The sequence below is a fragment of the Rhizobium sp. K33 genome, assembly GCF_056501445.1.
In genome coordinates, this window is record NZ_CP096478.1 from 3,674,349 (window position 1) to 3,730,474 (window position 56,126).

At 62.4% G+C, this 56,126-nt stretch carries 56 protein-coding genes (2 of these 56 cut by a window edge); 15 read left to right on the forward strand and 41 right to left on the reverse strand.

Translation table 11 applies throughout. The features are described from left to right. The 9 genes from M1E12_RS17745 to M1E12_RS17785 form a co-directional block, all read right to left on the reverse strand. Positions 1-919 carry the 5' portion of an OFA family MFS transporter gene (locus tag M1E12_RS17745; protein WP_479562765.1) on the reverse strand. It extends 734 nt beyond the left edge of the window, so 919 of the gene's 1,653 nt are visible here — the first part of the coding sequence; the start codon lies at positions 917-919; its stop codon lies off the left edge, out of view. A gap of 63 nt (positions 920-982) precedes the next feature. After that, on the reverse strand, positions 983-1,327 hold the full coding sequence (locus M1E12_RS17750; RefSeq protein ID WP_113461485.1) for a formate dehydrogenase subunit delta: 345 nt from the start codon (positions 1,325-1,327) through the stop codon (positions 983-985). Further along, positions 1,317-2,138: a formate dehydrogenase accessory sulfurtransferase FdhD gene (gene fdhD / locus M1E12_RS17755; protein ID WP_479564910.1), complete on the reverse strand. Its 822-nt coding sequence runs from the start codon at positions 2,136-2,138 to the stop codon at positions 1,317-1,319. Before fdhD ends, M1E12_RS17750 begins: the two co-directional genes overlap by 11 nt. A 40-nt stretch (positions 2,139-2,178) precedes the next feature. Then, on the reverse strand, positions 2,179-5,061 hold the full coding sequence (fdhF, locus tag M1E12_RS17760) for a formate dehydrogenase subunit alpha (RefSeq protein WP_479562766.1): 2,883 nt from the start codon (positions 5,059-5,061) through the stop codon (positions 2,179-2,181). A gap of 151 nt (positions 5,062-5,212) precedes the next feature. After that, positions 5,213-6,769, reverse strand: coding sequence for a formate dehydrogenase beta subunit (locus M1E12_RS17765; protein WP_479562767.1), 1,557 nt, complete (start codon positions 6,767-6,769; stop codon positions 5,213-5,215). Further along, on the reverse strand, positions 6,766-7,245 hold the full coding sequence (locus M1E12_RS17770) for a formate dehydrogenase subunit gamma (RefSeq protein WP_113461488.1): 480 nt from the start codon (positions 7,243-7,245) through the stop codon (positions 6,766-6,768). The genes M1E12_RS17765 and M1E12_RS17770 overlap by 4 nt, the downstream gene beginning before the upstream one ends. Positions 7,246-7,372: 127 nt before the next feature. Continuing rightward, positions 7,373-8,308 (reverse strand): LysR family transcriptional regulator, encoded by a 936-nt coding sequence (locus M1E12_RS17775; RefSeq protein ID WP_479562768.1) that lies wholly within the window; start codon positions 8,306-8,308, stop codon positions 7,373-7,375. A gap of 30 nt (positions 8,309-8,338) precedes the next feature. Further along, complete coding sequence (locus M1E12_RS17780) at positions 8,339-8,704, reverse strand: ArsR/SmtB family transcription factor (RefSeq protein ID WP_136539516.1); 366 nt, start codon at positions 8,702-8,704, stop codon at positions 8,339-8,341. Between the two features lie 80 nt (positions 8,705-8,784). Then, entirely contained in the window at positions 8,785-9,717 is a 933-nt protein-coding gene (locus tag M1E12_RS17785; RefSeq protein WP_479562769.1) for an L-lactate dehydrogenase, read from the reverse strand. A gap of 171 nt (positions 9,718-9,888) precedes the next feature. On the opposite strand from M1E12_RS17785, the gene M1E12_RS17790 reads away from it, so the two are divergent. The 4 genes from M1E12_RS17790 (at position 9,889) to M1E12_RS17805 (ending at position 15,232) form a co-directional block, all read left to right on the forward strand. Beyond that, positions 9,889-10,815: a LysR substrate-binding domain-containing protein gene (locus M1E12_RS17790; protein WP_246035019.1), complete on the forward strand. Its 927-nt coding sequence runs from the start codon at positions 9,889-9,891 to the stop codon at positions 10,813-10,815. Between the two features lie 102 nt (positions 10,816-10,917). Beyond that, entirely contained in the window at positions 10,918-12,342 is a 1,425-nt protein-coding gene (gene aldA, locus M1E12_RS17795) for an aldehyde dehydrogenase (protein ID WP_479562770.1), read from the forward strand. Positions 12,343-12,373: 31 nt separating this feature from the next. Continuing rightward, complete coding sequence (locus tag M1E12_RS17800; protein WP_479562771.1) at positions 12,374-13,591, forward strand: mandelate racemase/muconate lactonizing enzyme family protein; 1,218 nt, start codon at positions 12,374-12,376, stop codon at positions 13,589-13,591. Positions 13,592-13,603: 12 nt separating this feature from the next. Further along, complete coding sequence (locus M1E12_RS17805) at positions 13,604-15,232, forward strand: GMC family oxidoreductase (RefSeq protein ID WP_479562772.1); 1,629 nt, start codon at positions 13,604-13,606, stop codon at positions 15,230-15,232. Between the two features lie 55 nt (positions 15,233-15,287). Here the strand turns inward: M1E12_RS17805 and M1E12_RS17810 are convergent, their stop codons facing one another. The 8 genes from M1E12_RS17810 to M1E12_RS17845 all read right to left on the reverse strand — a co-directional run bounded on the left by M1E12_RS17810 (position 15,288) and on the right by M1E12_RS17845 (position 24,185). After that, positions 15,288-15,695: a F0F1 ATP synthase subunit epsilon gene (locus M1E12_RS17810; protein WP_113461495.1), complete on the reverse strand. Its 408-nt coding sequence runs from the start codon at positions 15,693-15,695 to the stop codon at positions 15,288-15,290. Positions 15,696-15,765: 70 nt separating this feature from the next. After that, entirely contained in the window at positions 15,766-17,229 is a 1,464-nt protein-coding gene (gene atpD, locus M1E12_RS17815; protein ID WP_479562773.1) for a F0F1 ATP synthase subunit beta, read from the reverse strand. Positions 17,230-17,253: 24 nt separating this feature from the next. Continuing rightward, positions 17,254-18,132: a F0F1 ATP synthase subunit gamma gene (locus M1E12_RS17820; protein ID WP_479562774.1), complete on the reverse strand. Its 879-nt coding sequence runs from the start codon at positions 18,130-18,132 to the stop codon at positions 17,254-17,256. Positions 18,133-18,161: 29 nt separating this feature from the next. Next, the gene (gene atpA, locus M1E12_RS17825; RefSeq protein WP_113461498.1) at positions 18,162-19,691 is read right to left on the reverse strand and encodes a F0F1 ATP synthase subunit alpha; all 1,530 of its coding nucleotides are present in this window, start codon (positions 19,689-19,691) and stop codon (positions 18,162-18,164) included. Beyond that, a complete protein-coding gene (locus tag M1E12_RS17830; protein WP_136539504.1) occupies positions 19,691-20,257 on the reverse strand; it encodes a F0F1 ATP synthase subunit delta in 567 nt (188 codons plus the stop codon). The genes atpA and M1E12_RS17830 overlap by 1 nt, the downstream gene beginning before the upstream one ends. Before the next feature lie 263 nt (positions 20,258-20,520). After that, positions 20,521-20,904 (reverse strand): AGROH133_08824 family phage infection protein, encoded by a 384-nt coding sequence (locus M1E12_RS17835; RefSeq protein WP_479562775.1) that lies wholly within the window; start codon positions 20,902-20,904, stop codon positions 20,521-20,523. 113 nt (positions 20,905-21,017) lie between these two features. Beyond that, positions 21,018-23,231 carry a primosomal protein N' gene (locus M1E12_RS17840; RefSeq protein WP_479562776.1) on the reverse strand — a complete coding sequence of 738 codons (2,214 nt, stop codon included), beginning with the start codon at positions 23,229-23,231 and terminating at the stop codon, positions 21,018-21,020. Between the two features lie 60 nt (positions 23,232-23,291). Then, positions 23,292-24,185: a GNAT family N-acetyltransferase gene (locus M1E12_RS17845; RefSeq protein ID WP_479562777.1), complete on the reverse strand. Its 894-nt coding sequence runs from the start codon at positions 24,183-24,185 to the stop codon at positions 23,292-23,294. Positions 24,186-24,330: 145 nt separating this feature from the next. Between M1E12_RS17845 and M1E12_RS17850 the strand changes: the two genes are divergently transcribed. After that, a complete protein-coding gene (locus M1E12_RS17850) occupies positions 24,331-25,254 on the forward strand; it encodes a tyrosine recombinase XerC (protein WP_479562778.1) in 924 nt (307 codons plus the stop codon). Positions 25,255-25,344: 90 nt separating this feature from the next. After that, positions 25,345-26,436 (forward strand): TraB/GumN family protein, encoded by a 1,092-nt coding sequence (locus M1E12_RS17855; RefSeq protein WP_479562779.1) that lies wholly within the window; start codon positions 25,345-25,347, stop codon positions 26,434-26,436. On the opposite strand, the gene M1E12_RS17860 is transcribed toward M1E12_RS17855, so the two are convergent. The 17 genes from M1E12_RS17860 to sdhC all read right to left on the reverse strand — a co-directional run bounded on the left by M1E12_RS17860 (position 26,409) and on the right by sdhC (position 44,000). After that, on the reverse strand, positions 26,409-26,912 hold the full coding sequence (locus M1E12_RS17860; protein WP_479562780.1) for a DUF2867 domain-containing protein: 504 nt from the start codon (positions 26,910-26,912) through the stop codon (positions 26,409-26,411). The two genes, M1E12_RS17855 and M1E12_RS17860, sit on opposite strands and share 28 nt — an antisense overlap. An 18-nt stretch (positions 26,913-26,930) precedes the next feature. After that, a complete protein-coding gene (locus tag M1E12_RS17865) occupies positions 26,931-27,431 on the reverse strand; it encodes a cytochrome b (RefSeq protein ID WP_479564911.1) in 501 nt (166 codons plus the stop codon). Positions 27,432-27,560: 129 nt separating this feature from the next. Beyond that, positions 27,561-28,967, reverse strand: a complete 1,407-nt coding sequence (gene lpdA / locus M1E12_RS17870; RefSeq protein ID WP_479562781.1) for a dihydrolipoyl dehydrogenase — start codon at positions 28,965-28,967, stop codon at positions 27,561-27,563. A 25-nt stretch (positions 28,968-28,992) separates the two neighbouring features. After that, entirely contained in the window at positions 28,993-29,742 is a 750-nt protein-coding gene (locus tag M1E12_RS17875) for an SDR family oxidoreductase (RefSeq protein WP_136539486.1), read from the reverse strand. Continuing rightward, on the reverse strand, positions 29,739-30,233 hold the full coding sequence (locus M1E12_RS17880; RefSeq protein WP_479562782.1) for a hypothetical protein: 495 nt from the start codon (positions 30,231-30,233) through the stop codon (positions 29,739-29,741). Before M1E12_RS17880 ends, M1E12_RS17875 begins: the two co-directional genes overlap by 4 nt. Positions 30,234-30,241: 8 nt before the next feature. Next, a complete protein-coding gene (locus tag M1E12_RS17885) occupies positions 30,242-30,655 on the reverse strand; it encodes an MAPEG family protein (protein ID WP_479562783.1) in 414 nt (137 codons plus the stop codon). Between the two features lie 12 nt (positions 30,656-30,667). Further along, on the reverse strand, positions 30,668-31,906 hold the full coding sequence (gene odhB, locus M1E12_RS17890; protein ID WP_479562784.1) for a 2-oxoglutarate dehydrogenase complex dihydrolipoyllysine-residue succinyltransferase: 1,239 nt from the start codon (positions 31,904-31,906) through the stop codon (positions 30,668-30,670). 57 nt (positions 31,907-31,963) lie between these two features. Beyond that, on the reverse strand, positions 31,964-34,960 hold the full coding sequence (locus M1E12_RS17895) for a 2-oxoglutarate dehydrogenase E1 component (RefSeq protein ID WP_113461511.1): 2,997 nt from the start codon (positions 34,958-34,960) through the stop codon (positions 31,964-31,966). 161 nt (positions 34,961-35,121) lie between these two features. Beyond that, positions 35,122-36,024 (reverse strand): succinate--CoA ligase subunit alpha, encoded by a 903-nt coding sequence (sucD, locus tag M1E12_RS17900; protein WP_113461512.1) that lies wholly within the window; start codon positions 36,022-36,024, stop codon positions 35,122-35,124. Positions 36,025-36,258: 234 nt separating this feature from the next. Continuing rightward, entirely contained in the window at positions 36,259-37,452 is a 1,194-nt protein-coding gene (gene sucC / locus M1E12_RS17905; RefSeq protein ID WP_479562785.1) for an ADP-forming succinate--CoA ligase subunit beta, read from the reverse strand. A gap of 43 nt (positions 37,453-37,495) precedes the next feature. After that, a complete protein-coding gene (gene mdh, locus M1E12_RS17910; RefSeq protein ID WP_113461515.1) occupies positions 37,496-38,458 on the reverse strand; it encodes a malate dehydrogenase in 963 nt (320 codons plus the stop codon). A 161-nt stretch (positions 38,459-38,619) separates the two neighbouring features. Beyond that, complete coding sequence (zapE, locus tag M1E12_RS17915; RefSeq protein WP_479562786.1) at positions 38,620-39,795, reverse strand: cell division protein ZapE; 1,176 nt, start codon at positions 39,793-39,795, stop codon at positions 38,620-38,622. Between the two features lie 60 nt (positions 39,796-39,855). Next, positions 39,856-40,383 carry a protease inhibitor Inh/omp19 family protein gene (locus tag M1E12_RS17920; protein ID WP_113461517.1) on the reverse strand — a complete coding sequence of 176 codons (528 nt, stop codon included), beginning with the start codon at positions 40,381-40,383 and terminating at the stop codon, positions 39,856-39,858. A 183-nt stretch (positions 40,384-40,566) separates the two neighbouring features. Beyond that, positions 40,567-41,346, reverse strand: a complete 780-nt coding sequence (locus M1E12_RS17925; RefSeq protein WP_113461518.1) for a succinate dehydrogenase iron-sulfur subunit — start codon at positions 41,344-41,346, stop codon at positions 40,567-40,569. 15 nt (positions 41,347-41,361) lie between these two features. Further along, positions 41,362-43,206, reverse strand: coding sequence for a succinate dehydrogenase flavoprotein subunit (sdhA, locus tag M1E12_RS17930; RefSeq protein WP_479562787.1), 1,845 nt, complete (start codon positions 43,204-43,206; stop codon positions 41,362-41,364). Positions 43,207-43,212: 6 nt separating this feature from the next. Continuing rightward, on the reverse strand, positions 43,213-43,593 hold the full coding sequence (sdhD, locus tag M1E12_RS17935; protein ID WP_113461520.1) for a succinate dehydrogenase, hydrophobic membrane anchor protein: 381 nt from the start codon (positions 43,591-43,593) through the stop codon (positions 43,213-43,215). A gap of 11 nt (positions 43,594-43,604) precedes the next feature. Further along, positions 43,605-44,000 carry a succinate dehydrogenase, cytochrome b556 subunit gene (gene sdhC / locus M1E12_RS17940; protein WP_113461521.1) on the reverse strand — a complete coding sequence of 132 codons (396 nt, stop codon included), beginning with the start codon at positions 43,998-44,000 and terminating at the stop codon, positions 43,605-43,607. 286 nt (positions 44,001-44,286) lie between these two features. On the opposite strand from sdhC, the gene M1E12_RS17945 reads away from it, so the two are divergent. Further along, a complete protein-coding gene (locus tag M1E12_RS17945) occupies positions 44,287-44,649 on the forward strand; it encodes a hypothetical protein (RefSeq protein WP_310242799.1) in 363 nt (120 codons plus the stop codon). On the opposite strand, the gene M1E12_RS17950 is transcribed toward M1E12_RS17945, so the two are convergent. The 5 genes from M1E12_RS17950 to tsaD are packed head-to-tail and all read right to left on the reverse strand — an operon-like array spanning position 44,643 to position 48,130. Then, positions 44,643-45,290, reverse strand: a complete 648-nt coding sequence (locus tag M1E12_RS17950; protein ID WP_479562788.1) for a class I SAM-dependent methyltransferase — start codon at positions 45,288-45,290, stop codon at positions 44,643-44,645. The genes M1E12_RS17945 and M1E12_RS17950 overlap by 7 nt on opposite strands. A 6-nt stretch (positions 45,291-45,296) precedes the next feature. After that, positions 45,297-45,728 (reverse strand): EVE domain-containing protein, encoded by a 432-nt coding sequence (locus M1E12_RS17955; RefSeq protein WP_113458939.1) that lies wholly within the window; start codon positions 45,726-45,728, stop codon positions 45,297-45,299. Between the two features lie 5 nt (positions 45,729-45,733). Further along, positions 45,734-46,027 (reverse strand): YciI-like protein, encoded by a 294-nt coding sequence (locus M1E12_RS17960; RefSeq protein WP_112239476.1) that lies wholly within the window; start codon positions 46,025-46,027, stop codon positions 45,734-45,736. Between the two features lie 22 nt (positions 46,028-46,049). Next, a complete protein-coding gene (locus M1E12_RS17965; RefSeq protein WP_479562789.1) occupies positions 46,050-47,039 on the reverse strand; it encodes an NAD(P)H-dependent glycerol-3-phosphate dehydrogenase in 990 nt (329 codons plus the stop codon). Next, positions 47,036-48,130 (reverse strand): tRNA (adenosine(37)-N6)-threonylcarbamoyltransferase complex transferase subunit TsaD, encoded by a 1,095-nt coding sequence (tsaD, locus tag M1E12_RS17970; RefSeq protein ID WP_479562790.1) that lies wholly within the window; start codon positions 48,128-48,130, stop codon positions 47,036-47,038. Before tsaD ends, M1E12_RS17965 begins: the two co-directional genes overlap by 4 nt. A 73-nt stretch (positions 48,131-48,203) precedes the next feature. Here tsaD and hemC point away from each other — a divergent pair, with 73 nt between their 5' ends. The 6 genes from hemC to M1E12_RS18000 all read left to right on the forward strand — a co-directional run bounded on the left by hemC (position 48,204) and on the right by M1E12_RS18000 (position 54,098). Then, positions 48,204-49,133, forward strand: a complete 930-nt coding sequence (hemC, locus tag M1E12_RS17975) for a hydroxymethylbilane synthase (protein ID WP_479562791.1) — start codon at positions 48,204-48,206, stop codon at positions 49,131-49,133. Positions 49,134-49,136: 3 nt separating this feature from the next. After that, positions 49,137-49,850, forward strand: coding sequence for a uroporphyrinogen-III synthase (locus M1E12_RS17980; protein WP_479562792.1), 714 nt, complete (start codon positions 49,137-49,139; stop codon positions 49,848-49,850). 90 nt (positions 49,851-49,940) lie between these two features. Beyond that, positions 49,941-51,215: a mitofilin family membrane protein gene (locus M1E12_RS17985; protein ID WP_479562793.1), complete on the forward strand. Its 1,275-nt coding sequence runs from the start codon at positions 49,941-49,943 to the stop codon at positions 51,213-51,215. Between the two features lie 3 nt (positions 51,216-51,218). Then, positions 51,219-52,883 (forward strand): heme biosynthesis HemY N-terminal domain-containing protein, encoded by a 1,665-nt coding sequence (locus M1E12_RS17990; RefSeq protein WP_479562794.1) that lies wholly within the window; start codon positions 51,219-51,221, stop codon positions 52,881-52,883. Positions 52,884-52,894: 11 nt separating this feature from the next. Continuing rightward, positions 52,895-53,374: a tellurite resistance TerB family protein gene (locus M1E12_RS17995; RefSeq protein WP_136539453.1), complete on the forward strand. Its 480-nt coding sequence runs from the start codon at positions 52,895-52,897 to the stop codon at positions 53,372-53,374. Further along, complete coding sequence (locus tag M1E12_RS18000) at positions 53,364-54,098, forward strand: glutamine amidotransferase (protein ID WP_479562795.1); 735 nt, start codon at positions 53,364-53,366, stop codon at positions 54,096-54,098. Before M1E12_RS17995 ends, M1E12_RS18000 begins: the two co-directional genes overlap by 11 nt. Here M1E12_RS18000 and M1E12_RS18005 read toward each other — a convergent pair. Further along, complete coding sequence (locus tag M1E12_RS18005; RefSeq protein ID WP_113458949.1) at positions 54,083-55,330, reverse strand: MFS transporter; 1,248 nt, start codon at positions 55,328-55,330, stop codon at positions 54,083-54,085. The genes M1E12_RS18000 and M1E12_RS18005 overlap by 16 nt on opposite strands. Before the next feature lie 124 nt (positions 55,331-55,454). Between M1E12_RS18005 and M1E12_RS18010 the strand changes: the two genes are divergently transcribed. Together M1E12_RS18010 and M1E12_RS18015 are read left to right on the forward strand one after the other, a co-directional pair. After that, the gene (locus tag M1E12_RS18010) at positions 55,455-55,745 is read left to right on the forward strand and encodes a YggT family protein (RefSeq protein ID WP_113458950.1); all 291 of its coding nucleotides are present in this window, start codon (positions 55,455-55,457) and stop codon (positions 55,743-55,745) included. Further along, on the forward strand, positions 55,742-56,056 hold the full coding sequence (locus tag M1E12_RS18015) for a DUF167 domain-containing protein (protein WP_479562796.1): 315 nt from the start codon (positions 55,742-55,744) through the stop codon (positions 56,054-56,056). Before M1E12_RS18010 ends, M1E12_RS18015 begins: the two co-directional genes overlap by 4 nt. Before the next feature lies 1 nt (position 56,057). On the opposite strand, the gene ppa is transcribed toward M1E12_RS18015, so the two are convergent. Continuing rightward, on the reverse strand, positions 56,058-56,126 hold the final stretch of the coding sequence (gene ppa / locus M1E12_RS18020; RefSeq protein WP_113458952.1) for an inorganic diphosphatase. Its footprint extends 468 nt past the window's final position; 69 of the gene's 537 nt are visible here — the last part of the coding sequence; its start codon lies beyond the right edge, outside the window — the gene reads right to left on this strand; it ends in the stop codon at positions 56,058-56,060.

Below are 56,126 nucleotides of genomic sequence, written 5' to 3' on the forward strand. Positions count from 1 at the left end.
GGTTACCGGCGAAGATTTCCTGCAGCATCGGGGAGGCCATGCCGATAACGCCGATACCGGCCGAGACGTTGAGGCAGAGCACGGCCCAGATGAGCCAGAACTGCGGGGTCTTGTGGGCGTCGCGCAGATGCACGTGACGGTGGGTGATCATCGTGCTCTTGCTCGCAGCCGGGGTCCAGCCCTCGGGACGCCAGCCAGCCGGCGGAATGCGGTAGCCGAATGCACCGCCCATCATGAAGATGAAGTAGATGATCGCCATGACGACGAAGGTCTGCCAGACGCCGACCGACACATCGGTCTTGAAATAACCCATCAGCAAGTTGGCGAGCGGCGCACCGATCATCGCACCACCGCCAAAGCCCATGATGGCCATGCCGGTTGCCATGCCGCGGCGGTCTGGGAACCACTTGATTAGAGTGGAGACCGGGGAGATGTAGCCAAGGCCGAGACCGATGCCACCGATGACGCCGGCACCGACCCACATCAGCCAGAGCTGGTGGGTCATGACGCCGAGCGCGGCAATCAGGATGCCACCGCACCAGCAGCAGGCCGAGACGAAGGCAGCCTTGCGCGGGCCGACACGCTCGAGCCAGCCGCCCCAGATGGCGGCCGAGCAGCCGAGGAAGACGAAGAAGAGGGTATAGATCCAGCCGAGATCCGCGACGCGCCAGTTGCAGGCGGTGGTGAACAGGGCGCCGATCAGCGTCAGCTCAGAGCAGCTCGGATCTGGATTGGGGATCGCCCGGCTGAGCGGCAGCCAGAACACGCTGAAGCCGTAGGCCATGCCGATGCACAGATGGATGGCAAGGGCGGCCGGAGGCACGAGCCAGCGATTGAAGCCAGGTTTTGCGATAATTCTTTCTTTGTCCAACGGCCCGACTCCCGCCGTGCTGCCAGCGCTAACATCAGTGACTGCCATTACGTTTCCCTCCACTTTAAATAAACCGCTATTGAAAAATTCCCGGCTCGGATGAACTGAGATTCAGGCTGTCTGCTCCGGAACACTGGGTTCCGAAAGAGATTCTCCCGCGGCAGTCCCCTTGCCATGCGGGCTGATGGCCGCGTCGCCGGCACCAACGCCGACGGCGCTGCTGTCGGGCTCTCCCGGCCGCTTGATCAAGGCGGAGGCCTCGATCACCAGCGGCAGAAAGCCGGCTTCGGCATCACCGAGCAGCTCGAAGAACCGACGGCGCATGCGCGGCTCCCAGAACTTGTTGATATGGGTTGCAACCCCTTCCGCACGGATCGCCGCTGGCTGCGACAGGAAGAAGGTGGCGATCTGGTTGGCCATCCGCACCAGTTTCTCGTCGGTGTGGCTATGCGACATGGCTTCGTTCTCCCCCAGTAATCCGGTCTGACCGCGTAAAAACTTCAAAATCATTGCCTCTGGCGATGCCGACCAGCGTCAGGCCTGCGTCTTCCGCCGTGCGGATGGCGAGTGCCGTCGGCGCCGAGATGGCCGCCAGCAGCGGGCTGCCGAGAATGGCAGCCTTCTGCACCATTTCGACGGACAAGCGGCTGGTGACGACGACCATGCCACGAGACCGTTTCCACCCGGCGCGGCAGACGGCGCCCACCAGTTTGTCGAGCGCATTGTGGCGTCCCACATCTTCGCGCAGCGCCAGCAGACCTTCGCCGGGCAGAAAGAACCCGGCTCCATGCACGGCTCGCGTTTCGCGGTTGAGCACCTGCCCTGCTCCGAGCGCCTGCATCGCCTCGATGATATCGCCTTCCCGAAACCGGACCTCGCTTCGGGGAATTACCGGCACCGGACGCGCCGCCTGCTCGATCGACTCGATGCCGCAAAGCCCGCAGCCGACCGGCCCTGCCATCCTACGCCGGCGGGCAACGAGCGCATTCGCCGTATTGTCTTCGAGCGTGATCTGCAGATCGATGCCCGGACCCGCCTCGATGGCCTCGATCGACACGACCTGCTCCGCCCGTTCGATGATCCCCTCGGCAAGAGAGAAGCCGACGGCGAAGTCTTCGAGATCGGCCGGCGTAGCCATCATGACCGCATGGGTCGTGCCGCCATAGGAAAAGGCAATCGGCACCTCCTCCGGCACGATCCGCGTGGCAGGACTGGTGGCGCCGGAGCGAACCTGTTCGACAGCAAAGGCGCGGGAGACACCGATCATGTCCATGTTTCTCCCCTTTGCCCTTGCCAGCTCACCTGGCTCACTCCGCCGCTTCCAGCTTACCGGCGATCCGACGTGAGCGGCGGCCGAGTTCTTCGTACTCTTCCTGCCATTCCGTTGGGCCGTTCGATGGCGAGACCTGAACGGCGGTTACCTTGTATTCCGGACAGTTGGTCGCCCAGTCCGAGAAATCGGTGGTGATGACGTTAGCCTGCGTATTGGGGTGGTGGAAGGTGGTGTAGACCACGCCCGGCGCCACGCGATCGGTGATCCGGGCACGCAGTGTCGTATCTCCGGAGCGGCTCGCAAGCTTGATCCAGTCGCCTTCCTTGATGCCACGCTGTTCGGCGTCATGCGGATGGATCTCGAGAAGATCCTCCTCATGCCAGACGACGTTTTCCGTGCGACGTGTCTGCGCACCGACATTGTATTGCGAGAGAATGCGGCCGGTGGTGAGGAGCAGCGGGAAGCGCGGTCCGGTGCGTTCGTCGGTCGCCACATATTCCGTGCGGATGAACTTGCCCTTGCCGCGAACGAAGCCGTCGACATGCATGATCGGCGAGCCGACCGGGAACTTCTCGTTGCAGGGCCACTGCACCGAGCCCATCTTTTCCAGATAGTCGTAGGAGACACCGGCAAAGCTCGGGGTCGTCGCGGCGATCTCATCCATGATCTGCGAGGGATGCGCGTAGTTCCAGGCGAGACCCATGGCTTGAGCCAGCTTCTGCGTCACTTCCCAGTCGGCATAGCCGTTCTTCGGCGACATCACCTTGCGCACGCGGTTGATGCGGCGCTCGGCATTGGTGAAGGTGCCGTCCTTCTCCAGGAAGGTCGAGCCCGGCAGGAAGACGTGGGCATAGTTGGCCGTTTCGTTGAGGAAGAGGTCGTGCACCACGACGCATTCCATGGCAGCGAGGCCGGCCGAGACATGCTTGGTATCCGGGTCGGACTGCAGAATGTCCTCGCCCTGGATGTAGATGCCCTTGAACGTGCCCTCGACGGCGGCGTCCAGCATGTTGGGGATGCGCAGACCCGGTTCGTTGTTGAGCGTGACGCCCCACAGCTTTTCGAAGGTTTCGCGGGTCGCATCGTCGGAGATGTGACGGTAGCCCGGCAGCTCGTGCGGGAAAGACCCCATGTCGCAGGAGCCCTGGACATTGTTCTGGCCACGCAGCGGGTTCACGCCGACACCCGGACGACCGATATTGCCGGTCGCCATGGCGAGGTTCGCGATTGCCATAACCGTGGTCGAACCCTGGCTGTGTTCGGTGACACCGAGGCCGTAATAGATCGCGCCATTGCCGCCGGTCGCGAAGAGACGGGCGGCACCGCGCAGTTCCTCGGCCGGAACGCCGGTGAACTTCTCGGTTTCCTCGGGCGAATGCTGGGGCTCGGCGACGAAGGCGGCCCAATCCTCGAACTCGGACCAGTCGCAGCGCTCGCGGATGAAGGCTTCCGCGAAGAGGCCTTCCGTCACGATGACATGCGCCAACGCGGTGAGAACGGCAACATTGGTGCCAGGCTTCAGCGGCAGGTGGTAGGAGGCTTCGACATGCGGCGTGCGCACGAGATCGATCCGGCGCGGATCGATGACGATGAGCTTGGCGCCCTGACGCAGCCGCTTCTTCAGGCGAGACCCGAAGACCGGATGGCCATCGGTCGGATTGGCACCGATCACCAGCACCACGTCGGAATGCTCGACCGAGTCGAAATTCTGCGTGCCGGCAGAGGTGCCGAAGGCCTGGCCGAGGCCGTAACCGGTCGGAGAATGGCAGACACGGGCACAGGTATCGACATTGTTGTTGCCGAAACCGGCGCGGATCAGCTTCTGGACGAGGAAGGTCTCCTCGTTGGTGCAGCGCGACGAGGTGATGCCACCGATCGATTCGCGGCCATACTGGTACTGGATGCGCTTGAACTCGGAGGCGACATGGGCATAGGCCTCTTCCCAGGTCACTTCGCGCCAAGGATCGGTGATCTTTTCACGGATCATCGGGTTCAGGATGCGGTCCTTGTGGCTCGCATAGCCATAGGCGAAACGGCCCTTGACGCAGGAATGGCCTCGGTTCGCCTGACCGTCCTTCCAGGGCACCATGCGCACGAGTTCCTCGCCGCGCATCTCTGCCTTGAACGAGCAGCCGACGCCGCAATAGGCGCAGGTCGTCACGGCAGAATGCTCCGGCTGGCCGATCTCGATCACCGACTTTTCGGTCAGCGTCGCCGTCGGGCAGGCCTGCACGCAGGCGCCGCAGGAGACGCATTCCGACGAGAGGAAGGCTTCATGCGCGCCCGGCGACACGCGGCTGTCGAAACCGCGGCCTTCGATGGTCAGCGCGAACGTGCCCTGCACTTCCTCACAAGCACGCACACAGCGCGAGCAGACGATGCACTTGGAAGGATCATAGGTGAAATAGGGATTGCTCTCGTCCTTCGGCATCCACTGGGCATTGATCCCGCCTTCGGCCGAACGCGCCTTGACGTGGTTCTCGCCTTCGTAGCCGTAGCGCACGTCGCGCAGGCCCACGGCACCCGCCATATCCTGCAGTTCGCAGTCGCCATTGGCAGCGCAGGTCAGACAGTCGAGCGGATGGTCGGAGATGTAGAGCTCCATCACGCCCTTGCGGATCGCCTTCAGGCGCTCCGTCTGCGTGTGGACGACGATGCCGGGGGCAACCGGTGTCGTGCAGGAGGCCGGGGTGCCGTTGCGGCCCTCGACCTCGATCAGACAGAGACGGCAGGAGCCGAAGGCATCGACCATGTCGGTCGCGCAGAGTTTCGGAACCTGGATACCGGCCTCCATGGAAGCGCGCATGATCGAGGTGCCTTCCGGGACGGTGATCTCGCGGCCATCGATGGTCAGCGTCACCATCGTTTCCGAGCGGGACGCCGGGGTGCCAAAGTCGATTTCAGGAACGAGGGGCATAACGCTTACCTTTCCGCCGTCATCCTCGGGCTCGTCCCGGGGATCTGCTGCATCTGAACTTCGAGAGCCGGTTCAGCGATGAACGTCCCCCGCATGGCAAAATCTGTAGATCCTCGGGACGCGCCCGAGGATGACGAGAGAGAATGGGCGCTCATTCCGCAGCCTCCCGAACCGGTGCCGGCACAAAATCTTCCGGGAAATGCGTCATGGCGCTCATGACCGGATAGGGCGTGAACCCGCCGAGTGCACAGAGCGAACCGAACTTCATGGTGTTGCAGAGATCCTCCAGCAGCACCTTGTTCTTTTCCGGCTCGATGCCCTGGGCGATCTTGTCGACCGTTTCGACACCGCGGGTGGAACCGATGCGGCAGGGCGTGCACTTGCCGCAGCTTTCGACGGCGCAGAACTCCATGGCAAAGCGCGCCTGCTTCAGCATGTCGGCCGTGTCGTCGAAGACCACCACGCCGGCATGACCGATCAGACCACCGGCGGCCGTGAAGGCCTCGTAGTCGAAGATCGTGTCGAACAGCGACGGCGGGAAATAGGCACCCAGCGGGCCACCGACCTGGACGGCCTTGACCGGGCGTCCAGAGATCGTACCGCCGCCGATCTCGTTGATCAGCTGGCCGAGCGGCAGACCGAAGGCCGTTTCATAAAGGCCGCCATGCTTGAGGTTGCCGGCGAGCTGGATCGGGATCGTGCCGTGCGACCGGCCGACGCCGAAGTCGCGGTAGAACTGCGCGCCGCGGTCCATGATGACGGGGATCGAGGCGAGCGACATGACGTTGTTGACGACGGTCGGCTTGCCGAACAGGCCTTGAAGGGCAGGCAACGGCGGCTTGGCGCGCACGATGCCACGCTTGCCTTCAAGACTGTTCAGAAGCGAGGTTTCCTCGCCGCAAACATAGGCGCCGGCGCCCATGCGCACTTCCATGTCGAAGGCGTAAGGCGAACCCATGACGGATGCGCCGAGGATACCCGCAGCCCTGGCAATCGCGATCGCCTCTTCCATGACGGCAATCGCATGCGGATATTCGGAGCGGGTATAGACATAGCCCTTGGTCGCGCCGACCGCGATGCCGGCAATCGCCATGCCTTCGATCAGGACGAAGGGGTCGCCTTCCATGATCATTCGGTCGGCAAAGGTACCGCTGTCACCCTCGTCGGCATTGCAGACGATATACTTCTGGTCGGACTTGGCGTCGGCCACAGTCTTCCATTTGATGCCCGTCGGGAAGCCTGCGCCGCCGCGGCCGCGCAGGCCGCTGTCGGTAACCTGTTTCACGATGTCGGCCGGCGCCATCGCAATGGCATTGGCAAGGCCCTTGAGGCCCTGATAGTGGCGGTAGTCGTCGAGCGACAGTGGATCGGTCACGCCGCAACGGGCGAAGGTGAGACGCGTCTGCCCCTTGAGGAAAGGGATTTCCTTGGTCAGGCCGTGGCCGAGGACATGCTCGCCACCGGTCAGAAAGCCGGCCTCGAAAAGCGATGCGACGTCCGAGGGCTTGACTGGGCCATAGGCCATGCGGCCGTGCTCGGTGCGGACTTCGACGAGCACTTCCAGCCAGAGCATGCCGCGCGAGCCATTGCGGACGATGCGCACATCCTGGCCGCGCTGTGCGGCTTCGCGTTCGATGGCGGCTGCCACCTTGTCGGCACCGACGGCAAGCGCTGCGGCGTCGCGGGGGACGAAGACGGTGACACTCATGCCCGCACCTCCGCCATCAGATCATCAAGACAGTTCTCATCCAGTCGAGCATGGAGGTTGCCGTCGAGCATGGCGGCCGGCGCCTGCGCGCAGAGCCCGAGACAGAAGACAGGCTCCAGTGTCACGGCACCGTCGGCGGTGGTTCCGTGCCAGTCCACGCCGAGCAGCGACTTGATCTTGTCCGCAAGAGGCTCGCCACCCATCGACTGGCAAGCCTCGGCCCGACAGAGCTTCAGCACATGGCGGCCAGAGGGCCGGGCGCGGAAATCATGATAGAAGGTGATGACACCGTGAACTTCGGCGCGAGACAGATTGAGCGCGTCGGCGATGATCTGCTTGGCCGGTTCGGGGATGTAGCCGAACTCGTCCTGGATCCTGTGCAGGATCGGCAGCATCGGGCCTTCCAGATGCCGACAGTCGGCGATGATGTCGGAGATACGCGCCGCTTCATTCGAAACGGCAACACGGATATTCATGAGCCAGTCCTCCCAAACCGACAGGGCAAGGCAGTCACACGTCTCGCCACGGCGGGTCAGTTATGTTTGCCCGTCGACGACCGTCGTACGAACTTGCCTTTTGTGAAGGATGGCCGGGAGAAGGAGCTTAGGTCAATATTGGGATATCGTCGCTCGATAGAAGATTTCTATCAAAAGCTTCAGCCGTGGCGAGTGATCGCGCCTCGTGCAACAGCGCAGAGACGAGTGGCGTATAGGGTTCGCGATGCGTGGCAACGAGCCCGACCAGATGCGATGCATCGGGCTCCGTGATCGGGATCATTCGGATCTGCTCCGGAAAACCAAAGGATTCCGCAACGTTACGCGGCATGATCGAAGCCCATTGGCCAGTCCGGATGTGGGAAAACAGGACGATCATCGAGTTCGATTCAAGCGTCGGCGTCACCGTGACGCCGGCCTCGGCCATGTGTTTGTTAATGATCCGGCGGTTTTGCATGTCTGCGGTCAATAGACAAAGCCGAAGGCTCGAAACTTCGGTCCAGGTCACCTCTTCACGGTCCGCCAGTGGTGCCCCGGCTGCCGTGATCAGGTGGTAACGCTCCGAATAGAGGGGAACCGAGGTCACCCGTCCGAGGGGCTCGTTGTCGAGATAGGTGATGCCGGCATCGATCTCGAGATCGTCGAGGAGACTCAAGACCTGCAGCGACGTGCGGGACAGCACAGAGAAGGTCACATTCGGATGTCGCCGTTGAAAAGGCTCGGTGATTCGCCGGACCATCGCAAGCGCCGTCGGAATGGCCGCAAGCCGGATATGGCCCGCCAGACCACGCCGCGCAGCCCGCATTTCCTCGCGCATGGTGCGTGTATCGCCGACGATGCGCCGCGCCCATTCGAGTACGCGCTGCCCCTCGGGTGTCAGGCCGAGAAAGCGTGATCCACGGACGACAAGCACCACCCCGAGCTGTTCTTCCAGCTGTCGAATGGCGGCAGACAGGGTCGGCTGGGTAATCCCGCATTCCTCGGCGGCGCGTCCGAAATGCTGCTGGCGCGCAAGCGCGATGAAGAATTCCAGCTTGTCGATCATGCTTTCTGCCCCCCGATTGCGCCGATGCGCTCAGGCGCCGGTATGGGCCTCAGCTTCACTGCGCTGCATTGGCAGCGGACCGCAATACATCTTGTAGAGCACGGAGATTAGTTCTGCGAGCTGCGGATCGGCAATGCGATAATAGATCTGCCGACCTTCGCGACGGGTCTGAACCACCTTGTCGCTGCGCAGCCGTGCCAGTTGCTGGGAGACCACCGCCTGCTGGATCCCGAGAAAATGTTCGATCTCCGTCACGGTCTTTTCGCCCTGGCACAGCATGCAAAGCATCAGGAGGCGCGTCTCGTGCGAGAGCGCCTTCAGGAGATTGCTCGCGGCCCGCGCTTTCGTCAGAAAGTCGTCGAGTGCCTCAGCGGTCAGTGGCGGCGTTTCAGTCATGACATGTCCAGAGATCGTGGCTGCGCATCGGCAGGCAAAACAGCGCGGCTGGTGTTAGGTTAACATATAGGATGCTTCACCTACAAAGGAATGGCGTCCGCTCGTTCCTTCAAAAGCGACGCACTGCGGTTCAAGGCGGCATATTCCTCGTCATCGAGGTCGGGGAAGAGATCCGTCAGCACCCCCTCTGCACCCACCACACGCGGGATCGAAAGCGCAACATCCGACACGCCGGCGACCTCGGGCGTCGAGATCGAGACCGACAGCACGTCGCGCTGATCGCGCGCGATCGCCTTGACGATACGCGCAAGACCGGCCCCGATGCCGTAATAGGTCGATCCCTTGCCATTGATGATCTTGTAGGCCGCATTACGCACACCATCATCGATCTGGGCGCGCACGTCCGCAGTCAGCGGCGATCCGACCTGGGCGGCAAAGGAGGAGAGAGGTACCGAACCGGCCCGCGCACTCGTCCAGGCGAGGACTTCGCTGTCGCCGTGCTCACCGAGCACATAGGCATGCACCGATTGCGGCGAGATGCCCAGATGCCGTCCGACGAGGCTGCGAAAGCGCGCCGTGTCGAGAATGGTGCCGGAACCGATCACCCGCCGCGGATCGATGCCTGAAAGGCGCGTGGTAATCTGCGTCATGATGTCGACGGGGTTCGAGGCAATCAGCAGGATCGCGTCCGGCACCACCGGAAGCACCTCGGCGAGCACCGCCCGAAACACGGCGGCATTGCGCTCCAGGAGTTCCAGACGCGTTTCACCAGGCTTCTGGCTCACACCGGCTGCGAGGATGACGACACCGGCCCCCTCCAGATCGCGATACTGGCCGGCATTGACGACCGTCGACGACATGAAGGGCACCGCATGCGCGATATCCTCCGCTTGCGCGATGGCGAGCGCCTCGTTTCGGTCGATCAGCACGATCTCGCTTGCAAGGCCCATCAGCGCCAGCGCATAGCCCGCAGAGCTGCCGACCATGCCCGCACCCACGATACCGACTTTCATGCTGTTTCCCCCGAAAGCACAAAATCCTGAAGGCTTATGTCATCGGTCAGGCGACGACACCAACCATCTATAGCAAAAAGCATGACACATTCGCGTAAGAACTGCATGGCGCAGATCAAGCGCCTCTGATTTAATGCCGTGAAGGCTCTGAAGGGGAAATCACGAGAGATCATGAGACGGCTGCCGGCCCTGTCCGCGATGAAGGTTTTCGAGGTGGTCGGCCAGACGCGCAGCTTTACCCGAGCGGCGGAACAGCTGAACCTCACCCAGAGCGCCGTCAGCCGTCAGGTGCGCAATCTCGAAGAACAGCTCGGCGAAACCCTTGTCATCCGCCGCCATCATCACCTGGAACTGACACCGTCCGGCGCCGAACTGCTGGCTTCGCTGCAACAGGCCTTCCACACGGTCGAGATGACGGTGCGCAACATCCGCGAGAAGAGCAATCTTCGCCGGCTCAGGATCAACGTGCCTCCCACTTTTGCCAAGCGCTGGTTGCTGCCTCGACTGACGAGCCTCAGGGCCTTTCTGCCGGATGTCGACCTCAGCATCACGACGGATCTGGAAGACAACCTCTCCGATCGCGGCATGATCGACTGTGCCATCCGCTTCGGTGATGGTGAATGGCCGAGCCTGCGGTCGGAACGGCTCTTCGCCGAACGTCACATCGCGGTCTGCGCGCCGCATCTTCTGGCGGACTTGCGGGATGCAGAGGCGATCGACCTCTCCCGCTTCACCTTCCTGCATGTGCTGGCCTCGGCCGATCAGCGCTATCTCACCTGGCAGCGCTGGCTGGACGCGGCGGGCCTTGCCGAAACCGACACGCAAGGCGGACTGGAATTCGATCTTCTGGACCTGGTCATCGAAGCCGCCTGCAACGGATTGGGCGTGGCCGTAGCGGACCGATCCATGGTGGCACCCTTGATGCAGACGGGTGCTCTGACCCAGGTTCTGGACGTCGAAGTCGAAGGGCACGAATCCTACTGGCTGGTGACCCGTACCGACAGCGCACAATCGCCGCATGTCGGAGCCTTCAGGCGCTGGCTGAGCCATGAAATCGGCGGAAGTTCTGTCGCCCTGCCAAGGCAGGCGAGCGCCTGAAACATTCCTTTTTGGAATGCTCCACCCGACAATAAGTCGCTTGCGAAGCAGGAAGACGGGCTTCCTACTTGGGGCGAACTGTCTGCTGTCGGAGTGCCCATCATGTCCCCCTTCCAGAACTTCATCGCCGGCTCCTTTCGCAATACCGGAACCCGCCAGACCATCGAGGTGAAGAACCCGGCCAAGGGTGAGGTCTTCGCTTCGGTAACGGCGGCGACGGAGGCCGATGTCATCGAGGCGGTGGACGCCGCCGCAGCAGCACAAAAGCCTTGGGGGCGCCTGCCGGCCATCGAACGGGGCAATGCCTTGCGTAAGCTCGCCGATGCCGTCGAGCGTCATCAGCAGAAGATCGGCGAGGCGCTGGCACTGGAATCCGGCAAGAGCGTCGAGGACGCCGTCGCCGAAGCTGGCTATGGCGTCGAACTGATGCGTTACCACGCCGAATGGGCGCGCCGCGTCGAGGGCGAGGTGATCGAGAGCGACACGCCAGACGAGACGCTGATGCTGAAGCGCGCGCCGATCGGCGTCGTTGCCTGCCTGATCCCCTTCAACTTCCCAATCTACACGCTGGTCCGCAAGATTGCGCCGGCGCTGGTCACCGGCAATGCCGTGGTCATCAGGCCCAGCAACAACACGCCGACCTCGGCCTTCGTCTTTGCTGAAGCAATCAAGGAAGCGGGCCTGCCGGAGGGGCTGATCAGCATCATGGCCATGAGTCACGATGTGGCAGGCGTCATGTGCACGCGCCGTGAGGTCGGCATGATCACCCTGACCGGCAGCGTGGCCGCGGGCCAGGTCGTCCTCGACTACTGCAAGGCGAACATCGCCAAACCCTCGCTCGAACTCGGCGGCAAGACGCCTGTCATCGTCGAGCCGGATGCCGATCTCGACGTGGTGACGAAGAGTGTGCTCGCGGCAAAGACGGCCCATTGTGGCCAGGTCTGCACCTCCGTCGAGCGGCTCTATGTGCACGCCTCCGTGCACGGTGCGCTGCTTGCCAAGCTTAAGGACGCTTTCGAGCGCCGCCACTATGGCGACCGCGCCGAGGACGCGACACGGATGGGACCGCTTGCAACGGCCGCCGCGCGGCTGCGCGTCCATCACATGGTGGAGCGCGCCAAGGCCGACGGCGCCGTCATCGAAACGGGCGGCTACCTCCCCGCGGGCGACGGCTTTTTCTATCCGCCGACACTGCTGTCGGATTGCCGCCAGGACATGGAGATCGTCCAGGAGGAGGTCTTCGGGCCCGTGCTGCCGGTCATCCCCTACACCGATTTCGACGAGGCGCTGGCCATGGCAAGCGACCATCAGTTTGGCCTCGCCTCCGTCGTCTTCACCGAGAACTACCGCAAGGTGATGAAGGCTGCAAACGAGATGGAGGCGGGCGAACTCTACATCAACCGCTTCCCGGCCGATCCCTATCAGGGCTACCACGCCGGCTGGAAGCGCTCCGGCCTCGGCGGCGACGACGGCAAGCACGGCATGCTGGAATTCACCCAGACCCGCCTCGTCATCCTGAAACACTGACCAGTCCGACCATTCCGCATCGGGGGCATCCATGAAAATCGCTTCGCTCAAGACACACGTCGTCGCAACGCCCGCGCCGCATATCGGCGGCATGTACTGGATCTTTGTCGAGCTGGAGACGGCTTGCGGCATCACGGGCGTCGGCGAGATCTATTCGACCGCCTTCCACCCCTCGGGCATCGCCGTGCTCGTGGAAGACGTATTCACCCGCTATCTGGAGGGTCACGACCCGCACCAGATCGAGCGCTTCTGGCGCGCCGCCTATTCGAGCGGCTTCACCCAGCGGCCGGACCCGACCATGGTGGGGATCATCTCGGGTCTCGAAATCGCCTGCTGGGATATCATCGGCAAGGCGGCGGGACGACCGGTTGCCGATCTGCTTGGCGGCCCGGTCTCGGAGAAGCTGCGCGCCTATACCTATCTCTACCCGAAGAACGCCGCCGGCGAATATGACTACAACGATCCGGATCTTGCTGCCGAAGAGGCGATCCGCATGGTCGAGGCCGGGTTCACGGCAGTGAAGTTCGATCCCGCAGGCCCCTACACCAACTATTCGGGTCATCAGCTGTCGCTGCCCGTCATGGATCGCTGCGAGGAGTTCTGCCGCAAGATCCGCGATGCCATCGGCAACCGCGCCGACATCCTCTTCGGCACCCATGGCCAGATGGTCCCCTCCTCGGCGATCCGGCTGGCCAAGCGCCTGGAAAAATACGATCCGCTCTGGTTCGAGGAGCCCGTCCCGCCTGGCCAGGAAGCCGCGATGGCGGAAGTCGCCCGTGCCACCTCGATTCCAGTCTCGACCGGCGAGCGGCTGACGACGAAGTACGAATTCCAGAGGCTCTTGCAGCTTGGCTCGGCCTCCATCCTGCAGATGAATGTCGCACGCGTCGGCGGCTTGCTGGAGGCGAAGAAGATCGCCGGGATGGCCGAGTCCTTTTATGCGCAGGTTGCGCCGCATCTCTATAACGGCCCGGTCGGGGCAGCCGCCTCGATCCAGCTCGCAGTCACCTGCCCGAACTTCCTGATCCATGAGGCAATCATGGATTTTGGCGGCTTCCACGCCGAGGTGCTGAAGACGAAACTCGGTTTCGACGATGGCTATCTGATCCCGTCGCGCGAACCGGGCCTCGGCATCGAGCTGAACCACGACGTCATCGCCCGCCACACGCCCTATACCGGCGACAGGCTGCATCTGCAGATGGCGCCGGAGCCGATGGACGTGAAGGCATTCGCACCGGCCAAGGGCTGAGGGACAACGCCCATGATCTTCGACTTTATCGTGGTCGGTGCAGGCTCGGCAGGCTGCATCGTGGCAAGCCGCCTGAGCGAAAGCGGCCGCCACTCCGTCCTGCTGATCGAAGCGGGCGGCGAGGACAAGTCCTTCTGGTTCAAGATCCCCGTCGGTTATGCCAAGAGCTACTACAATCCGAAGGTCAACTGGATGTACCGCACCGAACCCGAGGCCAATCTCGGCGGGCGGCGGATCTATGCGCCCCGCGGCAAGGTGCAGGGCGGATCCGGCTCGATCAATGCCATGATCTTCGTCCGCGGAGCGCCGCAGGATTTCGACGACTGGCGCGAGGCCGGAAATCCCGGCTGGGGCTTCGACGACGTGCTGCCCTATTTCCGCAAACTGGAAACGCATGCCCGCGGTGAGAGTCCCTGGCATGGCGCAAACGGCCCGATCCACGTGACACCGATGCGCGGATCCACACATGCCGTCAGCGACGCCTTCCTGGATGCCTGCAAGGGACTGGGCCTGCCCGAGAACGACGACTTCAACGGCGCCTCGATCGAAGGGGCCGGCGTCTACGACGTCAACACAAGGCGCGGTCAGCGCTCGCATTCGAGCGCGGAATATCTCCGCCCGTCCCTGACCCGTCCCAATCTTCTGATCGAGCGCGAGGCCCATGCGAGGCGCCTGCTGGTCGAGCCGGATGGCCGGGTGTCCGGCATCGAGGTCATGCAGCGCGGTAGCATACGCAGCTTCAGTGCCCGCCGCGAAGTCATCCTTGCGGCAGGCGCCGTCGACACGCCAAAATTGATGCAGCTCTCCGGCTTCGGCGACGGAGCAACCCTCTTTGCCCAGGGGATCGAGACGCGGAAACATCTGCCGGCCGTCGGCCAGAACCTACAGGACCATCTCTGCGCGAGCTTCTACTACCGCTCCAGGCGCCCGACCCTGAACGGCGATTTCGCGAGCCTCCTCGGCCAGGCACGGTTCGGCCTGACCTGGTTGATGAAGCGCAGCGGCCCCTTTGCCATGAGCGTCAATCAGGCTGGAGGCTTCTTCCGCGGCACGCCGGAAGAGGCACGGCCGAACATCCAGGTTTACTTCAATCCGCTGTCCTACCGCATTCCGGACAATCCGCGCGCGGGTCTCACTCCAGAGCCCTATCCCGGTTTTTTGATCGCCTTCAACGCCTGCCGCCCGACCAGCAAGGGCACCGTGACCATCGCGTCCGCCAACGCGGCGGATGCACCGCTGATCCGACCTAACTACCTGTCGACCGAACGTGATGTCGAAGAGGTTCTGCAAGGCAGCCACCTGATGCGGCGCATCGCCGGGGCCCAAGCGCTGGAGGATTGGGTGGAGGACGAGGTCTCGCCGTCGAAGGCGGTTCAGTCAAACGAACAGCTGCTCGACTATTTTCGCCTGAACAGCGGGTCGATCTATCACCTGTGCGGGACCTGCGCGATGGGCAGCGACCCCCAGCACTCGGTGGTGAATTCCCGCCTGAGGGTTCATGGCGTGCAGGGACTGCGCATCGTCGATGCCTCCATCTTTCCCAACATCACCGCCGGCAACATCAACGCGCCGACCATGATGGCGGCGGAGAAGGGATCTGCGATGATCCTGGAAGACGCAGCGGCCAGGGTCGAGGCATGAAAAAAAGCCGGGCTTGAGGGCCCGGCTTCAATCCGTCTTTGTCGTAGCCAGCCTATCAGGCGGCGACGAGAACGCCGTTCAGGTTGGTGAGCTCGGCGAGATACTGCTCGAGCTTGGTGCGGTGCTCGTGATGCTCGACACCCTCCAGATCCTTGCGGGCTTCGTCGATACGCTTGGTCAGCGTGTCCGGCGAGATTTCCGAGAGCGGAACTGCGGATTCGGCGAGCAGCGTGCAGCCAGTCGGCAGAACGTCGGCGAAACCGCCGAAGACCACATACTTGGACACCTGACCGGAAGCGAGCTTCACGGTTACCACGCCCGGCTTGATCGTCGTCATGGTCGGCGCATGATTGGCCATGACGGTCATTTCGCCTTCCGTTGCCGGGATGACGACTTCGCTCACCTGTTCGGAGAGGAGAAGACGCTCGGGCGAAACGAGCTCAAAGTTGAAATTGTCGGCCATGGTCGTTCACTTCTCTGATGAAGGATGGGGCGGCACGCGAGGGTTCCCGCGTGCCGGCATTCCCTTGTGCTTAGGCGGCTTCGGCAGCCAGGCGCTTGGCCTTCTCGATGGCTTCCTCGATGGAGCCGACCATGTAGAAGGCAGCTTCCGGCAGGTGGTCGTAGTCGCCGTTGACCAGGCCCTTGAAGCCCTTGATCGTGTCTTCGAGAGCAACCAGCTTGCCCGGCGAGCCGGTGAAGACTTCGGCAACGAAGAACGGCTGCGACAGGAAGCGCTCGATCTTGCGGGCGCGGGCTACGGTCTGCTTGTCGTCTTCCGACAGTTCGTCCATGCCCAGGATCGCGATGATGTCCTGAAGGGCCTTGTAGCGCTGCAGCGTCGACTGAACCTTACGAGCGACTTCGTAGTGCTCTTCGCCGATGATCATCGGGTCGAGCATGCGCGAGGTCGAGTCGAGCGGGTCAACGGCCGGGTAGATACCCTTTTCGGCGATCGAGCGCGACAGAACGGTCGTTGCGTCCAGGTGGGCGAACGAGGTGGCCGGAGCCGGGTCGGTCAAGTCGTCGGCGGGAACATAGATGGCCTGAACCGAGGTGATCGAGCCCTTGGTCGTGGTGGTGATGCGTTCCTGCATCTGGCCCATGTCGGTGGCCAGCGTCGGCTGGTAACCAACGGCCGACGGGATACGGCCGAGCAGAGCCGACACTTCCGAACCAGCCTGGGTGAAGCGGAAGATGTTGTCGACGAAGAACAGAACGTCCTGGCCCTTGTCGCGGAAGTCTTCAGCGATCGTCAGACCGGTCAGAGCAACACGTGCGCGGGCGCCCGGCGGTTCGTTCATCTGGCCGTAAACGAGAGCAGCCTTGGAGCCTTCGCCACCGCCGTGCTTGTTGACGCCCGATTCGATCATTTCGTGGTACAGGTCGTTGCCTTCGCGGGTACGCTCACCCACGCCAGCGAAGACCGAGTAACCACCGTGCGCCTTGGCGACGTTGTTGATCAGTTCCATGATGAGAACTGTCTTGCCGACGCCGGCGCCGCCGAACAGGCCGATCTTACCGCCCTTGGCGTAAGGAGCCAGAAGGTCGACGACCTTGATGCCGGTGACGAGGATCTGCGCTTCGGTCGACTGCTCGACGTAAGCCGGAGCTTCCTGGTGGATAGCGCGACGGCCTTCGGTGACGAGCGGACCGGCTTCGTCAACCGGCTCGCCGATGACGTTCATGATGCGGCCGAGCGTTTCCGGACCGACCGGAACCGAGATCGGAGCGCCCGTGTCGGTGACCGCCTGACCGCGGACGAGACCTTCGGTCGAGTCCATGGCGATCGTACGGACCTGGTTTTCGCCGAGGTGCTGCGCCACTTCAAGAACGAGGCGGTTGCCGCCGTTGTTGGTTTCCAGCGCGTTCAGGATCGGGGGCAGTTCGCCTTCGAACGAAACGTCGACGACGGCGCCGATGACCTGCGTGACCTTGCCGAGAGCACCGGCTGCGGAGGTGACCGCCTTAGACTTGGGGGTAGCTGCCTTAGCCATTTATCTTACCCTCTTTCCTTAACCTCAGAGCGCTTCCGCGCCCGAAATGATTTCAATGAGTTCCTTGGTGATCTGCGCCTGACGCTGGCGGTTGTACGAAAGCGTCAGCTTGTTGATCATCTCACCGGCATTGCGTGTCGCATTGTCCATGGCGCTCATCTTGGCGCCCATTTCACCAGCGACGTTTTCGAGCAGGGCCCGGAAAATCTGAACCGAGATGTTGCGCGGGATGAGATCCTCGAGGATCGCAGCCGCATCCGGCTCGTATTCGTAGAGAGCCGATGCACCACCCTGCGGAGCAGCCTCGGCCGGAGCGGCCGGGATGATCTGCTGGGCAGTCGGCACCTGGCTGATCACCGACTTGAACTCGGAATAGAACAGCGTGCAGACGTCGAATTCGCCGCGCTCGAACATGCCGATGACCTTGCGACCAATGGCGTCTGCATTGGTGAAGCCGATACGCTTCACGTCACGCAGATCCATACGCTCGACGATCATGCCGGCGAATTCGCGGCGCAGGCTGTCGTAGCCCTTCTTGCCGACGCAGAAGAACTTCACCGTCTTGCCCTGGGCCAGGAGCTTGCGCGCATGGTCACGGGCGAAACGCGAGATCGACGAGTTGAAGCCGCCGCAGAGACCACGCTCGGCGGTGCAGACGACGAGCAGATGAACGTCGTCATTGCCGGTGCCGGTCATCAAGCGCGGCGCGCTGTCGTCCGTACCCACTGCCTGCGCGATATTGGCCAGGACGGCGCTCATGCGCTGCGAGTACGGGCGGGCAGCCTCGGCCGCTTCCTGAGCACGACGCAGCTTCGCCGCGGCGACCATCTTCATCGCCTTGGTGATCTTCTGCGTCGCCTTGACGGAGGCGATCCGGTTTTTCAGATCCTTAAGTGAAGGCATCCGTTATCCGTCCTTGGCTTGAGCCTGAATTAGGCGAAGTTCTTCGCGAAGGTGTCGAGGGCGGCCTTGAGCTTGCCCTTGGTGTCGTCGCTGATCGCCTTCTCGGTGCGGATCGTGTCGAGGATCGCCTTGCCTTCCGAACGGAGGTAGGAAAGGAAGCCCTGCTCGAACTTGCCGACCTGGTTGACCGGGATCTTGTCCAGGTAACCGTTGACGCCGGCGAAGATCACCGCGACCTGCTCTTCCGTCTTCAGCGGCGAGAACTGCGGCTGCTTCAGGAGTTCGGTCAGGCGTGCACCACGGTTCAAGAGGCGCTGCGTTGCAGCGTCGAGGTCCGAACCGAACTGGGCGAAGGCGGCCATTTCGCGATACTGGGCGAGTTCGCCCTTGATCGAGCCGGCAACCTGCTTCATCGCCTTGATCTGAGCGGCAGAACCAACGCGCGAAACCGACAGACCGACGTTAACGGCCGGACGGATGCCCTGATAGAACAGGTCGGTTTCAAGGAAGATCTGACCGTCGGTGATGGAGATGACGTTGGTCGGAATGAAGGCCGAAACGTCGTTACCCTGGGTTTCGATGACCGGCAGAGCCGTCAGCGAGCCAGCGCCGGCAGCGTCGCCCATCTTGGCGGCGCGCTCGAGCAGACGCGAGTGCAGATAGAAGACGTCGCCCGGATAAGCTTCGCGGCCCGGCGGACGGCGCAGCAGAAGCGACATCTGACGGTAAGCGACAGCCTGCTTGGACAGGTCGTCATAAGCGATCAAGGCGTGCTGGCCGTTGTCGCGGAAGTATTCGCCCATCGCGCAGCCGGCGAACGGTGCGAGATACTGCATCGGAGCCGGGTCGGATGCGGTGGCAGCGATGATGATCGAGTACTGGAGAGCGCCACGCTCTTCGAGAACCTTCACGAACTGGGCAACGGTCGAACGCTTCTGGCCGACAGCGACGTAGACGCAGTACAGCTTGTCGTTCTCGGGGCCGTTGTCGTGGATGGCCTTCTGGTTGAGGAAGGCGTCCAGGATGATGGCGGTCTTGCCGGTCTGGCGGTCGCCGATGACAAGCTCGCGCTGGCCACGGCCAACCGGGATCAGGGCGTCGATGGCCTTGAGGCCGGTCGACATCGGCTCATGAACCGACTTGCGCGGGATGATGCCCGGAGCCTTTACGTCGACGCGCGAACGGCGGGTCGCGTTGATCGGGCCCTTGCCGTCGATCGGGTTGCCGAGCGCGTCGACGACGCGGCCGAGCAGTTCCGGACCGACCGGAACGTCGACGATGGCGCCGGTCCGCTTGACGATGTCGCCTTCCTTGATGTCACGGTCGGCACCGAAGATAACCACACCGACATTGTCGGCTTCGAGGTTGAGCGCCATACCGCGAATGCCGCCCGGGAACTCGACCATTTCGCCGGCCTGGACGTTGTCGAGGCCGTAGACGCGGGCGATACCGTCACCTACGGACAGAACCTGGCCGACTTCGGAGACTTCCGCCTCTTTGCCGAAGTTCTTGATTTGATCTTTCAGAATTGCGGAAATTTCCGCGGCGCGGATATCCATCAGCCAACCTCTTTCAGTGCAAGCTTAAGGGTGGAAAGTTTGGTGCGAAGAGACGTGTCGATCTGGCGGGAGCCGACCTTCACGATCAGGCCGCCGAGCAGGGAGGGATCGACCGTGACGGAGATCGAGACATCCTTGCCGGTGACGCCCTTCAGCGCCGCTTTCAGTTCGGTTTCCTGCTCGGCCGAAAGGGCATGAGCAGACGTGACGTCAGCCGTGATCTCACCCTTGTGACGGGCAACGATCTGGCGATAGGCAGCCACCATGCCGGGAACGGCAAACAGGCGGCGATTGCTTGCGACGACCTTCAGGAAGTTCAACACCAGCGCGTTGAAACCGGCCTTTTCGCCGATTGCGCTGATGGCCTTGACCTGGTCTTCGGCCGTGAAGACGGGCGACTGTACCAGGCGCTTCAGATCGTCGCTCTCGTCGATCATCGCCTGGAAACGGTTGAGATCGGCAGCGACGGCGTCGATCGCGCCAGCTTCGAGCGCAAGCTCGAAGAGCGACGATGCGTAACGCTCCGCCACGCCTGAAATCACTTGGGATGCGTCTGCCACGGGCAAAAAATTCCCTGATCTGGATCCAGGCTACCGGACACCTCGGACGAGGCCTCTCAAGCTCCTGATATCGTTTTGTTTTTCCCCAAAAACACAAGCATGCTGCACTTGCGTTTTCCGAATTTCGCGGTTCGTCTAGCATAGCAGGTCTAGACTCGCAACACGCGTATTAACGGTTTGCTCCTTCAGAGCAAGGCCTTGTGGCGTTTTTTGTCCGAAACTGCGTCAAATTGACGAGATATCCCAGCACTAACGCCGAAAACCGATCTTCAAGTCAGACCAAAGACATAGGCGAGCGTGAGAGAAGCAATGACCGCCTGCACAACCAGAAGGAGAAGGTTGCGCCAGGTGCTTCCATGATCGGACATGATGGAGAGGATTCGGGCGAATGCCGAGAGGCCGACAGCGGCCCCGAAGGCGAGGTAGACGGTGGGCTGCGCCAGCAGCAGCGCTGTTCCCGCAAAGCCGACGATCAGGCCCCCGACCGAGCGCGCTGCACCTAGCCCCTCCGGCCGGCCTTCCGCCGGGTGGAGACCGAGCGCCTTCAAGGTCAGCCCCGGAGCAAACAGGATGAAGCATCCGATGAGCGCCGCAGCGGCAGCCGAAAGAAAGGCGAGCTGCTCGCCGAACTCGATGGGAAAGTAGAAATCCATGGATCAACCCGCATTGAAGCAAACCGCGCGGCTTATGGCATGAAACGGGCGCCGGCGGTATGGCCTGAGCGCCGTAATTCGCGGTTCATGCGACGGAAACTGCGCCTCAGGGCTTACAGGAAGCTTTGCGGATCGACATCTACCTGCACCTGGATCGAGCGACGCTCCTTCGGTCCCCGCTCCAACATGCTCCTGACAAAGGCCTGCATGTCGCTGTTGCGCCGGCCGTGCACGAGCAGGCGGAAGCGGTGACGTCCCCGGATGAGCGCCAGTGGCGCTTCGGCGGGCCCGAGGATCATGATGCCGCTTTCATGAGGGGCTGCCTGACGCAGGCCACGCGCATGGCCTTCCGCATCTGCACGCGTGTCGGCGGAAACGATGATCGAGACCAGTCGGCCAAACGGCGGCAGCTGCGCCCGCTCGCGTTCCGTGATTTCGCGCTCATAGAAGGCCGAGGCGTCGCCCGAGATGATTGCCTGCATGACGGGGTGCTGCGGCTGGAAGGTCTGCAACAGACCGAGGCTCTTGCGCCCTGTGCGCCCCGCACGGCCCGTCACCTGCGAAAGCAGCTGGAAGGTCCGCTCGGCAGCCCGAGGATCGCCATTCGACAACCCGATATCCGCATCGATGATGCCGACCAGCGTCATCAGCGGAAAGTTATGCCCCTTGGCGACGAGCTGCGTGCCGATGACGATATCGGCCTCGCCATTGGCAATCGCTTCCAGTTCGAGCCGCAGGCGCTTGACCCCACCGATATCGGACGACAGCACCAGCGTGCGCGCATCGGGAAAATGCTTTTCCACCTCTTCGGCAATCCGCTCCACCCCCGGACCACAGGCGACGAGATGATCCAGCGTCCCGCATTCCGGGCAGGCATTCGGCGTCGGCTCGTGGTAACCGCATTGATGGCACTGGATCTGGCCACGGAAGCGATGCTCGACCAGCCAGCTTGAACATTGCGGGCACTGGAATCGGTGACCGCAGACGCGGCAGAGCGTCAGCGGCGCATAACCGCGCCGATTGAGGAAGAGCAGCGCCTGTTCGCCCCGTTCCACCGCCTTGCCGACAGAGCGCAACAGGATCGGCGACAGGAACCCTCCCCGCTCCGGCGGTGCCCGGCGCATGTCGATGAGATGCAGGTCCGGCATGGCGGCATCGGCAAAGCGCGTTGGCAGATGGATGCGGGTATAGCGCCCCGCGATGCAGTTGACCTGGCTCTCGACCGACGGCGTCGCCGAGACCAGCACGACCGGGAAGTTCGCGATCCGTGCCCGCACCACCGCCATGTCCCGCGCATTATAAAAGACGCGGTCTTCCTGCTTGAAGGCCGGATCGTGCTCTTCGTCAACGATGATGAGACCCAAGTTTTCGAAGGGCAGGAAGAGCGCCGAGCGTGCGCCGGCCACCACGCGGATCTCACCGGTCGCCACCTGACGCCACACCTTTTCACGCGTACGGGTCGCGAGATCCGAATGCCACTCGCCGGGCTTGGAGCCGAAGCGATCCTGGAAGCGCTCAAGGAAATTGGCAGTCAGCGCGATTTCCGGCAGCAGGATCAGCACCTGCTTGCCCTGTTTCAGCGTTTCCGCAATCGCCTCGAAATAGACCTCCGTCTTGCCGGAGCCCGTTACACCGTCGATCAGGGAAACGGCGAAACCGCCCTTGCGCAGGCTTTCGAGGATCTCTTCCGCCGCTTCCTTCTGCGGACCGGCAAGACGGCTTTCCGCATAGTTCGGATCGGGCGCCGCAACCAGCGGCGGCGGCGGCAGGAAGACCTGTTCGAACACACCCTGCTTGACGAGGCCGTCGATCACGCTCGTCGAAACGCCGCTGGCATGGGCAAGGCCGCTCTTGGTCCAGGAGAGGCCATCCGATGCCATCTCCAGCACCTTCTGCCGTGCCGGCGTCAGGCGCTCCGGCTGGTAGCCGGCATAGCGTAACCCCTCGATCATCGGCTCCGGATCGAAGGCCGCCGGTGCGCGAAGCGCCATGCGCGCCACATAGCCGGGCGGTGACAGCGTATAGGCGGCGACCCAGTCGAGGAAAGTCCGCATGTCCTGATCAAGCGGCGGGCAGTCGAAGACCTTGGTGATCTCGCGCAGTTTCTTCGGATCGACTGACTTTTCATCCCCGCCATCCCAGACCACACCGATGACCTGGCGTGGCCCGAGCGGCACCTGCACGATGGCGCCCGGCTCGACCATCAGGTCATCCGGCACGGCATAGCTATAGGCCGTCGGCGCCGGCATGGGCACGAGCACCGGCACCACCTTGCGGCGCGGTGTCTCAAACAGTTCCCCGAACAGGCTTTTCGAATCGTCCTTCATCGGGCTGCAACTTGCCTCCGGAAGAACAGAAAGAAAACAGGCTTTGTGGAGGGGACGAGATCAGCCGAAACTGCGATCGGGATCGGCCGGCAGCTGGTGGACCGTGTAGGCTTCTAGCGCGCGTGTCACCTCGGCAGGATCACCATCGAGTGCCTCGACCGGGATCAGGTTGCCGACCGTGAAATCGAAACGACCGCCGCGCTTGTTAAGAAGCTCGTAGAAAACGGTCATGTCGCGCAATTCCGTCGACCAGCGGGCGAACCAGTAGAACAGCCCGGAATTGCGGGCCTTCATGTTCACCGGCAGGATCGGCAGATTGTATTTGCGGGCAAGCGAGATGGCCGATGTCTTCCACGGCCGCTCGTTGAGCTTGCCTTCGTCCCAATAGGCGATGCGACCCGAAGGAAAGAGAATGGTGGCTCGGCCTTCTTCCACGGCCCGCGTCGTGAGTTTCAGCGTTTCACGCGCCTTGAGCTTCGACTTGTGCTCCTCGCGCCATTCCACGGGAATGATGATCTCCGCAAGCCGCGGGTTCACGCGGACCGCGTCTCGATTGGCGAAGAAGGTCATGTCGGGACGGCGATCTTTCAGCAGATCATACATGGCAACCCCGTCGGCAATACCCGTCGGATGGTTGCTCACCAGGATGAAACCGCCGGATGACGGGATGCGATCAGCATGGCGGACCTGGATATCGAGGCCAAGAGCAGCGCTCAGATAGTCGAAGACCTGCGGTCCCGGCAGGTTCGCGACGTCATTGGCGAACTGGATCGCCTTGTCGTAGCGCAAAACGCTATAGAGAAAGGGACGCATGGCCGGCCAGAGCGGATGCTCGACGAGCTTCTGCCCACGCTCGGCAATCAGCGTGTCGACGATATGACCAGGCCGACCTTGCGACAGAAGCGACAGGGTGTCGGTGACGCTGGCAAAGGTGGAGACGGGAGAGCGGCGCATCAGCAAATACCTCGCCAGAATTCCTGATGCGTTCTGGCAGCGATTTGTGATCCGATCATGACAGCTCCGGTCTTCGTGCTTCCTTAACCCTCGCGCGCCATCGTGCCGAGGCAGGCCAACACCCGAGAACGCATAAGGCGCGCAATTGATCCCGGCTGACGAAAACATTCTTGGCGAACGCGCCGCATGGCTCGAAAGCCTGGGCGCCGAGCGCCGTTTGTCCGGCAATACGCTGGAGGCCTATGAGCGCGATACGCGCCAGTTCCTGCAGTTTCTCTCCGGCTATGTCGGCGGCACGGTGAAGATCCGCGATATCGAGGCCTTGCGTCCCGCAGATCTTCGAAGCTTCCTCGCCCATCGCCGCAAGGAAGGTGCCGGCGCTCGCTCGCTTGGACGGCATTTGGCGGGGCTGAGGTCCTTTCTGCGTCACCTCGAACGCAAGGGGCTCGTCAATGCGGCCGGCGCCAGCGCCATCCGTTCACCCAAACAGCCGAAGTCACTACCCAAGCCACTGAGCGGCAGCCAGGCCCTGGCCGTTGTAGACCAGCACACGCAGATGAACGAGGAGCCTTGGATTGCGGCGCGCGATGCAGCGGTGCTGTCGCTTCTCTACGGCTGCGGGCTGCGCATCTCGGAAGCATTGGGCCTTACACCCGATGTCTTCAACGGCAGACCGACCAGCCTGCGGATCACCGGCAAGGGCGGTAAGACGCGGCTGGTACCGCTGCTTCCCGTCGTTCTGGAGGCAGTCGAAACCTACTGCAAGCTCTGCCCTTACCATCTCGAACCCGGCGCGCCACTCTTCCGCGGCGCCCGGGGAGGCCCGTTGCAGCCGGCGATCATCCAGCGCGAGATGCAGAAGCTTCGTTCGGCGCTCGGCCTGCCGGATACGGCGACCCCGCATGCCCTCCGCCATTCCTTCGCCACCCATCTTCTGGGCAGCGGCGGAGACTTGAGGACGATCCAGGAACTGCTCGGGCATGCGAGCCTCTCGACCACGCAGATCTATACCGGCGTCGACAGCGCGCGGCTGCTGGACATCTACGACCGCGCCCATCCCCGCGCCTGACGCGTTCTGATCGCACCTGCGTTAACCAAGATCCTTAATCGAACGTGAGGGCGATCGCTTCTATTCTCTCGACTTCTGACAGGAGATGACATGAACGCGCACCGCCTTTTCTCGCAGCGGCCACACCTGCCGCGCCTTTCACCGTCCGAGATCGGTCTCTGGATCGCCGGCGCGCTTCCGCTTGCTCTTGTCGCTTTGCTCCTTGCCGCTCTCCTTGCGGTCAGCCCTGCCCATGCCTCCGATGCTGCGTGCCATGGCGAAAACCTGCTCGTGACCATGGAGGCAGAAAAACCGGATGAGTTGGCACAAATTCGCGCCGAAGCCGCCAAGGTCCCGAACGGCCAGGGCATCTTCTGGAAGATCGAGAAGGACGGTCTGAAACCTTCCTACCTGCTCGGCACCATGCATGTCACCGATCCCCGCGTTCTGACCATGCCGAAGGGCGCCCGCGAGGCCGCGGCCGCAGCAGACGTGGTGGTCATCGAATCCGATGAGATCCTTGACGAGAAGAAGGCGGCTGCCTCCCTTCTGATGCATCCCGAACTCACCATGTTCACCGACGGCAAGTCGGTGAAGGACCACCTCGACGTCGAAGACATGCAGAAGCTGGAAGCCGGCCTGAAGGAACGCGGCCTGGCGCTCGGCGCAGTCGCCCGCATGAAGCCCTGGATTCTCGCAAGCTTCGTGGCGCTTCCCGCCTGCGAAATGTCCCGCAAGGCCGCCGGCGCCTCCTTCCTCGACAAGCAGATTGCCGAGGACGCCGTGAAAGCCGGCAAGCCGGTCGCGGGTCTCGAAAGCCTTGTCGAACAGCTCGAAGCCATGGCCGACCTGCCGGTCGATTTCCACTTCAAGGCTCTGATCGAGACGATCGCGCTTGGCGACAAGATGGAGGATGTCATCGAGACGATGACCGAGCTTTATCTCGCCGGCGATATCGGCATGACCATGCCGATGCTGAAAGCGGTGGCTCCGACGGAAGACGGCGAGGATGAAAGCGCCTATGCCGCTTTCGAAACCCGCATCGTGCGCGACCGCAATCTGGTCATGGCTGAGGGCAGCAAGCCGCATCTCGAGAAGGGCAACGCCTTCATTGCGGTTGGTGCGCTGCATCTGCCGGGCGAGGAAGGTCTGATCGAACTGATCCGCAAACAGGGCTATACGGTCACGCGGATCGACGGCTGACGCGTGGAAGCCGCGAAGCGCTTCAGGAACGTCTTCACGATCAGTTTGTGGAACGGCGTGATGACGAAGATATACAGCCGGCCGAACAGGTTGTGACGCTGAACGAGCGTGGTGAGCGTCACATGTTGATGGGTGACGCCTTCCGGCTCGACCGCCACGACAATCCGAAAATCCAGATGCTTGTCGTTGAAGCCGAGCAGCACATGCTGGTCGTCCTCAGCTAGAACCGGAAAGCCACCGATCCGGTCCTGACCCGTCACCTCGAGCTCGGCGGCTTTCAGACCGAAGAGACCGACGATCACATTGCGGATCTTCAAGAGGACGCCGACCCAGCGCGGTGCTCGGCCCAGGAGGTCTCTCGCAACCTCCATGGGTTCCAGGTCGGATCGCTCGAGGCGGATGCTGTAACTATCGGCCCAGTCAGCCTTGGGAAGATCAGGATGTGGAAGCGTGACACGCTGCTCGACAACACTCATCCGACCCTCCTTTGGCCATCACCCCCGCGTCATGCGCGTGGCGATCGGCGTCTTCCAGTAGAACTGGTGTATCAGAAGCGCCAGGATATGCACCGCGATCAATAGCCACATGAGCGCCTTCAGCGGACCACCATGCACGAAGCCCGCGGTTTCATTGCCGAAATAGTAGGCGCCGATGCCGCTGAGCGGGATGAGGAAGAACAGCGCGTAGAAGGTGCCGTGCGCCAGCTTAGCGGCTAGCTGGAGGAGCGGCGGCTCCTCGGCCGGCGCCGGTGGCCCACCGCGTGTCAGCCGGATGACGAGGCGAAGGAGCCCGAGACAGAGAACCGCGATACCCACATAGGCATGGATATTGGCGCAGGTCAGATCGTCGGCCGAGGGCACTTCACCACGTTCATAGGCTTCGGCAACCTCTTCCATTGCATCCGAGAAGATGAGGTTGAAGAGGATGAGCAGGGCCATCAGCCAGTGCAGGGCCTTTTGCGGGATCGAGTAGGAGGTCGGGGCGAGATTAGCCATCGTCATTGCCTTTTCGTGCGGTTCCAGGGAGGCATTGCCCAGACATGATAAAGGCCGCTGCTTGGGGAGCAAGCGACGGCCTTCAATCTTACCGAAATATAATAATTGACCTATGTCAGGTCAGCTTCGTCACATGTGCAGCGGCTTGAAGAAGGTCGCGAGTGCGGCTTCCTTCACGGCTTCCGACATGGTCGGATGCGCGTGGCAGGTGCGGCCGAGATCTTCCGACGAACCACCGAATTCCATCAGCACGGCCGCTTCGTGGATCATTTCGCCGGCGCCGAGCCCGATGATGTGCACGCCGAGAACGCGGTCCGTGTCCTTGTCGGCGAGAACCTTGACGAAACCATCAGAGGCGAGCATGGCGCGGGCGCGGCCGTTGGCGGTGAACGGGAACTTGCCGACCTTGTAGGCGACGCCTGCAGCCTTCAGCTCTTCCTCGGTCTTGCCGACGGAGGCGACTTCCGGCTGGGTGTAGACGACGCCCGGGATGACGTCGTAGTTCACATGGCCGTGCTGGCCGGCGAGGATTTCGGCGAGTGCCACGCCCTCGTCTTCCGCCTTGTGGGCGAGCATCGGACCCTTGACCACGTCGCCGATGGCATAGATGCCGGCAACATTGGTGCGGTAGTGGCCGTCGATCTCGACGCGGCCACGATTGTCGAGCGCAACGCCGGCTTCTTCGAGACCGAGGCCCGCCGTGTAAGGCTTGCGGCCGGTCGCGACGAGAACGACATCGGCTTCCAGCGTCTGGGCTTCACCGCCCTTGACCGGCTCGAACGTCACCTTTGCGCCTTCGCCGGACTTTTCGACACCGGTGACCTTGGCACCGAGATTGAATTCGATGCCCTGCTTGGCAAGGATGCGCTGGAACTGCTTGGAGACTTCGCCGTCCATGCCGCCGAGGATCGTGTCGAGATATTCGACAACGGTGACCTTGGCGCCGAGACGCGACCAGACCGAGCCGAGCTCGAGGCCGATGACACCGCCGCCAACGACGATCATCTTGCCCGGCACCTTTTCGAGCGCGATACCGCCGGTCGAGGATACGATGACCTTCTCGTCGATCTCGACGGCAACGCCCGGGATGCCGGCAACGTCGGAGCCGGTGGCAATCACGATGTTCTTGGTTTCGAGCACCTGGACTTCACCGGCGTTGTTGGTCACCTCGACCTTGCCAGCACCGAGGATCTTGCCGGTGCCCTGAATGCCATCGATCTTGTTCTTCTTGAACAGGAAGGAGACGCCCTCGACGTTCGACTTCACGGTCGCGTCCTTGTGCGCCATCATCTTCGGCAGGTTCAGCGTCGGTGCGCCGACGTCCACGCCGAGGTCGGCCATGCCATGGGCCGCATGGTGGAAGACTTCCGATGCATGCAGCAGGGCCTTGGACGGGATGCAGCCGATGTTGAGGCAGGTACCGCCATAGGTGGCGCGCTTTTCGACCACGGCAACCTTCATGCCGAGCTGGGCCGCCTTGATGGCGCAGACATAGCCGCCGGGGCCAGAGCCGATAACGATGACATCATAAGACATGGGGAGCTTCCTTCGTTTTCGACGGTTATCGACCGCCGCTGACATTCAAGATGGCACCCGTCACATAGGATGCCTGAGGCGAGAGGAGATAAAGAACACTGTCGGCCACTTCGTCCGCCGTTCCGGGCCTTTGCATCGGAACGATCGGCGCGAGGTCGCGAGCCCGGTTCGGCAGGCCGCCCGATGCGTGAATTTCGGTATCGATGATGCCGGGCCTGATAGCATTGACCCGAACACCTTCCGTTGCGACTTCACGCGCAAGCCCAAGGGTGAACGTGTCGACAGCACCCTTGGCAGCGGCATAGTCGACATATTGCCCGGGCGCTCCGAGCACGGCTGCGATGGAGGACAGGTTGACGATGACACCGCCCTGCCCGCCATGTTTCGTCGACATCCGCTTCACCGCCTCCGTGGCGCAGCGGATCTTGCCGATCACGTTGATGGCAAAGATGCGGTCGAGCCGCGCGCGGTCGAATTCATCGACCCGCGCCGTGACATCCACCACACCGGCATTGTTGACGAGACCATGGAGCGGCCCAAGACGATCGACCGCGGCAAAGATGGCGGCAACACCCTCTTCCGTGCCCGTATCGCCCTGGACGATCTCGGCCCTGGCGCCCTGTGCCCGGCAATCGGCGGCGACGGCTTCGGCAGCCGACTGGTCCGAGCGATAGTTGACGATCAAGTCATAACCCTGCGCGGCGGCCTTGCGGCAGACAGCGGCACCGATTCCGCGGCTTCCGCCAGTGACGAGAACGAGGGGACGTTGGCTCATGCTGCACATCCCTTGAACTCGAAGACATCCCAGGGCGCTGCCTCCATGCCCTTGCCGATCACGGAGGACAGGACAGCCGGCCCGAAGCCGGGCAGGAGAATGGCGTCAGGAGCGTCGGCGCCTTCCGGCGGCAGAAGGTCCACGTGGCCGGTCTTTTCGTCGATGCCGTAGACGATGCCCTTCCAGATGGTGCAGGCGGCGATATCCGCGCCCGTCACGTCACCCTCGGGGCAGTTGTTCATCAGCATCGCCACCGGCCGTTCGATCTCGGGGTCGAACATGACATGGCCATCGAGCTTGAAGGAGCCGATCTCGCTGCGGAAGCCGTGGCTGACAGGCGTATTCTCGCCACTCGCCGCCGAGAACACGAGTTCGACGCCGGTTTCGGCTTCGCGATAAGTCGTCTTCTCGATCGGGCAATTGGCGGCGAAGGCCGCGTCAGCGAGCGCGAGCGCTGCCAGAAGTATTATTGCCCTTGAAGACGCGCCCATCCCGCACCTCAAAACGCCAGCGCGAGGAACATGAGGCCGAGGCCGGCCATGGCACCGAGCCAGACGAGCGAGCGGATATAGGGAATGCCGGCGAGATAGAGCGGGTAGTAGACGATGCGTCCGACGAACCAGATGATCGCGCCGGTCAGTCCGAGACCGGAGACTTCGCCGGTGAACAGCAGCCCCGCCGCCAGTGCGATGAAGGCCGGGTAGGTTTCGCGGAAGTTGGAGGACGCCCGCGCGGCGCGGCCGGCGAGCTTGCTCTCCGGCTGCTTGTTCTCATCACGCGGGCCGGCATTCCACTCCGTGCCCAACTCCTTGGTGGCGAGCATGCCCTGCAGAAGGACATGCGCGACAAGCAGGATTACGCTCCAGGCGAGGAGCAGGACAAGCGGAGAGGCGGAAGCGGAAACCGGCTCCATTGTGAAGTCTCCTTAGAGGTCGAGAACCAGACGTTCCGGATCCTCAAGGCTTTCCTTGACGCGAACGAGGAAGGTAACGGCTTCCTTGCCGTCGACGATGCGGTGATCGTAGGAGAGCGCGAGATACATCATCGGACGGATGACGATCTGGCCACCGACGACGACCGGACGCTCCTGGATCTTGTGCATGCCGAGGATACCCGACTGCGGGGCGTTCAGGATCGGCGACGACATCAGCGAACCGTAGACGCCACCGTTCGAGATGGTGAAGGTACCGCCCTGCATGTCGGCCATCGAGAGCTGACCGTCACGGGCAGCCTTGCCGAGGCGACCGATTTCCTTTTCGATTTCGGCGATCGACATCTGGTCGGCATCGCGCACGACCGGAACCACGAGACCCTTGTCCGTGCCAACGGCGACGCCGACATGGCAGTAGTTCTTGTAGATGATGTCGGTGCCGTCGATTTCGGCGTTGACGGCCGGCAATTCCTTCAGCGCATGCGTGACGGCCTTGGTGAAGAAGCCCATGAAGCCGAGCTTCACGCCATGCTTCTTCTCGAAGATGTCCTTGTAGCGGTTGCGCAGATCCATGACGGCCTTCATGTCCACCTCGTTATAGGTGGTCAGCATGGCAGCTGTGTTCTGTGCATCCTTCAGGCGCTTGGCGATCGTCTGGCGCAGACGGGTCATCTTAACGCGCTCTTCGCGCGAGGCATCGTCAGCCGAGGAAGCCGGACGCGGTGCAGCCGGGGCAGCGGCCGGAGCCGGTGCGGCAGAACCCTTGGCGATGGCGGCGAGTACGTCACCCTTCAGCACCTGACCGCGCTTGCCGGAGCCGTCGACGTCAGACGTGGAGATGTTGTTGTCGGCAGCGAGCTTGGCAGCGGCAGGAGCAGCCGGCATGGACGAGGCGGCAGCAGGGGCGGCCGGAGCGGCGGCTGCCGGAGCAGGCGCAGCAGCCGGAGCCGGTGCGGCAGCCGGAGCAGGTGCAGCGGCGCCGGCAGAACCGGCAGCGCCTTCGGCAATCTGGCCGAGCAGCGCGCCGAGACCGACGGTCTCGCCGTTCTGGGCGACGATTTCGGTCAGAACGCCCGAGGCCGGCGACGGGACTTCGACGGTCACCTTGTCGGTTTCCAGTTCGACGAGCGGCTCGTCAGCCTTCACGGTGTCACCGACCTTCTTGAACCAGGTGCCGATGGTGGCTTCGCTGACGGATTCGCCGAGGGTGGGTACGCGGATTTCAGTGGCCATGATCTCAATTCCGTTGGTCAGAGAACGTTACGGTCTGCGGGGAGTAGTCTGGGCGGATCAACCGCCCAGAGCGTCCTCGAGGAAGGCTTCGAGCTGGGCGAGGTGCTTCGACATCAAGCCGGTTGCCGGCGAGGCGGCAGCCGGGCGACCGGTGTAGCGCACCCGCTGGTACTTGGCGTCGATATGGGCAAGCACCCATTCCAGATAGGGATCGATGAACGACCAGGCGCCCATGTTCTTCGGCTCTTCCTGGCACCAGACCATCTCCGCATTGCGGAAGCGCGAGAGCTCGTTGATGAGCGCCTTGGCCGGGAACGGATAGAGCTGTTCGATGCGCAGCAGGTAGATGTCGTCGATGCCGCGCTTTTCGCGCTCTTCGAGCAGGTCGTAATAGACCTTGCCCGTGCACATCACGACACGACGGATCTTCGCATCCTTCTGCAGCTTGATCGGGCCGTCCTTGATGACCTCGGCATCGTCCCACAGCAGACGGTGGAACGAGCTTTCGCCGGCCATTTCGGCGAGGCTCGACGTGGCGCGCTTGTGGCGCAGCAGAGACTTCGGCGTCATCATGATCAGCGGCTTGCGGAAGTCGCGCTTCATCTGACGGCGCAGGATGTGGAAGTAGTTCGCCGGCGTCGTGACGTTGGCGACCTGCATGTTGTCTTCCGCGCACATCTGCAGCCAGCGCTCGAGGCGGGCAGACGAGTGTTCCGGACCCTGACCTTCATAGCCATGCGGCAGAAGGCAGACGAGGCCGGACATGCGCAGCCACTTGCGTTCGCCCGACGAGATGAACTGGTCGAAGACGACCTGTGCACCGTTGGCGAAGTCGCCGAACTGGGCTTCCCAGAGCGTCAGCGCGTTCGGACGGGCGAGCGAATAGCCGTATTCGAAACCGAGCACGGCTTCTTCCGACAGCATCGAGTTGATGACTTCGTAGCGCGCCTGGTTCGGAGCGAGATTGGCAAGCGGGATGTAACGCTCTTCGGTCTCCTGATCGTAGAGAACCGAGTGGCGCTGCGAGAAGGTGCCGCGTTCGCAATCCTGGCCGGAGAGACGGATCTTGTGGCCTTCGACGGCAAGCGAACCGAAAGCAAGGGCTTCGCCCATCGCCCAGTCGATGCCTTCGCCGGTCTCGATCATCTGCGAGCGGTTTTCCATGAAGCGCTGGATGGTGCGATGCGCCTTGAAGCCTTCCGGAATGGTCGACAGCTTGCGACCGATCTCCTTCAGCTGCTTCATCGGCACAGCGGTCTTGCCGCGACGCTGCTCGTCGGCATTGTCGGCGGTGCGCAGACCAGACCAGGCGCCATCGAGCCAGTCGGCCTTGTTCGGCTTGTAGCTCTGGCCGGCCTCGAACTCCTGCTCGAGATGCGCGCGCCAGTCGGCCTTCATCTTCTCGAGTTCGCCTTCCGAGATCAGGCCTTCCGCGATCAGACGTTCGCCATAGAGCTGGACGACCGTCTTGTGGGCGCGGATTTCCTTGTACATCTTCGGCTGGGTGAAGCTCGGCTCGTCGCCTTCGTTGTGACCGAAGCGGCGATAGCAGAACATGTCGACGACGACAGGCTTGTGGAACTTCATCCGGTATTCGGTGGCAACCTTGGCCGCATAGACGACGGCTTCCGGATCGTCACCATTGACGTGGAAGATCGGCGCTTCGATCATCTTGGCGACGTCGGACGGATAAGGCGACGAACGCGAGAAGGCCGGATTGGTGGTGAAACCGATCTGGTTGTTGATGATGAAGTGCATGGTGCCGGCAACGCGGTGACCGCGCAGGCCGGAGAGACCGAGGATTTCGGCAACGACGCCCTGGCCGGCAAAGGCCGCATCACCGTGCAGAAGCAGCGGCAGAACCTTGGCGCGCTCCTTGAGCGGAATGACGTCGCCTTCCCAAGCCTTGGCAATCTGGTCCTGCTTGGCGCGGGCCTTGCCCATGACGACAGGGTTGACGATTTCCAGGTGCGACGGGTTGGCCGTCAGCGACAGGTGCACCTTGTTGCCATCGAATTCGCGGTCCGACGACGCGCCGAGGTGGTACTTCACGTCGCCCGAGCCTTCGACTTCGTCGGGCTTGAACGAACCGCCCTTGAATTCGTGGAAGATCGCGCGATGCGGCTTGCCCATGACCTGGGACAGAACGTTCAGGCGGCCGCGATGGGCCATGCCTAGAACGATCTCTTCCATGCCTTCCTGGCCGCCGCGCTTGATGATCTGCTCAAGTGCCGGGATCAGCGACTCACCGCCATCGAGACCGAAGCGCTTGGTGCCCTTGTACTTGACGTCGATGAACTGCTCGAAACCCTCTGCCTCGATCAGCTTCTGCAGGATGGCCTTCTTGCCGTTCGGCGTGAATTCGACGCCCTTGCCGGGGCCCTCGATACGCTCCTGGATCCAGGCCTTTTCTTCCGGATTGGAGATATGCATGAACTCGACGCCGAGCGTCGAGCAATAGGTGCGCTGCAGGATGTCGAGCATCTGCGGGATCGTGGCGTATTCCAGACCCAGCACGTTGTCGATGAAGATCTTGCGGCCGTAATCGGCTTCGGTGAAGCCGTAAGCGGTCGGGGACAGCTCGTTGTAGTCGTCGACCGGAGCAGCGAGACCCAAGGGGTCGAGCTTGGCATGCAGGTGACCGCGCATGCGATAGGCGCGGATCATCATGATGGCGCGAACGCTATCGCGGGTTGCCTGCAGCACTTCGGCTTCGGAAACCGGCTTGCCCGTGGAAGCGGCGGTCGCTTCGGCCTTGGCCTGGACCTTCTTCTCGATGGCCTTCTCGACCACGCCCCAGTTGCCGTCGAGCGCATTGACGAGATCACCGCCTTCGGCGATCGGCCAGTTCTTGCGCTTCCAGGAGGCGCCGGAGGCTGCCTTCTTCACGTCGCCGGGATTGTCGGCGAGTGCCTTGAAGAAGGCCTGCCATTCGTCGGAGACCGAAGAAGGGTCTTCCTGATAGCGTGCGTAAAGCTGTTCGATATAGGCCGCATTCGATCCGTCGAGGAAGGACGTGATCAGAAACTGCTCGTTGGCTTCTTGCCTACCCATTGTGTTTCGCGAGCGTCTCGGCTCGCCTCCCGACTTGAATTGATGGCCGGATGCCCGGCCTGCCGCTCGCGATCGCAAAAAAGCGAATCGTCCTAAAGATGCGAAGTCCAGGCGTAGGATTGGAGGACCAATCCTACGCCTGGCTTGATTTTCGTCAGGTCTTAGCCCTTGAGGACTTCGACCAGGGTCTTGCCCAGGCGTGCCGGCGAAGGCGAAACCTTGATGCCGGCGGCTTCCATGGCGGCGATCTTCGATTCCGCATCGCCCTTGCCACCAGAAACGACAGCACCGGCATGGCCCATGGTGCGGCCCTTCGGCGCCGTACGGCCAGCGATGAAGCCGGCCATCGGCTTCTTGCGGCCCTTCTTGGCTTCGTCGATGAGGAACTGCGCCGCATCTTCTTCAGCCGAACCGCCGATTTCGCCGATCATGATGATCGAGGTGGTTTCCGGGTCAGCCAGGAACATCTCGAGCACGTCGATGAATTCGGTACCCTTGACCGGGTCGCCACCGATACCGACGGCGGTCGTCTGGCCGAGGCCTTCGTTCGAAGTCTGGAACACCGCTTCATAGGTCAGAGTTCCCGAACGCGAGACGATACCGACCGAACCCTTGCGGAAGATCGAGCCCGGCATGATGCCGATCTTGCATTCTTCCGGCGTCAGGATGCCCGGGCAGTTGGGGCCGAGCAGCCGCGACTTGGACTTGTCGAGCTTGGCCTTGACCCGCACCATGTCCATGACCGGGATACCCTCGGTGATGCAGGTGATGAACGGGATCTCGGCGTCGATCGCCTCGATGATCGCGTCAGCAGCCCCTGCCGGCGGAACGTAGATCACGGATGCGTCCGCACCGGTCTTTTCCTTGGCCTCGGCAACGGTCGCGAAGATCGGCAGGGTTTCACCCTTGGAGCCGGTCCAGTTTTCGCCACCCTTCTTCGGATGGATACCGCCGACCATCTGCGTGCCGTAATAGGCGAGCGCCTGTTCGGTGTGGAAGGTGCCGGTCTTGCCGGTCAGGCCCTGCACGAGGACCTTGGTGTTCTTATTCACGAGAATGGACATTCTTTGATCCCGATCTCTACCGTGAGCTCTTGCGTCGTTTCATCCATAGAATGGCGACGCAGCAAATTATGACGATGCCGACAGCGGCGAAGGGGGAAAGCGGCACACACAATGTGAACGCTGCCGGTGATGCATCCTCAAAGAACGCTTCACAAAACTTTTCCTCTTCCTGCCACCAAAACCAGCAGGCAATGAGAGCCAGCACCGCAAATGCGACGATGGCTCTCGTATTCATCAGCCGTTGATCGCCGCGACGATCTTCTTGGCGGCGTCGTCCAGATCGTCGGCTGCGGTGATCGCCAGGCCGGATTCGTTCAGGAGCTTCTTGCCAAGTTCGACATTGGTGCCTTCGAGGCGAACGACGAGCGGAACCTTCAGGCCGACTTCCTTCACGGCGGCGATGACGCCTTCCGCGATGACGTCGCACTTCATGATGCCGCCGAAGATGTTGACGAGGATGCCCTCGACCTTCGGGTCGGCCGTGATGATCTTGAAGGCAGCCGCGACCTTCTCCTTGCCGGCGCCACCGCCGACGTCACAGAAGTTTGCCGGCTCCTTGCCGTAGAGCTTGATGATGTCCATCGTCGCCATGGCGAGACCGGCACCATTGACCATGCAGCCGATATTGCCGTCGAGGGCGACATAGGCGAGGTCCCACTTGGAGGCTTCGATTTCCTTCGAGTCTTCTTCCGTTTCGTCGCGCAGTTCGCGCACGTCGTCGTGACGGAAGAGAGCGTTGCCGTCGAAGGAGACCTTGGCGTCGAGAACGCGCAGGTGGCCGTCCTGCATGACGATCAGCGGGTTGATCTCGAGGAGCGCCATGTCCTTCTCGGAGAAGGCCTTGTAGAGGATCGGGAAGAGCGACTTGGCGTCTTCGGCAGCAGCACCGGTCAGTTCCAGCGCAGCCGAGATCTTGGCAACGTCGGCATCGGTGACGCCGGCCTGCGGATCGATCGCGATCGTGTGGATCTTCTCGGGCGTGTCATGGGCCACGGCCTCGATGTCCATGCCGCCTTCGGTCGATACGACGAAGGCAACCTGGCCAACGGAACGGTCGACCAGCAGCGAGCAGTAGAGTTCGCGGGCGATGTCCGCACCGTCTTCGATGTAGAGGCGGTTGACCTGCTTGCCGGCATCGCCGGTCTGGGCCGTCACCAGCGTGTTCCCGAGCATGTCCTTGGCGTGTGCCACGACTTCCTCGATCGACTTCGCCAGACGAACGCCGCCCTTTGCGTCAGGACCGAGTTCCTTGAACTTGCCCTTGCCGCGGCCGCCGGCATGGATCTGGCTCTTGACCACGTAAAGCGGGCCAGGAAGCTGCTTGGCAGCAGCTTCGGCTTCTTCGACCTTGAGGATCGCCACACCCTTGGCGACCGGTGCACCGAAGCTCTTCAGAAGAGCCTTGGCCTGATATTCATGAATGTTCATTGTCATGTCCCTGTTGTGGGCCGCCCTGACGGGCTGGTGGCAATTACTTGAGAGCCGGAGCGATGTTGATGCAGGCTTCGCAGAGGCCGGCAACGGCGCCGACGGACTTCTGGAAGGCTTCTTCTTCGGCCTTGTTCAGGTCGATTTCGATGATGCGCTCGACACCGCCTTCGCCGATGATGACGGGAACGCCGACATACATGTCCTTCACGCCATACTGGCCGGTGAGGTAGGCGGCGCAGGGCAGAACGCGCTTCTTGTCCTTCAGGTAGGACTCGGCCATCTCGATGGCGGAAGCAGCAGGTGCGTAGTAGGCCGAGCCGGTCTTGAGCAGGCCGACGATTTCGGCGCCGCCGTCACGGGTGCGCTGGATGATCTCTTCGAGGCGCTCCTTGGTGACCCAGCCCATCTTGACGAGGTCGGTCAGCGGAATGCCAGCGATTGTGGAGTAGCGGGCGAGCGGCACCATCGTGTCGCCGTGGCCGCCGAGAACGAAGGCGGTGACGTCTTCGACCGATACGTTGAACTCAGCCGAGAGGAAGTGACGGAAGCGGGCGGAATCGAGAACGCCAGCCATGCCGACGACCTTGTTGGCCGGGAGGCCGGAGAACTTCTGCAGAGCCCAGACCATCGCGTCGAGCGGGTTGGTGATGCAGATGACAAAGGCGTTCGGGGCATATTTCTTGATGCCGGCGCCGACCTGTTCCATGACCTTGAGGTTGATGCCGAGCAGGTCGTCGCGGCTCATGCCCGGCTTGCGGGCGACACCGGCGGTGACGATGCAGACATCTGCGCCTTCGATGGCGGCGTAGTCGCTCGCACCGGAAAGCTTGGCATTGAAACCTTCGACCGGACCGGACTGGGCGATATCGAGACCCTTGCCCTGCGGGATGCCGTCAGCAATGTCGAACAGGACGATGTCGCCCAGTTCCTTCAGACTGGCGAGATGCGCCAGCGTTCCACCAATCATTCCAGAACCGATAAGAGCGATCTTTTTGCGCGCCATTGTAGACTTCCTTTTGGATCCGCGACCAAGGTCGAGACAAGTTTTAGCCTGCCCTTGTGGACAAACCGCATAGCTCCAAAGGGTCTAAATCGCAAACGATAATTTTCGGTGCATCAATTTCAATCGGTTAGAACATAAAATCCTTACGTAAACGTCAAATATCATGTCACCTGGCCGTCATCATTTTGTCGTTTTGACTGATGCAGCTCCAGATAATCGGCGCTGCGCATCTCGAAAAGACGCGAAACTGTGCGGTCGAATTCGAAGCCTTCGGTGCCCTTTTTCTCCGTCATGAGAGCCTCGGGCATGGCAACCGCGGAGGCAAAAAGCCGAACGCTCGCATCGTAAAGCGCGTCGATGAGGATGATGAAGCGTTTCGTCTCGTTGCGTTTCTCCGGACCGAGATGCGGGATGCCCTCGACGAAGACGACGTCGAACCGCTTGGCAATCGCCAGATAGTCGGATGCGCCGAGCGGCCGCTCGCAAAGATCGCGGAAACTGAAGCGGGCACATCGATTGGCCGCACGCGGCACTTCGATCACGCGCCCCTTCATCTGGATCGAGACGGGAGCCTCGGGAGCCCCCTCGGTCACGCGTTGCCAGGCGATATCCATCATCTTGGGAGCATCGTCGAGCGGCGCGATATAGACCGGCAGGCTCTCCATCTTCTCCAGCCGATAATCGGTCGGGGAATCCAGCGTCGAAACCTGGACGTTCTTTTTCAGGAGATCCACGAAGGGAAGAAAGAGGCCGCGATTGAGGCCGTCCTTGTAGAGATTGTCCGGCTCCACATTCGAGGTCGCGACGAGGGTGCAGCCGCGCGCAAAGAGCTCGGTGAAGAGCCGGGCGAGGATCATTGCGTCCGCGATATCGGTCACGGTGAATTCGTCGAAGCAGAGGAGTTGAGCCTCCTCGCGCAGGGCTGCCGCGACCGGAGGGACAGGGTCGGCCTGCTTGGTTTCGCCGGCCTTCAGTTTCTGGCGGTGGGCATGGATGCGCGCATGCACATCGGCCATGAATTCATGGAAATGGGCGCGGCGCTTCTTCTCGACGGGTGCCAGCTTGAAGAACAGGTCCATCAGCATGGTCTTGCCGCGACCCACACTGCCATGGACATAGAGCCCCTTGATCGGGATCTCCGGCTTCCGTGACCGGGCGAACATCCAGCCCAACGCACTTTTCTTGGCCGCCGGCTTGCGCGCTTTCAGTTCGGTCAGGATGCGATCGAGCTTCTCGGCCACATCGAACTGGTAACGGTCGGGCTGAAGCGTCCCCGCCTCCGTCATAGCGCGCAATTGCTCAGCGACGCTCAAGCCGTAGTCAGGAATTGGCTGCATGAAATGGTGTCCCGCCGGGAGGGTGGCCCCTTGCGGGCCACCGCAGGAATGAGAATGGGATCAGCGGCTCAGGCTGATCGGCTGCCCCGAGGCGGAGCTGCCGTCGAAACGCGCATCGGCCGTCTTGTAAACGCTGCCGATCGTGTTGCCGTTGCGGTCCTTGAGCACGACGGCCTTGCCGGACACTTCCCAAGACCCCATGGTCGTCAGCTCGCCGGCGCAGCCGCGCGTACCGCCGCGCGAGCCGCTGCCGAGATTGGTGAGCGTCAGGAACATGTCGCAGCTCGTGCCGGCGCTCTGGACGCGCCAGTTTCCGACCATCGATTCCTTCGTGACATCGAGCGCAGTCGCGGGCGCCCCGGCTGCCGGATCGAGAGCAGCCGTGGTCGTGGCCGGAGCCGCCGGGAACTGCGACGGGTCGGCGCTGCCCGGAGGCGGCAGCTGGCCGGACTGCACGGACGGAACGGGCTGCGCCTGCAGCGGCGGAAGGGCGCTGTTTGCGGCGTTCATGCTGCTATAGGATGTACGCTGGCACCCCGCGAGCGCCAGAAGGATGGCTGCTCCGGTGACTGCATGGCTGAATTTCATCATTATACTCCCGCTCTCGCGACCTGCGCCGCAACCTGCCGTACAACTGGGTTAGAAATATGTTACGCGAATATGGTTAATCAAGTTCCATATCACGTTCGATCGATAGCCGGCACTATAAGGATAAATTAAGGCCGCCCGAAACTGTTCCCGGGCGGCCTCGCAATCTTGTGACGATGTGGCTCAGGCGCGACGCTCGACCATCATCTTCTTGATCTCGGCAATCGCCTTGGCAGGGTTGAGACCCTTCGGGCAGGCCTGCGCGCAGTTCATGATGGTGTGGCAGCGATAGAGACGGAACGGATCCTCGAGATTGTCGAGACGTTCACCGGTCGCTTCATCTCTGGAATCGATGAGCCAGCGATAGGCCTGCAGGAGGACAGCAGGACCGAGGTAACGGTCGCCGTTCCACCAGTAGCTCGGACAGGATGTCGAGCAGCAGGCGCAGAGAATGCACTCATAGAGACCGTCGAGCTTCTGACGATCCTCGTGGCTCTGCTTCCATTCCTTGGCCGGCGTCGGCGAGACCGTCTTCAGCCAGGGCTCGATCGAGCGGTGCTGGGCGTAGAAGTTGGTGAGGTCAGGCACGAGGTCCTTTACCACCGGCATATGCGGCAACGGATAGACCTTCACGGTGCCGTTGATCTCGTCCATGCCCTTGGTGCAGGCGAGCGTGTTCGTGCCGTCGATGTTCATCGCGCAGGAACCGCAGATGCCTTCGCGACAGGAACGGCGCAGCGTCAGCGTCGGGTCGATATTGTTCTTGATGTAGAGAAGACCATCGAGAACCATCGGGCCGCAGTCATCGACATCGATGTAATAGGTGTCGATGCGCGGGTTGGCACCATCATCCGGATTCCAGCGATAGATCCGGTATTCGCGCACATTCTTGGCACCGGCCGGCTTCGGCCAGACCTTGCCTTCCGTGACCTGGGAATTCTTGGGGAGAGCGAGTTCTACCATGATGAGTTCCTCAAATCAGTAGACGCGAGCCTTGGGCTCGATCTTCTTCGGATCGATCCCGTCGGCGATGAGCTCGGTATGAACAGGACGGTAGTCGAGCTTGACGTCGCCCTCTTCCGATACCCAGGCCAGCGTGTGCTTGCGCCAATTGGCATCGTCGCGACCGCCCATCGGGCCGTCCTTGTAGTCTTCGCGGGCATGCGCGCCGCGGCTTTCCTTGCGGGCCTCGGCGCCATAGACCGTGGTGATTGCGTTGGCCATCAGGTTGTGCAGCTCGAGCGTTTCGACCAGGTCGGAGTTCCAGATCATCGAGCGGTCGGTGACCTTGATGTCGGGCAGTTCCTTCCAGATGGCCGACAGACGCTGGCAACCGCTTTCCAGCGATTCCTGCGTACGGAAGACGGCTGCGTCTTCCTGCATGGCGCGCTGCATCTTGTCGCGCAGCACGGCAGTCGGGGTCTGGCCAGAGGCATGACGCGTCTTGTCAAAGCGGGCCATGATCGCGTCGCAGGCCTGGACGTTGAGCGCCGGGATCGGCTCGGCCTTGTTGATGACTTCGGCAGCCCGGATCGCAGCGGCGCGACCGAAGACCACGAGGTCGATCAGCGAGTTGGAGCCGAGACGGTTTGCGCCATGAACGGATGCGCAACCGGCTTCGCCGACGGCCATCAGACCCGGGATGATACGTTCCGGGTTGCTGGAATCGGCATTCAGCACTTCGCCCCAGTAATTGGTCGGAATGCCGCCCATGTTGTAGTGAACCGTCGGCAGAACCGGGATCGGCTCGCGGGTGACATCAACGCCGGCAAAGATCTTCGCCGATTCCGAGATGCCAGGCAGGCGCTCGTGCAGGACCGCCGGATCGAGGTGGTCGAGATGCAGGAAGATGTGATCCTTGTTCTTGCCGACGCCGCGGCCTTCACGGATTTCCATCGTCATGCAGCGCGAGACAACGTCACGCGAGGCGAGGTCCTTGGCCGACGGAGCGTAACGCTCCATGAAGCGCTCGCCTTCGGAGTTGACGAGATAACCGCCTTCGCCGCGCGCACCCTCGGTGATCAGACAGCCGGCGCCGTAGATGCCGGTCGGGTGGAACTGGACGAATTCCATGTCCTGCAGAGGCAGGCCCGCACGGGCGATCATGCCGCCGCCGTCACCGGTGCAGGTATGGGCAGACGTAGCCGAGAAATAGGCGCGACCATAGCCGCCGGTCGCCAGCACGACCATCTTGGCGGCAAAGCGATGGATCGTGCCGTCATCGAGGTTCCAGGCAACGACGCCGGTGCAGCGGCTGCCATCGTCAGACATGATCAGGTCGAGCGCGAAATACTCGATGAAGAATTCCGCATTGTTGCGCAGCGACTGGCCATAAAGCGTGTGCAGGATGGCGTGGCCGGTACGGTCGGCGGCAGCACAGGTGCGCTGCACCGGCGGGCCTTCGCCATAGTTCTGCATGTGGCCACCGAACGGACGCTGATAGATCTTGCCTTCTTCGTTGCGGGAGAACGGCACGCCGTAATGCTCGAGCTCATAGACCGCTTTCGGCGCTTCCATGGCGAGATACTGCATGGCGTCGACATCGCCGAGCCAGTCGGAACCCTTGACGGTGTCGTAAAGGTGCCACTGCCAGCAGTCCGGCGTCATGTTGTTGAGCGAGGCGGCGATACCGCCCTGGGCCGCGACCGTGTGCGAACGGGTCGGGAAGACCTTGGTGATGCAAGCCGTCTTGAAGCCCTGTTCGGCCATGCCGAGCGTGGCGCGCAGACCGGCACCACCAGCGCCGACGACCACCACGTCATAGGAATGGTCAACATAGGTGTACGCTTTGCCGGTCTGGGCGAAGTTATGAATGGTTGCCATGTTGATTTACCCTACGAATGCGATCTTCAAGATGGCGAAAAGACAGAGACCACCGATCAGGATCGCGAAGAACGTGTTCAGCATCAGAAGCAGAACCTTGGCGATCTCCGCATGGACATAGTCCTCAATGATCACCTGCATGCCGAGCTTCATATGGATCAGGGCCGAAAGCACGACCAGTCCCATGACGACAGCAACAAGCGGGTGCGACAATGCGCCAACCACTTCCGCATAGGGAGCGCCGTTGTACATCACCAGGAAGCCGACGAAGAAGAGAATGAGCGGAATGTTGGAGACGGCCGTCAGACGCTGACGCCAGAAATGCTCGGTGCCTTCCTTGGCCGAGCCGAGACCGCGGACCTTGCCGAGCGGAGTGCGCATATCCATGAAATGGTGCCTCAGGTGCGAATGATATAGGCAACGACCCAGACGAGGATCGTCAGGACGACGGATGCGACGATGTTCGCCTTGGCGAGCTTCGTGGAGAAATGCTTCTCGAAGCCGTAGCCGACATCCCACATCAGGTGGCGCAGGCCGCCCAGCATGTGATGGATCAGCGCCCAGGTGTAGCCGAACAGGATCAGCCGACCGATGATGGTTCCCATGAACCAGTTGACCCACTCGAAGTAATCGGCACCCGTTGAAGCGGCCACCAGCCACCACGCGACCAGGATCGTGCCGAAATAGAGCGCGCCGCCAGTGATGCGGTGCAGGATCGACATGACCATGGTGGGAATAGGCTTGTAGATTTGCAGGTGCGGCGACAGGGGCCGGTTTTTTGTCACATTCGCCATCTAAACCTCGCGGCGTCTCGATGCGGTCCGATCATACGGACATCTTGTTCGCAATGCGTCATAGCGTTCTGGTGCATTGCATCAGGGGGACGTTTAATCCTCGAACTCCCGGACGACAAGCACATTCGCTTGACGATTTCAATTTAATCGATTCGCGTGAACAGACCTTTAGCGTCACGCCGAACCGCAGTTCCCGTTACGAAAAAAGCGTTGATGTGGATGACTTTAGCAACCACTTGCGGCATGCTGCGTTAACGATTTGTTAACCGCGTTCCGGAGGTGCCCCATGCTAAAGTATCGTCTTGTCGCAACAGCAGCGACCCTCCTTCTGGCCTCCTCGGCAACCCTCGCCGAGGCAGGAGACAGGCATCACCGATACGAGCGCCATCACCATCACGGACGCACCCAGGCCATCATCGGCACCGATGGGCTGCCTTCCGTTGTCCCCGGGATCGGCACCTTCAGCGGTGGCATTTCGGCCTTGCAGATCAAGGGCAATGGCGTTTTCATCGCCGTCGACGGAGGGGTTGCGCCCCAGGTCATCGACTATCGCGCGCCGAAGGCGAAAATCATTGAAGTTTCAGCAGAAAATCAGGACGAGGCCTGCTCGTTCGAAGCTGGCGTCTGCGTGATCCGGCCCGATTACTGACGGAATTTCCAGACCGTCGTCTTCTTCACTTCGCTGTCTTCCAGCGCCCGCGTCACGGGCACCTCGTAAGTCGCCAACGGCTCGAGGTGTGCGGTCGGACGATAGCTCCGGCCGGGATCTCCCACGAGAACGAGACAGCCGCTTTCCGCCAGGTTCACGAACCACTCGACCAGAGCACGTGCGAAGTCGCTGTCATAGAAAACGTCTCCTGCGAGAACCACATCGAAGTCGACGGATCGACCGATCAGGTCGTCATCGGTAAAAGCCAGATCGACACCGTTGAGAGCGGCATTCAGCCGCACCGCAGTTCGAGCCCAGGGATCGATATCGGCGGCCAGCACCTCGGCCGCCCCGGCTTTCGCCGCAGCGATGGCAACGAGACCGGATCCGCTGGCGAAATCCAGCACCCGTTTGCCCTCCACCGTCTCGGGATGATCGAGAACGTAGCGGGCGAGCCCCTGCCCACCCGCCCAGGCAAAGGCCCAGAAAGGCGGCGGCAGACCGATCTCCTCCAGATCCTCTTCCGTCTTCAGCCAGAGATCATGCACTTCGCTCGCAAGATGCAGCCGGATCTCCGGCACATGCGGCGGCGAGAGCACGCTGGTATTCTCGAGGATGAAGCGCTCGGGATCGGTCTTCACGGTCGGTCAGACGGGCGGATTGTCGAGCCCGCCCATGCGGCAGACCTCGAAATACTCGTCTTCGGTCACCGGCTGGACGGAGAGCCGCATCGACGTGACCAGCGACATCTTGGCGAGCTTTTCATTCGCCTTGATGTCCTTGAGGCTCACCGGCTTCGGCATGTCACAGACGGCGCGGATGTCGACACAGTCCCAGCGGGCATCGCCCTCGGCGGTCGAATCCGGATGCGACAGCGCACAGACCTCGACGATCCCGACCACTTCCAGCCCCTCGTTCGAGTGGTAGAAGAAGCCCTTGTCGCCGATCTTCATCGCCCGCATGTTGTTGCGGGCGAGATAGTTGCGGACGCCGGTCCATTCTTCGCCGACCTCGCCCTTGGCCTTCTGCATTTCCCAGGACCACTTGAAGGGTTCGGACTTGTAGAGCCAGAATGCCATCGTCTTTACGCCTCGGGATTGTTGAAGACCCAGTTATAGGGCTTGATCTCGACCGTCTCGAACAGGCCGGCCTTGGCATAGGGGTCCTGCGCCGCGAGCGCCTTGGCGGCTTCGATATCGTCAGCCGCGATGAGCAGCATCGAGCCACAGGGCTTGCCGTCTGCATCGAGGAAAGGACCCGCGATCTTCAGCTGGCCCGCAGCATTTAGTCCATTCAGCCACTCGACATGCGGCGGACGCGTTTCCATCCGAAGGTTCAGGTGTCCGGGCTTGTCGGCGCAAATGACGGCAAACAGCATCTCTTGTCTCCTAGGGGATCTCTTATTCGGTGGTGATCGGTCGTGACATCAGTTGGGTGATGGCAGTCGGGATGTCCAGCCTGCCATCGATGATCGCGGCAACGGCTTGCGTGATCGGCATCTCGATCTGGCGACCCTCGGCAAGCCGCGCGGCAACGGCGGCGGCGAAGGCACCTTCGACGAGCGCGCCATGCTGGGCAGCGATGGGCTCACCTTTACCCAGAGCAATGCCGAAACGCAGGTTGCGCGACTGATGACTGGTGGCTGTCAGGACAAGGTCTCCGAGACCCGACAAACCCCGCACCGTGTCGCCGCGTCCGTCCATCGCATCCACAAGCCGAGACATCTCGGCAAGCCCGCGGGCAATCAGCGCCGCCCGAGCCGAATCGCCAAGGCCCATGCCTTCGACGATGCCGCAGGCGATCGCGAGCACATTCTTGAGCGCGCCGCCGAGCTGCACGCCGATCCGGTCGTCGGAGGCATAAAGCCGGAAGGTCTGGCCCGAAATGGCCTTGGCAAGCTGTTCGGCCAGCGGCAGGTCTTTGGCCGCGATCGCCATGGCCGTCGGCAGGCCCTTGGCAATGTCGGCAGCGAAACCGGGACCCGACAGCATGGCGATCGGATGCCCGGGCAGTGCGCTTTCCAGCACATCGGTGAGGAGCCGTGAACTTTGCTTCTCGATGCCCTTGGCGCAGATCACGATGGGCGCGCCCGGCTTCAGATGCGGCCCATAGGTTTCCGCCGCCGCGATCTGGGCCTGGGACGGCATGGCGAACAGCACGATATCCTGATCCCTCAGATCTTCGGAACGCGATGAGAAGGCGAGCGTGTCGGGAAGCCGGATGCCCGGCAAGGCAGCCTCGTGCAGGCGGCTCGCAGCAAGATCTGCCATCACGGACGCATCGCGACCGATGAGCACGACGGCGACCTTGCCGGTCTGCGCCATGACGGCGGCCAGGGCCGTGCCGAAGGCACCGGCACCGATGACGGCAATACGCTGCATCCCGCTCATGCCTTGGCTCCGCGCTTGCCATAGGCGAGCAGCGCCTTGGCATCCTGGTCGAGCGGCCAGCGCGATCTCGGCGCCACAGTGAGATCATCCGAGGCCATGCCGAGCGCCATGCGCTCAAGCCCCGCCCAGGCAATCATTACGGCATTGTCGGTGCAGAGATGATGCGGCGGCGCGACGAAGCGGAAGCCAAGCTCGGAGCAGAGGGCATCGAGCGTCTGGCGCACTTCCTTATTGGCCGCGACACCGCCGGCCACGACCAGCGCAGGCTCGGCAACATCGGGATAGGTTTGCTTGAACCGCTGAAGCCCGCGGCCGATGCGATCCTTGAGCGTGCGCGAGATGGCATGTTGGAAGGAGGCGCAGATATCGGCAATGTCCTGATCGGTGACAGGCGCGATCCCTTCGGCGGCCTGGCGCACGGCGGTCTTCAGGCCCGAAAACGAAAAGTCGAGGCGCGCCTCGCCGACCAGCGGACGGGGGAAAGCAAAACGCTTGGGATTGCCCGTGGCCGCTGCCCGCTCGACGGCGGGACCACCGGGATAGGGCAGTCCGAGCAGCTTGGCGGTCTTGTCGAAGGCTTCGCCCAGCGCATCGTCGATCGTCGTGCCCCAGCGCTCGTAGTCTCCGACGCCCTTGACCAGAACGAGCTGCGTGTGGCCGCCCGAAACGAGCAGCATCAGATAGGGGAAAGCGACGGCATCCGTCAGCCGGGCTGTCAGCGCATGGCCTTCGAGATGGTTGACGGCGTAGAGCGGTTTGCCCGTGGCCTGGGCGATGGCCTTGCCGGTCATCAGGCCTACGAGCAGGCCGCCGATCAGCCCGGGGCCCGAGGTGGCGGCGATGGCATCGACCTCGGCCAGCGTGATGCCGGCGCGGGTCAGCGCCTCTTCGATGAGTGTATCCAGCGCATCCACATGGGCGCGCGCCGCGATCTCCGGCACCACGCCGCCATAGGCGCTGTGCTCGTCGAGCTGGCTCAGGACGACATCCGCTTCCGTGACAGCCGAGCCGTCTGCAAGCCGCGTGACGACAGCCGCCGCCGTCTCGTCACAGCTCGTTTCGATGCCGAGGATGCGCAGTTTGGATGTCATGGAACCTGTTCATTGATTGCGGTCACCGAGAAACCGGTCTACGAAACCTGTCGGTAACAACGGACAAGTTCGGATGCAAACAAAACCTTTTCGCATCGGCACACGCGGCAGCCCGCTCGCTCTCGCCCAGGCTTCGGAGACACGTGCCCGGCTGATGATCGCCCATGATCTGCCGGAGGACATGTTCGAGATTGTTGTGCTCTCCACCAAGGGCGACCGGATCACCGACCGCGCTTTGTCGGAGATCGGCGGCAAGGGCTTGTTTACCGAGGAACTGGAAGAACAGCTGCTCTCGGGCGACCTCGATTTCGCCGTGCATTCTTCAAAGGACATGCCGACGAAACTCCCGGAAGGGCTTTTCCTGTCTGCCTACCTGCCGCGTGAAGATGTCCGTGACGCCGTCGTCGGGCGCACCGCGCCGACATTGAAAGATCTGCCGCACGGCGCGACCGTCGGCTCCTCCTCGCTGCGACGCCAGGCCCTCATCCGCCGCATGCGCCCTGACATCAAAGTCATCACCTTTCGCGGTCTCGTCGACACCCGCCTGCGCAAGCTCGCCGAGGGCGAAGTGGATGCAACCCTCCTCGCTTTCGCCGGCCTGAAGCGGCTCGGCAAGCCGGAGATCCCGACAGAGCTGCTGGATCCGAGCGAGTTCCCACCGGCACCGGCCCAGGGCGCGATCTGCATCGAGAGCCGCATCGGCGACAGCAGGGTCAATGACCTGCTCGATGCGATCAACGATCGCGACACCTTCGATGCCGTCAGCTGCGAACGTGCCTTTCTGGGCGCACTCGACGGTTCCTGCCGCACACCGATCGCAGGCCACGCCACCGTGGACGGAGATGCTCTCCGCTTTGCCGGCATGATCCTCACGCCCGATGGCAGCCGCTGGCACGATGTCGAGATCGACGGCAGCCGCACCGACGCCGCCATCCTTGGCGCCACAGCGGGCGGAACGATCCGCAGCAAGGCCGGCAGCGACTTTTTCGACAGCTGGAATTGAACCATGCGCGTTCTGGTGACGCGCCCTGAGCCGGCATCGGCCCGCACCGCCGCCGAACTCGAGCGCCGTGGCCACGAACCCGTCCTGCTGCCTCTGATGCAGGCTATCCAGCAGCCGGAAGCCCTCATGAAGGCGCCGGAAACGAAGGCATCCGCGCTGGCAGTCACCAGCGCCGAGGCGATGCGGGTGCTGGAGACACTGCCGCAGGACCGCCAGGCACCCTATCTCGCACTGCCTGTCTTTGCCGTCGGCCGCGCTACGGCGCGAGCGGCAGAGGCTGCGGGCTTCGGCGCGATCTCGACTGCAGACGGCGACGGCAACTCCCTCGCAAAACTGCTGATCTCAAGCATGGATGCGACAGCACCGATCGTTTACCTGACCGGCACCCCGCGATCCCCAGACTTCGAGGCGGCCTTGCAGGAGGCCGGATACGCACTCGATCTACGAGAATGTTACCGCATGCTCCCGACACGCCTGTCTGATGCCGCAGTGGCTGACAGGCTCGACCCCATGCCGGACGCGATCCTCGTCTACTCGTCCGAGACAGCAAGGCGGCTCGCCGAGCTATTCGACAGGACAGCCCAGAGTCTGGACTGGCAGCGGGCACGTTTTCTGTGCCTGAGCGACAAGATCGCAAGCGCTCTCCCGACAGAATTTCAAGCCAGAAGCCAATGGCCGATGGAACCTCGGGAGGACCTTCTCCTTCTTCTGCTTTGATGCAGTGCCGCGCGAAATGGAACCTCGGCCCTTTCCTTCGCCTTGAGGACTGACTAGGTTTAATCACACGCGCGAAATGAAGAGGTTGCCATGGTTTCCGGAAAGCCACCCCGTCGATCGAAAGCTCCCGAGGATCCGGTGACGATCGACCTGACCGCACAGGAAGCCAAAAAAGCCGAAGAAAACGGCTTGCCCGAGGCTTCCGAATCGGACCCCGCCTCCCCTTCGCCTTCAGTGGAGGAAACGTCGTCCGCGGTGCCCCTGAGCGAGCAGCAGACCGACACTGCCACCGATCCCTGGGCACCGAAGCCGGATGAGACGGAGGCCGCGTCCACACCTCCCATCGAAGAGCAGGAAGCATCGGCAGACACCGCGCGGACCGAAGAGCCAGCACCCGCGCCACAACCCGTCCGCCAGTCTCCGGCGACATCGACGCTGGTCGCATCCGGCATCTTTGGCGGCCTGGTTGCCCTCGCTCTTGCAGGCAGCATGCAATATGCCGGCATCGTCCCCGGGCTCGGACCGGACCAGCAGGCGCAGGCGCCGGCTATCGACACGACAGAGCTTGACGCCCTGAAGGCCGAAGTGGCGAATCTTGCCGCGCGGCCGGCAGCCGAAGGGACCGACCCGGCCCTGGTCGAACGGGTCTCCGCCCTTGAGGAAAGTGTTGCCAATGCCACGTCGACCCCAACGGCCGATGCAGCAGCGGTGGAAGCGCTCAAGACACAGCTCGCAGGCGCAGAACAGGCCATCCAGTCCCTGCGGGCGGAGATCGCCAGCAACAAGCAGGCGCTCGAACAGAGCACGACACGGCTTGATGAAGCCGAGCGCAAGCTGGAAGAACCGCGCAGCGATGTGGAAATGGCCCGCGCGATCGCCCTCTCAGGCCTGAAAACGGCCATCGACCGCGGTGGTCCGTTCCTCTCGGAGCTCGATGCGCTGAAGAGCGTCTCGCCGGAAGATCCGGCAGTTGCGGCTCTGGCGCCACTTGCCAGCAATGGTGTGCTGTCGCGCAGCGATCTGAGCCGGGATTTCAACCAGGTTGCGGACGACATTCTTTCCGCCATCAACCAGCCGGAGGCCGGCGAAGGCTGGACGGATCGTCTGCTGGCAAGCGCCCGCTCTCTCGTGAAGGTGCGGCCTGTCGGCAATGTCGAGGGCGAAACACCGGAAGCCATCGTGGCCAGGATCGAAAACAAGCTGCAGAATGGCGACCTGAAGGGGGCAGCCCTCGAATGGGAAACGCTGCCGGAAGCCGGCAAGCAGGCATCCTCAGACTTCGCGACGAAGCTGAAGAACAGGATCGAGGCGGAAGAGCGGGTGGCCTCTGCCCTGTCTCAGACCGTTGCCGGGAACGGAGGCTGACCCATGACCACCATTCTCAAGATCCTCTTCTTCTTCGCCTTCATCCTGGCCCTCGGCTTTGGTTTTTCCTGGATCGCCGACCGTCCGGGCGAGATCTCGCTGATCTGGGAAGGCCAGCAATACAACACCGACCTGATTGTCGCGGTAACGGCGCTCGTTGCGCTGGTGGCCGCGATAATGGTTCTGTGGTGGCTGCTGCGCACACTCTGGACCTCGCCCCACTCGGTTCGCCGCTTCTTTCGCGCCCGCAAGCGTGATCGCGGTTACCAGGCCCTCTCGACCGGCCTGATCGCAGCCGGTGCCGGCAACGCCATTCTCGCGCGCAAGATGAGCGCGCGGGCCCGCGGCTTGATCCGGGCGGATCAGGAGCCGCTGATCCGCGTCCTCGATGCGCAGGCCGCCTTGATCGAAGGCCGCCACGACGAGGCACGCCGGCTGTTCCAGGAAATGTCGGAAGACCCGGAGACACGTGAGCTTGGTCTGCGCGGGCTTTATGTCGAAGCCAACCGCTTGGGCGCGCATGAGGCCGCCCGGCAATATGCAGAAACGGCCGCGGAAGCAGCCCCTTACCTGCCCTGGGCCGCTAAGGCGACCCTCGAACATCGCTGCCGCGCCGGGCACTGGGATGACGCGATCCGACTGCTGGATCAGCAGAAGATTGCCCATGTGCTGGAGCGTCATGAAGCCGAACGCCTGAAGGCGGTGCTGCTGACGGCAAAGGCCGAAGACCAGCTCGAGGCTGAGCCTTCCGGCGCCCGCGACAGTGCCTTAAAGGCCCTCAAGCTCTCCAGGGGTCTGGTGCCCGCAGCAATCGTCGCCGCCAAGGCCTATATGCGCGAGGACAATCTGCGCAAAGCGTCGAGCACGCTCGAACAGGTCTGGAAGATCGAGCCGCATCCGGAAATTGCCCGCGCCTATGTGCGGGCGCGCAGCGGCGACAGCGCCGTTGACCGCCTGAAGAAGGCCGAGAAGCTCGAAGCACTGAAGCCCAACAATTACGAATCCCTGATGGTCGTCGCCGAAGCAGCGCTCGATGCGCAGGACTTCAAGAAGGCCCGCGCCAAGGCGGAAGCTGCCGCCCGCATCGCATCCCGCGAACGCGTCTATCTTCTGCTTGCCGATATCGAGGAGGCGGAAACCGGTGACCAGGGCCGCATCCGTCACTGGATGGGTCAGGCGCTGAAGGCACCGCGCGACCCGGCATGGGTGGCCGACGGCCATGTCTCCGAGCGCTGGATGCCGATTTCTCCGATCACCGGCCGTCTGGACGCCTTCGAATGGAAGATGCCTTTCGACCAGCTCGCCGGATCGATCGAAGAAGGCAGCGTCTCCGAGGGGGAAAAGGCGCTCGCTTCCCTTCCGCCTGTCGCAAAGGACGATACCCCACCTCAGAGAGAGCCGGAGGTCGTGAAGACACAGCCGAGGATCGTCGAGGCCGAGGGGCCGGTGATCGATGCCGATGTACCGGCCAAATCTGCCGAACCGGAAGAGGTATCTGCAAAGCCGACAAAGCCCGAAAAGCCTGCGGTGGTCGTGGCCAAGGAGAATGCGCCCGCGAAGGACGCGACCGTCGTTGAACCTTTCTTCGGGCGCCCACCGGATGATCCGGGCGTCAAGGATCCGGCACTCGCGGCACAGGAACCCAAGACCCGCCTGAAGCTCTTTTGACAGGAAACCGCATGCTCGACCGTCTGCAAGCCTTCTTCCAGTCCGTGATGCAGGACCGCCCGAAATCGGTCTTCGCGCCAGATGATCCGCGCATTGCCGTTGCGGCTCTCTGTCTGCAGGTCATGGAGGCAGACGGTGTCGTACGGGATTCGGAACGGGCGAAGCTGCGCGAGATTCTGAAGCAACAGTACGACCTCGATGGCACCGAACTCGACGACCTGATTGCAGCAGGCCAGAGCGCCGAGAGCGAGGCCGTCGACTACTATCGCTTCACCACCGAACTTAAGCGCCAGCTCAACGAAGAGCAACGCCAGCAACTCGTGGGGCTCTTGTGGGACATCGTCTATGCCGATGGGACCCGCAGTGAGATGGAAGACCACGCCATCTGGCGCGTGGCCGATCTGCTCGGCGTATCCGGGCGCGAACGCATCGTCCAGCGGCAGGAAGCGGCGGAGCGCGCCGGTCTCGGAGCCATCGACGATGTCCCGTGATGGCCGGTTGCAATCGCGCGATCGCAAGCAACCGGTTCTGATTGTCCTCCACCAGGAACGATCAAGCCCCGGCCGGGTCGGCCAAATGCTCGAGGAGAAGGGCTATCCGCTCGACATCCGCCGCCCCGTGCTCGGACAGGACCTGCCCAACACCCTGAGCGAGCATTCCGGTGCCGTCGTCTTCGGCGGACCGATGAGCGCCAATGATCCGGAAGACTATATCAAGACCGAGATCAACTGGCTGGATGTGCCGCTCAAGGAGAACAAGCCGTTCCTCGGCATATGCCTGGGCGCCCAGATGCTCGTTCGCCAGCTCGGTGGCAAGGTGGAGGCCGATCGCGAGGAGCGCACCGAGATTGGCTGGTATCCGATCAAACCGACGGAGCATGGTCGCCTGCTGATGCACTGGCCGAAGATGGTCTACCACTTTCACCGCGAAGGCTTCAGCCTGCCGCATGGTGCGAAGCTTCTGGCGACGGGTGATGTCTATCCCAATCAGGCCTTCCGTTACGGCGAGAACGCCTGGGGCGTGCAGTTTCACGCCGAGCTGACGCGGGCCATGATGCATCGCTGGGTGGTGCACGGCGCCCACCGCTTCGTGCTGCCCAACGCCCAGCAGGGCCGCGAGCATCTCGAGGGACGAATGATCTTCGACGCGCCGCTCAGGGCGTGGCTATGGGATTTTCTCGACCTGATCTTCGAGCGCGATCAGCGCGCCTCCTGACGCTCCGGCGCTTCCAGACTGTCGATCTTGCGCAACTGCGGGAAACCGAGCGCCCAGACGGCGGCAACCGCGAGCGTGCCGAAGCCACCGAGCACGACGGCCGGCACCGGTCCGATGAAATGTGCCATCGTCCCCGCGCGGAATTCGCCGAGCTCATTCGACGCACCGACGAAGACCATGTTGACCGCATTGACGCGTCCGCGAACCTCGTCGGGCGTCCAGAGCGCAATCAGCGTCTCGCGCACATAAACCGAGGCCATGTCAGCCGCGCCCATCAGCATCAGAGCCAGGATCGAGAGCCAGGCCGTCTGCGAAAAGCCGAACAGAATGGTGCCCACACCGAAGAGGGCAACCCCGATGAACATGAAGGTGCCGGCATTGTGGCGGATGGGGAAGCTTGCCAGTGCGATCGCGACGATGATGGCGCCGATGCCGGGTGCGGCGCGCAAAAGGCCGAGACCCCAGGGCCCGAGATCGAGAATGTCGCGTGCAAAGACCGGCATCAGCGCCACGGCGCCACCGAGCAGCACCGCGAAAAGATCGAGCGAAATCGCACCCAGCACGACCTTTTCACCGAAGATGAAGCGGAAGCCGGCAAACAGCGTATCGAGCGTTACGGCCTTTTGTGATCTCTGCTGCGGGGGCCGCTTCACCAGGAAGACGAGGATGGCGGCAGCGGCAAAGAAAGCGAAGGAGACCGAATAGGCAACGACCGGGCTTGCGCCATAGAGGAGACCACCGGCGACAGGCCCGACGATCGAGGCCGTCTGCCACGACGACGAGTTCCAGGCGACCGCATTGGAGAGATCCTTCTGCGGCACAAGATTCGGCGCCAAAGACTGCACGGCGGGTGCGGCAAAGGCGCGCTCGACCCCGAAGACCACGAGGATGGCGAAGACAATCGTCGGCTCGAAGGCATCGGCAATGGTCAGCGAAAGCAGCGCCCCGGCGCAGACGGCGCTGACGATCATGCAGATCGAGACGATGGCGCGGCGATTGTAACGGTCGGCGACGGAGCCCGTGACCAGGATCAGCAGCAGCGAGGGCAGAAACTGCACCAGGCCGATCAGGCCGAGATAGAACACATTGCCGGTGTTGTCATACATCTGCCAGCCGACCGAGACGCTGAGGATCTGGGTGGCGAAGGCACCAAGGAAACGGGCAAAGAAGAAGCGGGTATAGGAGGAATGCCTGAACGCCGCGAAACGATCGTCGGCCGAAGACGGGTGCATCGAAAAGACCTTAAGCTGCGGGCGGGCCCGCCGTTAAACATGATTCGGATTGCGTGGGCCCCATCCACTTGTCCGTTAAGTCGCCAATGTCTACATCTCTGTCAACCAAGAAATGGAGACCTGAATGTACGCCCTGTTTCAGACAATTGACCTTGCCTTGAGCATCTTCACCTGGATTCTGATCGGGAGTGCCATCTTCTCCTGGCTCTATGCCTTCAACGTGATCAACTCCAGCAACCGCTTCGTCGCGACGCTCGGCCAGTTCTTCTACAACGTGACCGAACCGGTGCTCCGCCCCATCCGCCGCTTCATGCCGGATCTCGGCGGCATCGACATCTCGCCGATCATCGTGCTGCTGATCATCTTCTTCCTGCGTTCCTTCCTCTGGAACAGCATCTATCCGCTGGTGGCGTGACCAGCCCCTACCGCCTCGCCCATGATCATCTGCTGCTCGCTGTCCGGCTGACCCCGAATGGCGGGCGCGATGCGTTGGACGGTGTGGAGACGACAGCCGGCGGGCAGACACATCTGAAGGCGCGGGTGACGGCCGTGCCGGAGAAAGGCAAGGCCAACAAGGCGCTGATCGCCCTGCTGTCGAAGGCGCTCAAGGTGCCCAAGACCTCGATTTCCCTGATCTCCGGCGACACCGCCAGACAAAAAATCCTCCGGATCACTGGCGACCCGGAGGATTTGAAAACGCGGATTGATGCGTTGAACGCGAACTGAATTACTTGCCTTCAGCCTTGGCGCGCTCGATCGAGTCGAGAATGATCTGCTTGGCGACGTCGACATTCTG

What these genes read in the sequence shown, in the direction of transcription:
- M1E12_RS17750 (WP_113461485.1), bottom strand. Translation starts at nt 1,327, where the DNA reads ATGTCGCATAGCCACACCGACGAGAAACTGGTGCGGATGGCCAACCAG.
- fdhD (WP_479564910.1), bottom strand. Translation starts at nt 2,138, where the DNA reads ATGATCGGTGTCTCCCGCGCCTTTGCTGTCGAACAGGTTCGCTCCGGC.
- fdhF (WP_479562766.1), bottom strand. Translation starts at nt 5,061, where the DNA reads ATGCCCCTCGTTCCTGAAATCGACTTTGGCACCCCGGCGTCCCGCTCG.
- M1E12_RS17765 (WP_479562767.1), bottom strand. Translation starts at nt 6,769, where the DNA reads ATGAGTGTCACCGTCTTCGTCCCCCGCGACGCCGCAGCGCTTGCCGTC.
- M1E12_RS17770 (WP_113461488.1), bottom strand. Translation starts at nt 7,245, where the DNA reads ATGAATATCCGTGTTGCCGTTTCGAATGAAGCGGCGCGTATCTCCGAC.
- M1E12_RS17775 (WP_479562768.1), bottom strand. Translation starts at nt 8,308, where the DNA reads ATGATCGACAAGCTGGAATTCTTCATCGCGCTTGCGCGCCAGCAGCAT.
- M1E12_RS17780 (WP_136539516.1), bottom strand. Translation starts at nt 8,704, where the DNA reads ATGACTGAAACGCCGCCACTGACCGCTGAGGCACTCGACGACTTTCTG.
- M1E12_RS17785 (WP_479562769.1), bottom strand. Translation starts at nt 9,717, where the DNA reads ATGAAAGTCGGTATCGTGGGTGCGGGCATGGTCGGCAGCTCTGCGGGC.
- M1E12_RS17790 (WP_246035019.1), top strand. Translation starts at nt 9,889, where the DNA reads ATGAGACGGCTGCCGGCCCTGTCCGCGATGAAGGTTTTCGAGGTGGTC.
- aldA (WP_479562770.1), top strand. Translation starts at nt 10,918, where the DNA reads ATGTCCCCCTTCCAGAACTTCATCGCCGGCTCCTTTCGCAATACCGGA.
- M1E12_RS17800 (WP_479562771.1), top strand. Translation starts at nt 12,374, where the DNA reads ATGAAAATCGCTTCGCTCAAGACACACGTCGTCGCAACGCCCGCGCCG.
- M1E12_RS17805 (WP_479562772.1), top strand. Translation starts at nt 13,604, where the DNA reads ATGATCTTCGACTTTATCGTGGTCGGTGCAGGCTCGGCAGGCTGCATC.
- M1E12_RS17810 (WP_113461495.1), bottom strand. Translation starts at nt 15,695, where the DNA reads ATGGCCGACAATTTCAACTTTGAGCTCGTTTCGCCCGAGCGTCTTCTC.
- atpD (WP_479562773.1), bottom strand. Translation starts at nt 17,229, where the DNA reads ATGGCTAAGGCAGCTACCCCCAAGTCTAAGGCGGTCACCTCCGCAGCC.
- M1E12_RS17820 (WP_479562774.1), bottom strand. Translation starts at nt 18,132, where the DNA reads ATGCCTTCACTTAAGGATCTGAAAAACCGGATCGCCTCCGTCAAGGCG.
- atpA (WP_113461498.1), bottom strand. Translation starts at nt 19,691, where the DNA reads ATGGATATCCGCGCCGCGGAAATTTCCGCAATTCTGAAAGATCAAATC.
- M1E12_RS17835 (WP_479562775.1), bottom strand. Translation starts at nt 20,904, where the DNA reads ATGGATTTCTACTTTCCCATCGAGTTCGGCGAGCAGCTCGCCTTTCTT.
- M1E12_RS17840 (WP_479562776.1), bottom strand. Translation starts at nt 23,231, where the DNA reads ATGAAGGACGATTCGAAAAGCCTGTTCGGGGAACTGTTTGAGACACCG.
- M1E12_RS17845 (WP_479562777.1), bottom strand. Translation starts at nt 24,185, where the DNA reads ATGCGCCGCTCTCCCGTCTCCACCTTTGCCAGCGTCACCGACACCCTG.
- M1E12_RS17855 (WP_479562779.1), top strand. Translation starts at nt 25,345, where the DNA reads ATGAACGCGCACCGCCTTTTCTCGCAGCGGCCACACCTGCCGCGCCTT.
- M1E12_RS17860 (WP_479562780.1), bottom strand. Translation starts at nt 26,912, where the DNA reads ATGAGTGTTGTCGAGCAGCGTGTCACGCTTCCACATCCTGATCTTCCC.
- M1E12_RS17865 (WP_479564911.1), bottom strand. Translation starts at nt 27,431, where the DNA reads ATGGCTAATCTCGCCCCGACCTCCTACTCGATCCCGCAAAAGGCCCTG.
- lpdA (WP_479562781.1), bottom strand. Translation starts at nt 28,967, where the DNA reads ATGTCTTATGATGTCATCGTTATCGGCTCTGGCCCCGGCGGCTATGTC.
- M1E12_RS17875 (WP_136539486.1), bottom strand. Translation starts at nt 29,742, where the DNA reads ATGAGCCAACGTCCCCTCGTTCTCGTCACTGGCGGAAGCCGCGGAATC.
- M1E12_RS17880 (WP_479562782.1), bottom strand. Translation starts at nt 30,233, where the DNA reads ATGGGCGCGTCTTCAAGGGCAATAATACTTCTGGCAGCGCTCGCGCTC.
- M1E12_RS17885 (WP_479562783.1), bottom strand. Translation starts at nt 30,655, where the DNA reads ATGGAGCCGGTTTCCGCTTCCGCCTCTCCGCTTGTCCTGCTCCTCGCC.
- odhB (WP_479562784.1), bottom strand. Translation starts at nt 31,906, where the DNA reads ATGGCCACTGAAATCCGCGTACCCACCCTCGGCGAATCCGTCAGCGAA.
- M1E12_RS17895 (WP_113461511.1), bottom strand. Translation starts at nt 34,960, where the DNA reads ATGGGTAGGCAAGAAGCCAACGAGCAGTTTCTGATCACGTCCTTCCTC.
- sucD (WP_113461512.1), bottom strand. Translation starts at nt 36,024, where the DNA reads ATGTCCATTCTCGTGAATAAGAACACCAAGGTCCTCGTGCAGGGCCTG.
- sucC (WP_479562785.1), bottom strand. Translation starts at nt 37,452, where the DNA reads ATGAACATTCATGAATATCAGGCCAAGGCTCTTCTGAAGAGCTTCGGT.
- mdh (WP_113461515.1), bottom strand. Translation starts at nt 38,458, where the DNA reads ATGGCGCGCAAAAAGATCGCTCTTATCGGTTCTGGAATGATTGGTGGA.
- zapE (WP_479562786.1), bottom strand. Translation starts at nt 39,795, where the DNA reads ATGCAGCCAATTCCTGACTACGGCTTGAGCGTCGCTGAGCAATTGCGC.
- M1E12_RS17920 (WP_113461517.1), bottom strand. Translation starts at nt 40,383, where the DNA reads ATGAAATTCAGCCATGCAGTCACCGGAGCAGCCATCCTTCTGGCGCTC.
- M1E12_RS17925 (WP_113461518.1), bottom strand. Translation starts at nt 41,346, where the DNA reads ATGGTAGAACTCGCTCTCCCCAAGAATTCCCAGGTCACGGAAGGCAAG.
- sdhA (WP_479562787.1), bottom strand. Translation starts at nt 43,206, where the DNA reads ATGGCAACCATTCATAACTTCGCCCAGACCGGCAAAGCGTACACCTAT.
- sdhD (WP_113461520.1), bottom strand. Translation starts at nt 43,593, where the DNA reads ATGGATATGCGCACTCCGCTCGGCAAGGTCCGCGGTCTCGGCTCGGCC.
- sdhC (WP_113461521.1), bottom strand. Translation starts at nt 44,000, where the DNA reads ATGGCGAATGTGACAAAAAACCGGCCCCTGTCGCCGCACCTGCAAATC.
- M1E12_RS17945 (WP_310242799.1), top strand. Translation starts at nt 44,287, where the DNA reads ATGCTAAAGTATCGTCTTGTCGCAACAGCAGCGACCCTCCTTCTGGCC.
- M1E12_RS17955 (WP_113458939.1), bottom strand. Translation starts at nt 45,728, where the DNA reads ATGGCATTCTGGCTCTACAAGTCCGAACCCTTCAAGTGGTCCTGGGAA.
- M1E12_RS17960 (WP_112239476.1), bottom strand. Translation starts at nt 46,027, where the DNA reads ATGCTGTTTGCCGTCATTTGCGCCGACAAGCCCGGACACCTGAACCTT.
- M1E12_RS17965 (WP_479562789.1), bottom strand. Translation starts at nt 47,039, where the DNA reads ATGAGCGGGATGCAGCGTATTGCCGTCATCGGTGCCGGTGCCTTCGGC.
- tsaD (WP_479562790.1), bottom strand. Translation starts at nt 48,130, where the DNA reads ATGACATCCAAACTGCGCATCCTCGGCATCGAAACGAGCTGTGACGAG.
- hemC (WP_479562791.1), top strand. Translation starts at nt 48,204, where the DNA reads ATGCAAACAAAACCTTTTCGCATCGGCACACGCGGCAGCCCGCTCGCT.
- M1E12_RS17980 (WP_479562792.1), top strand. Translation starts at nt 49,137, where the DNA reads ATGCGCGTTCTGGTGACGCGCCCTGAGCCGGCATCGGCCCGCACCGCC.
- M1E12_RS17985 (WP_479562793.1), top strand. Translation starts at nt 49,941, where the DNA reads ATGGTTTCCGGAAAGCCACCCCGTCGATCGAAAGCTCCCGAGGATCCG.
- M1E12_RS17990 (WP_479562794.1), top strand. Translation starts at nt 51,219, where the DNA reads ATGACCACCATTCTCAAGATCCTCTTCTTCTTCGCCTTCATCCTGGCC.
- M1E12_RS17995 (WP_136539453.1), top strand. Translation starts at nt 52,895, where the DNA reads ATGCTCGACCGTCTGCAAGCCTTCTTCCAGTCCGTGATGCAGGACCGC.
- M1E12_RS18000 (WP_479562795.1), top strand. Translation starts at nt 53,364, where the DNA reads ATGTCCCGTGATGGCCGGTTGCAATCGCGCGATCGCAAGCAACCGGTT.
- M1E12_RS18005 (WP_113458949.1), bottom strand. Translation starts at nt 55,330, where the DNA reads ATGCACCCGTCTTCGGCCGACGATCGTTTCGCGGCGTTCAGGCATTCC.
- M1E12_RS18010 (WP_113458950.1), top strand. Translation starts at nt 55,455, where the DNA reads ATGTACGCCCTGTTTCAGACAATTGACCTTGCCTTGAGCATCTTCACC.